General features: G+C 53.5%; 60 protein-coding genes (1 of these 60 running past the window's edge). 43 read left to right on the plus strand and 17 right to left on the minus strand.

Going from position 1 to position 55,438, the window contains the following annotated elements; all coding sequences use genetic code 11:
- The first annotated feature begins 140 nt into the window (after positions 1-140).
- Positions 141-704: an ADP compounds hydrolase NudE gene (gene nudE, locus ACLJNW_RS17755; RefSeq protein WP_000045725.1), complete on the plus strand. Its 564-nt coding sequence runs from the start codon at positions 141-143 to the stop codon at positions 702-704.
- A 95-nt stretch (positions 705-799) separates the two neighbouring features.
- Here nudE and mrcA read toward each other — a convergent pair whose 3' ends face one another.
- Entirely contained in the window at positions 800-3,352 is a 2,553-nt protein-coding gene (gene mrcA, locus ACLJNW_RS17760) for a peptidoglycan glycosyltransferase/peptidoglycan DD-transpeptidase MrcA (protein ID WP_000673808.1), read from the minus strand.
- Positions 3,353-3,472: 120 nt separating this feature from the next.
- Between mrcA and ACLJNW_RS17765 the strand changes: the two genes are divergently transcribed.
- From ACLJNW_RS17765 to trpS, 12 genes are all read left to right on the plus strand, one after another.
- Complete coding sequence (locus ACLJNW_RS17765; RefSeq protein WP_023204113.1) at positions 3,473-4,252, plus strand: hypothetical protein; 780 nt, start codon at positions 3,473-3,475, stop codon at positions 4,250-4,252.
- On the plus strand, positions 4,252-4,791 hold the full coding sequence (locus tag ACLJNW_RS17770) for a PilN domain-containing protein (protein WP_000951390.1): 540 nt from the start codon (positions 4,252-4,254) through the stop codon (positions 4,789-4,791). The genes ACLJNW_RS17765 and ACLJNW_RS17770 overlap by 1 nt, the downstream gene beginning before the upstream one ends.
- Positions 4,775-5,248 (plus strand): hypothetical protein, encoded by a 474-nt coding sequence (locus ACLJNW_RS17775; RefSeq protein WP_000992488.1) that lies wholly within the window; start codon positions 4,775-4,777, stop codon positions 5,246-5,248. The genes ACLJNW_RS17770 and ACLJNW_RS17775 overlap by 17 nt, the downstream gene beginning before the upstream one ends.
- A complete protein-coding gene (locus ACLJNW_RS17780; protein ID WP_000868833.1) occupies positions 5,238-5,639 on the plus strand; it encodes a HofP DNA utilization family protein in 402 nt (133 codons plus the stop codon). Before ACLJNW_RS17775 ends, ACLJNW_RS17780 begins: the two co-directional genes overlap by 11 nt.
- Positions 5,554-6,792 (plus strand): DNA uptake porin HofQ, encoded by a 1,239-nt coding sequence (hofQ, locus tag ACLJNW_RS17785; protein ID WP_001748862.1) that lies wholly within the window; start codon positions 5,554-5,556, stop codon positions 6,790-6,792. The genes ACLJNW_RS17780 and hofQ overlap by 86 nt, the downstream gene beginning before the upstream one ends.
- Before the next feature lie 464 nt (positions 6,793-7,256).
- A complete protein-coding gene (aroK, locus tag ACLJNW_RS17790; protein WP_000818621.1) occupies positions 7,257-7,778 on the plus strand; it encodes a shikimate kinase AroK in 522 nt (173 codons plus the stop codon).
- Positions 7,779-7,834: 56 nt separating this feature from the next.
- Positions 7,835-8,923 (plus strand): 3-dehydroquinate synthase, encoded by a 1,089-nt coding sequence (aroB, locus tag ACLJNW_RS17795; protein ID WP_000439824.1) that lies wholly within the window; start codon positions 7,835-7,837, stop codon positions 8,921-8,923.
- Between the two features lie 97 nt (positions 8,924-9,020).
- Positions 9,021-10,298 carry a cell division protein DamX gene (gene damX, locus ACLJNW_RS17800; protein WP_000343142.1) on the plus strand — a complete coding sequence of 426 codons (1,278 nt, stop codon included), beginning with the start codon at positions 9,021-9,023 and terminating at the stop codon, positions 10,296-10,298.
- A 180-nt stretch (positions 10,299-10,478) separates the two neighbouring features.
- Positions 10,479-11,315: an adenine-specific DNA-methyltransferase gene (gene dam, locus ACLJNW_RS17805; RefSeq protein ID WP_000742132.1), complete on the plus strand. Its 837-nt coding sequence runs from the start codon at positions 10,479-10,481 to the stop codon at positions 11,313-11,315.
- A 17-nt stretch (positions 11,316-11,332) separates the two neighbouring features.
- Positions 11,333-12,010 carry a ribulose-phosphate 3-epimerase gene (rpe, locus tag ACLJNW_RS17810; protein WP_000816284.1) on the plus strand — a complete coding sequence of 226 codons (678 nt, stop codon included), beginning with the start codon at positions 11,333-11,335 and terminating at the stop codon, positions 12,008-12,010.
- Entirely contained in the window at positions 12,003-12,761 is a 759-nt protein-coding gene (gene gph / locus ACLJNW_RS17815; RefSeq protein WP_000359649.1) for a phosphoglycolate phosphatase, read from the plus strand. The genes rpe and gph overlap by 8 nt, the downstream gene beginning before the upstream one ends.
- Positions 12,754-13,758: a tryptophan--tRNA ligase gene (trpS, locus tag ACLJNW_RS17820; protein ID WP_000165562.1), complete on the plus strand. Its 1,005-nt coding sequence runs from the start codon at positions 12,754-12,756 to the stop codon at positions 13,756-13,758. Before gph ends, trpS begins: the two co-directional genes overlap by 8 nt.
- Before the next feature lie 144 nt (positions 13,759-13,902).
- Here trpS and ACLJNW_RS17825 read toward each other — a convergent pair whose 3' ends face one another.
- From ACLJNW_RS17825 to tsgA, 7 genes are all read right to left on the minus strand, one after another.
- A complete protein-coding gene (locus ACLJNW_RS17825) occupies positions 13,903-14,073 on the minus strand; it encodes a YhfL family protein (RefSeq protein WP_000472323.1) in 171 nt (56 codons plus the stop codon).
- A gap of 192 nt (positions 14,074-14,265) precedes the next feature.
- Entirely contained in the window at positions 14,266-19,110 is a 4,845-nt protein-coding gene (locus tag ACLJNW_RS17830) for an autotransporter domain-containing protein (RefSeq protein WP_252283483.1), read from the minus strand.
- A 328-nt stretch (positions 19,111-19,438) separates the two neighbouring features.
- Positions 19,439-20,812 carry a siroheme synthase CysG gene (cysG, locus tag ACLJNW_RS17835; protein WP_000349897.1) on the minus strand — a complete coding sequence of 458 codons (1,374 nt, stop codon included), beginning with the start codon at positions 20,810-20,812 and terminating at the stop codon, positions 19,439-19,441.
- Between the two features lie 11 nt (positions 20,813-20,823).
- A complete protein-coding gene (gene nirC, locus ACLJNW_RS17840; RefSeq protein ID WP_000493576.1) occupies positions 20,824-21,633 on the minus strand; it encodes a nitrite transporter NirC in 810 nt (269 codons plus the stop codon).
- Positions 21,634-21,897: 264 nt separating this feature from the next.
- A complete protein-coding gene (gene nirD / locus ACLJNW_RS17845; RefSeq protein WP_000084817.1) occupies positions 21,898-22,224 on the minus strand; it encodes a nitrite reductase small subunit NirD in 327 nt (108 codons plus the stop codon).
- On the minus strand, positions 22,221-24,764 hold the full coding sequence (nirB, locus tag ACLJNW_RS17850; RefSeq protein ID WP_024154544.1) for an NADPH-nitrite reductase large subunit: 2,544 nt from the start codon (positions 24,762-24,764) through the stop codon (positions 22,221-22,223). The genes nirD and nirB overlap by 4 nt, the downstream gene beginning before the upstream one ends.
- A gap of 316 nt (positions 24,765-25,080) precedes the next feature.
- Positions 25,081-26,262, minus strand: coding sequence for an MFS transporter TsgA (gene tsgA, locus ACLJNW_RS17855; RefSeq protein ID WP_023204111.1), 1,182 nt, complete (start codon positions 26,260-26,262; stop codon positions 25,081-25,083).
- A gap of 276 nt (positions 26,263-26,538) precedes the next feature.
- On the opposite strand from tsgA, the gene ppiA reads away from it, so the two are divergent.
- The 5 genes from ppiA (at position 26,539) to ACLJNW_RS17880 (ending at position 29,877) form a co-directional block, all read left to right on the plus strand.
- Positions 26,539-27,111 (plus strand): peptidylprolyl isomerase A, encoded by a 573-nt coding sequence (gene ppiA, locus ACLJNW_RS17860; protein WP_000920482.1) that lies wholly within the window; start codon positions 26,539-26,541, stop codon positions 27,109-27,111.
- 108 nt (positions 27,112-27,219) lie between these two features.
- Positions 27,220-27,387 (plus strand): YhfG family protein, encoded by a 168-nt coding sequence (locus ACLJNW_RS17865; protein WP_001519136.1) that lies wholly within the window; start codon positions 27,220-27,222, stop codon positions 27,385-27,387.
- Entirely contained in the window at positions 27,377-27,979 is a 603-nt protein-coding gene (locus ACLJNW_RS17870) for a putative adenosine monophosphate-protein transferase Fic (protein WP_024154543.1), read from the plus strand. The genes ACLJNW_RS17865 and ACLJNW_RS17870 overlap by 11 nt, the downstream gene beginning before the upstream one ends.
- A gap of 31 nt (positions 27,980-28,010) precedes the next feature.
- On the plus strand, positions 28,011-28,574 hold the full coding sequence (gene pabA, locus ACLJNW_RS17875; RefSeq protein WP_000601878.1) for an aminodeoxychorismate synthase component 2: 564 nt from the start codon (positions 28,011-28,013) through the stop codon (positions 28,572-28,574).
- Positions 28,575-28,659: 85 nt separating this feature from the next.
- Positions 28,660-29,877 (plus strand): aspartate aminotransferase family protein, encoded by a 1,218-nt coding sequence (locus tag ACLJNW_RS17880; RefSeq protein WP_000190023.1) that lies wholly within the window; start codon positions 28,660-28,662, stop codon positions 29,875-29,877.
- 42 nt (positions 29,878-29,919) lie between these two features.
- Here the strand turns inward: ACLJNW_RS17880 and ACLJNW_RS17885 are convergent, their stop codons facing one another.
- Both ACLJNW_RS17885 and crp read right to left on the minus strand, forming a co-directional pair.
- Positions 29,920-32,007: a YccS/YhfK family putative transporter gene (locus ACLJNW_RS17885; RefSeq protein ID WP_024154542.1), complete on the minus strand. Its 2,088-nt coding sequence runs from the start codon at positions 32,005-32,007 to the stop codon at positions 29,920-29,922.
- Between the two features lie 48 nt (positions 32,008-32,055).
- Positions 32,056-32,688, minus strand: coding sequence for a cAMP-activated global transcriptional regulator CRP (crp, locus tag ACLJNW_RS17890; RefSeq protein ID WP_000242758.1), 633 nt, complete (start codon positions 32,686-32,688; stop codon positions 32,056-32,058).
- A 307-nt stretch (positions 32,689-32,995) separates the two neighbouring features.
- On the opposite strand from crp, the gene ACLJNW_RS17895 reads away from it, so the two are divergent.
- Positions 32,996-33,400, plus strand: coding sequence for an OsmC family protein (locus ACLJNW_RS17895; RefSeq protein ID WP_001148919.1), 405 nt, complete (start codon positions 32,996-32,998; stop codon positions 33,398-33,400).
- Positions 33,401-33,495: 95 nt separating this feature from the next.
- On the opposite strand, the gene ACLJNW_RS17900 is transcribed toward ACLJNW_RS17895, so the two are convergent.
- The 3 genes from ACLJNW_RS17900 to ACLJNW_RS17910 are packed head-to-tail and all read right to left on the minus strand — an operon-like array spanning position 33,496 to position 35,699.
- Entirely contained in the window at positions 33,496-34,365 is an 870-nt protein-coding gene (locus tag ACLJNW_RS17900; RefSeq protein WP_001274690.1) for a phosphoribulokinase, read from the minus strand.
- 51 nt (positions 34,366-34,416) lie between these two features.
- Positions 34,417-34,635 (minus strand): YheU family protein, encoded by a 219-nt coding sequence (locus tag ACLJNW_RS17905; RefSeq protein ID WP_000586568.1) that lies wholly within the window; start codon positions 34,633-34,635, stop codon positions 34,417-34,419.
- The gene (locus ACLJNW_RS17910) at positions 34,632-35,699 is read right to left on the minus strand and encodes a hydrolase (protein WP_001214115.1); all 1,068 of its coding nucleotides are present in this window, start codon (positions 35,697-35,699) and stop codon (positions 34,632-34,634) included. The genes ACLJNW_RS17905 and ACLJNW_RS17910 overlap by 4 nt, the downstream gene beginning before the upstream one ends.
- Before the next feature lie 197 nt (positions 35,700-35,896).
- Between ACLJNW_RS17910 and ACLJNW_RS17915 the strand changes: the two genes are divergently transcribed.
- Positions 35,897-36,208, plus strand: a complete 312-nt coding sequence (locus tag ACLJNW_RS17915; RefSeq protein ID WP_023204109.1) for a monooxygenase — start codon at positions 35,897-35,899, stop codon at positions 36,206-36,208.
- 1 nt (position 36,209) lies between these two features.
- Here the strand turns inward: ACLJNW_RS17915 and ACLJNW_RS17920 are convergent, their stop codons facing one another.
- On the minus strand, positions 36,210-36,431 hold the full coding sequence (locus ACLJNW_RS17920) for a LysR family transcriptional regulator (protein ID WP_023204108.1): 222 nt from the start codon (positions 36,429-36,431) through the stop codon (positions 36,210-36,212).
- 162 nt (positions 36,432-36,593) lie between these two features.
- Entirely contained in the window at positions 36,594-38,501 is a 1,908-nt protein-coding gene (locus tag ACLJNW_RS17925) for an ABC transporter ATP-binding protein (protein WP_000634756.1), read from the minus strand.
- 265 nt (positions 38,502-38,766) lie between these two features.
- Between ACLJNW_RS17925 and kefG the strand changes: the two genes are divergently transcribed.
- The 4 genes from kefG to slyD all read left to right on the plus strand — a co-directional run bounded on the left by kefG (position 38,767) and on the right by slyD (position 42,019).
- Positions 38,767-39,318 (plus strand): glutathione-regulated potassium-efflux system ancillary protein KefG, encoded by a 552-nt coding sequence (gene kefG / locus ACLJNW_RS17930; RefSeq protein ID WP_000081820.1) that lies wholly within the window; start codon positions 38,767-38,769, stop codon positions 39,316-39,318.
- Positions 39,318-41,123 (plus strand): glutathione-regulated potassium-efflux system protein KefB, encoded by a 1,806-nt coding sequence (gene kefB, locus ACLJNW_RS17935; RefSeq protein WP_000398133.1) that lies wholly within the window; start codon positions 39,318-39,320, stop codon positions 41,121-41,123. The genes kefG and kefB overlap by 1 nt, the downstream gene beginning before the upstream one ends.
- 10 nt (positions 41,124-41,133) lie before the next feature.
- A complete protein-coding gene (locus tag ACLJNW_RS17940) occupies positions 41,134-41,334 on the plus strand; it encodes a YheV family putative zinc ribbon protein (protein ID WP_001007735.1) in 201 nt (66 codons plus the stop codon).
- 94 nt (positions 41,335-41,428) lie between these two features.
- On the plus strand, positions 41,429-42,019 hold the full coding sequence (gene slyD / locus ACLJNW_RS17945; RefSeq protein ID WP_000861341.1) for a peptidylprolyl isomerase: 591 nt from the start codon (positions 41,429-41,431) through the stop codon (positions 42,017-42,019).
- Positions 42,020-42,207: 188 nt separating this feature from the next.
- Here the strand turns inward: slyD and ACLJNW_RS17950 are convergent, their stop codons facing one another.
- Positions 42,208-42,426, minus strand: a complete 219-nt coding sequence (locus ACLJNW_RS17950; protein ID WP_001152701.1) for a protein SlyX — start codon at positions 42,424-42,426, stop codon at positions 42,208-42,210.
- A 219-nt stretch (positions 42,427-42,645) separates the two neighbouring features.
- On the opposite strand from ACLJNW_RS17950, the gene fkpA reads away from it, so the two are divergent.
- From fkpA to bfr, 11 genes are all read left to right on the plus strand, one after another.
- The gene (gene fkpA / locus ACLJNW_RS17955) at positions 42,646-43,464 is read left to right on the plus strand and encodes an FKBP-type peptidyl-prolyl cis-trans isomerase (RefSeq protein WP_000838222.1); all 819 of its coding nucleotides are present in this window, start codon (positions 42,646-42,648) and stop codon (positions 43,462-43,464) included.
- Positions 43,465-43,740: 276 nt separating this feature from the next.
- The gene (locus tag ACLJNW_RS17960; protein ID WP_000091471.1) at positions 43,741-44,463 is read left to right on the plus strand and encodes a transcriptional regulator; all 723 of its coding nucleotides are present in this window, start codon (positions 43,741-43,743) and stop codon (positions 44,461-44,463) included.
- Entirely contained in the window at positions 44,463-44,849 is a 387-nt protein-coding gene (gene tusD, locus ACLJNW_RS17965) for a sulfurtransferase complex subunit TusD (protein ID WP_023204107.1), read from the plus strand. Before ACLJNW_RS17960 ends, tusD begins: the two co-directional genes overlap by 1 nt.
- A complete protein-coding gene (gene tusC, locus ACLJNW_RS17970; protein ID WP_000820705.1) occupies positions 44,849-45,205 on the plus strand; it encodes a sulfurtransferase complex subunit TusC in 357 nt (118 codons plus the stop codon). The genes tusD and tusC overlap by 1 nt, the downstream gene beginning before the upstream one ends.
- A gap of 7 nt (positions 45,206-45,212) precedes the next feature.
- Positions 45,213-45,500: a sulfurtransferase complex subunit TusB gene (gene tusB / locus ACLJNW_RS17975; protein WP_023204106.1), complete on the plus strand. Its 288-nt coding sequence runs from the start codon at positions 45,213-45,215 to the stop codon at positions 45,498-45,500.
- A gap of 125 nt (positions 45,501-45,625) precedes the next feature.
- Positions 45,626-46,000, plus strand: coding sequence for a 30S ribosomal protein S12 (gene rpsL, locus ACLJNW_RS17980; protein WP_000246815.1), 375 nt, complete (start codon positions 45,626-45,628; stop codon positions 45,998-46,000).
- Between the two features lie 95 nt (positions 46,001-46,095).
- A complete protein-coding gene (gene rpsG, locus ACLJNW_RS17985; protein WP_001138042.1) occupies positions 46,096-46,566 on the plus strand; it encodes a 30S ribosomal protein S7 in 471 nt (156 codons plus the stop codon).
- A gap of 96 nt (positions 46,567-46,662) precedes the next feature.
- On the plus strand, positions 46,663-48,777 hold the full coding sequence (fusA, locus tag ACLJNW_RS17990; protein ID WP_000124693.1) for an elongation factor G: 2,115 nt from the start codon (positions 46,663-46,665) through the stop codon (positions 48,775-48,777).
- A gap of 71 nt (positions 48,778-48,848) precedes the next feature.
- Complete coding sequence (tuf, locus tag ACLJNW_RS17995) at positions 48,849-50,033, plus strand: elongation factor Tu (RefSeq protein WP_000031748.1); 1,185 nt, start codon at positions 48,849-48,851, stop codon at positions 50,031-50,033.
- Positions 50,034-50,217: 184 nt separating this feature from the next.
- On the plus strand, positions 50,218-50,412 hold the full coding sequence (bfd, locus tag ACLJNW_RS18000; protein ID WP_000289082.1) for a bacterioferritin-associated ferredoxin: 195 nt from the start codon (positions 50,218-50,220) through the stop codon (positions 50,410-50,412).
- A 72-nt stretch (positions 50,413-50,484) separates the two neighbouring features.
- Positions 50,485-50,961: a bacterioferritin gene (gene bfr / locus ACLJNW_RS18005; protein WP_000675530.1), complete on the plus strand. Its 477-nt coding sequence runs from the start codon at positions 50,485-50,487 to the stop codon at positions 50,959-50,961.
- Here bfr and hopD read toward each other — a convergent pair.
- On the minus strand, positions 50,958-51,425 hold the full coding sequence (hopD, locus tag ACLJNW_RS18010; RefSeq protein ID WP_000495848.1) for a prepilin peptidase: 468 nt from the start codon (positions 51,423-51,425) through the stop codon (positions 50,958-50,960). The genes bfr and hopD overlap by 4 nt on opposite strands.
- Before the next feature lie 379 nt (positions 51,426-51,804).
- Between hopD and rpsJ the strand changes: the two genes are divergently transcribed.
- The 8 genes in view from rpsJ to rpsC are tightly spaced (at most 32 nt apart) and all read left to right on the plus strand, a layout consistent with a single transcriptional unit that may run on beyond the window.
- Complete coding sequence (gene rpsJ / locus ACLJNW_RS18015; protein WP_001181005.1) at positions 51,805-52,116, plus strand: 30S ribosomal protein S10; 312 nt, start codon at positions 51,805-51,807, stop codon at positions 52,114-52,116.
- 32 nt (positions 52,117-52,148) lie between these two features.
- On the plus strand, positions 52,149-52,778 hold the full coding sequence (rplC, locus tag ACLJNW_RS18020; RefSeq protein ID WP_000579838.1) for a 50S ribosomal protein L3: 630 nt from the start codon (positions 52,149-52,151) through the stop codon (positions 52,776-52,778).
- A 10-nt stretch (positions 52,779-52,788) separates the two neighbouring features.
- Entirely contained in the window at positions 52,789-53,394 is a 606-nt protein-coding gene (gene rplD, locus ACLJNW_RS18025) for a 50S ribosomal protein L4 (protein WP_000424395.1), read from the plus strand.
- Positions 53,391-53,693 carry a 50S ribosomal protein L23 gene (gene rplW / locus ACLJNW_RS18030; protein WP_000617546.1) on the plus strand — a complete coding sequence of 101 codons (303 nt, stop codon included), beginning with the start codon at positions 53,391-53,393 and terminating at the stop codon, positions 53,691-53,693. Before rplD ends, rplW begins: the two co-directional genes overlap by 4 nt.
- Positions 53,694-53,710: 17 nt before the next feature.
- Positions 53,711-54,532 (plus strand): 50S ribosomal protein L2, encoded by an 822-nt coding sequence (rplB, locus tag ACLJNW_RS18035; RefSeq protein WP_000301869.1) that lies wholly within the window; start codon positions 53,711-53,713, stop codon positions 54,530-54,532.
- A 16-nt stretch (positions 54,533-54,548) separates the two neighbouring features.
- Positions 54,549-54,827, plus strand: a complete 279-nt coding sequence (gene rpsS / locus ACLJNW_RS18040) for a 30S ribosomal protein S19 (protein WP_001138115.1) — start codon at positions 54,549-54,551, stop codon at positions 54,825-54,827.
- A gap of 14 nt (positions 54,828-54,841) precedes the next feature.
- Positions 54,842-55,174 carry a 50S ribosomal protein L22 gene (gene rplV / locus ACLJNW_RS18045; protein WP_000447529.1) on the plus strand — a complete coding sequence of 111 codons (333 nt, stop codon included), beginning with the start codon at positions 54,842-54,844 and terminating at the stop codon, positions 55,172-55,174.
- Between the two features lie 17 nt (positions 55,175-55,191).
- Positions 55,192-55,438, plus strand: partial view of a 30S ribosomal protein S3 gene (gene rpsC, locus ACLJNW_RS18050; protein WP_000529945.1) — the beginning only. 455 nt of this gene lie beyond the right edge of the window; 247 of the gene's 702 nt are visible here — the first part of the coding sequence; it begins with the start codon at positions 55,192-55,194; its stop codon lies beyond the right edge, outside the window.

A 55,438-nucleotide genomic window follows, 5' to 3' on the forward strand; every position in this document is an offset into this window, starting at 1 on the left:
TTCAACCTATTGACTTTTAATTTGAAATAAGAATTAATTTTTATTACGTTACATAAATGTAAATAAACGGCAATTCGCATTGCCGAAACCGTGCGGTATGTCGCACAATGACCACAGATTACACTGCAAAGATTCTCACAATGAGCAAATCATTACAAAAACCCACCATTCTGAAAGTGGAAACCGTCGCACAATCCCGACTGTTTAACGTAGAAAGCGTGGATCTGGAGTTCAGCAACGGCGTGCGTCGCGTGTATGAACGTATGCGACCATCAACCCGTGAGGCGGTAATGATTGTGCCGATCGTTGATGAGCATCTGATTCTTATTCGTGAGTATGCGGTGGGAACCGAATCCTATGAGCTGGGCTTCTCGAAAGGATTGATCGACCCGGGCGAGACCGTTTTTGAAGCGGCGAACCGGGAGCTCAAAGAAGAGGTCGGGTTTGGCGCGCATAACCTGACCTTCTTAAAAAAACTCAGCATGGCGCCCTCTTATTTTTCCAGCAAAATGAATATCGTGGTGGCGGAAGATCTCTATCCGGAGTCGCTGGAAGGCGACGAGCCTGAGCCATTGCCGCAGGTACGCTGGCCGCTGGCGCATTTAATGGATCTGCTGGAAGACCCCGATTTTAATGAGGCCCGCAACGTCAGCGCGCTGTTTCTGGTACGCGAGTGGTTGAAAGCGCAGGGCCGAATTGCCTGATGGCGCGGCGTTGATCAAGCCAACGGAAAGTTTGTCTCCCCGTTCGCCGTCATCCGCTAAACACAATAAAAAAGGCGCCGGAGCGCCTTTTTTGATCAGAACAGTTCGTGTGTTTCACCATTATCAATAATGGTAGTTCCCACCTCGTGTACCGCCTGTTGTGTCGGCTGCGTGCCTTCGATGAAATACTCTTCACGGCTGTTACCGCCGCTCGCCAGTTGTCCGGTACTGCGGTCGATATTCACCGTGACGATGCCCGGCGGCGGCGTTAGCGGCTGTTCCGGCACGCCTTCCAGCACGGCTTTCATATAGGCGTCCCATGCAGGTTGCGCGCTCTTCGCGCCGCCCTCATAGCCGGAGATTTGATCTTTGATCGCGCCGGAAGCGGTGGTGCGGCCTAAATCACGGCGGTGATCGTCAAAGCCGATCCATACGGAAGTGACGACGCCAGGACCATAGCCGGAGAACCATGCGTCTTTCGAGCTGTTGGTCGTACCGGTTTTGCCGCCGATATCGCGACGTTTAAGGTCACGCGCCGCACGCCAGCCGGTACCCATCCAGCCGGGTTCGCCGAAGATATTGGTGTTCAGCGCGCTTTTAATCAGAAACGCCAGCGGCGTATTGATCACATGCGGCGCGTACTCCTGCGTGCCGTTTTGCGCGACCAGCGCCTGGTTTGCCTGTTCCAGCTCAGGCATCGGTACGGCGCTGTTTTGCTGCTCTTGCGAAACCGCGACCTCTTCCACATTGGTGTTTTCCAGCACGTCGGATTTCTGCGTATTGCCGTAAATGACCGGGATATCGCACTCCGGGCAGGCGATTTTCGGTTTCGCTTCGAAGATCACGCCGCCCTGATCGTTCTCAATCTTGCTGATGAAATACGGGTCGATCAGGAAACCGCCGTTCGCCATCACCGCATAACCGCGCGCAACCTGCATCGGCGTGAAGGAGGCGGAGCCCAGCGCCAGCGATTCGGTATGCACGATATTCTGCGCCGGGAAGCCGAAGCGTTGCAGATACTCCGCCGCATAGTCGACGCCCATGGCGCGCATGGCGCGTACCATCACCACGTTTTTCGACTGCCCCAGCCCCTGGCGTAAACGAATCGGTCCGGCGTACTGCGGCGGGGAGTTTTTCGGACGCCAGTCTGAACCTGCCCCGGCGTCCCAGCGGGAAATCGGCACATCGTTGAGCATACTGGCGAGCGTCAGCCCTTTATCCATTGCGGCGGTGTAGAGGAACGGTTTGATGTTCGACCCCACCTGACGCAAAGCTTGCGTCGCGCGGTTAAATTTACTCTGATTAAAATCGAAACCGCCGACCAGCGCCAGTACCGCGCCTGTTTGCGGGTTAAGCGAAACCAGCGCGGAGTTCACTTCCGGTACCTGCGCCAGCCACCAGTCGTTATCCACCTGACGAACCCAGATTTGCTGACCTGTCTGGACGACATCGGTAACTTTACGCGGCGTCGGCCCCTGCTGTGTATCCGAGCGGTAAGGTCGCGCCCAACGCATTCCTTCCATATGTAGCGAAACGGACGTACCGTCGGCAAGCGCAGCGGTCGCCTCTTGCGGATTAGCGCTGGTGACCACGGCGGGAAGCAGCGGTCCGTAGGTCGGCAACGCTTTCAACGTATCGGTAATTTTTTTACTGTCCCACGCTGTTTCGCCCACTTTCCATAGCACATTCGCCGGGCCGCGATAACCGTGGCGCATGTCATAGTCCAGCACGTTATTACGCACCGCCTGTTGCGCGGCCTGCTGCACTTTGCGGGTGATGGTCGTGTAAATACGATAACCATCTTCGTAGGCGCTTTCGCCATAACGGTTATACATTTCCTGGCGCACCATTTCCGACAGATAAGGCGCGGAGAAGGCGATTTCCGGCGCGTGATAATTTGCGTCGATAGGTTCGCTACGTGCCTGATCGTACTGCGCCTGAGTGATATATCCCTCGCTTAACATTCGCGAAAGCACTACGTTACGGCGCGCTATCGCCCGATCCATCGAGTAGAGCGGGTTAAAGGTAGAAGGCGCTTTCGGTAGCCCGGCGATAACCGCCATTTCGCTTAGACTAAGCTGGTCGACCGTCTTACCAAAGTAGACCTGTGCCGCCGCGCCAACGCCATAGGCGCGGTAGCCGAGATAGATCTTGTTCAGATAGAGTTCGAGGATCTCATTTTTATTCAGCAACTGCTCAATACGAATCGCCAGAAACGCTTCCTTGATCTTGCGCATCAGCGTGCGTTCGGGGCTAAGGAAGAAGTTTCGCGCCAGTTGCTGGGTAATGGTACTTGCTCCCTGCGATGCGTGACCGGAGAAGAGCGCGACGCTGGCCGCACGGAAAATACCTACCGGGTCAATGCCGTGATGCTCATAAAAGCGGCTATCTTCGGTGGCGATAAAGGCGTTGATCATTTCCGGCGGAATTTGATCGAGCGTAACGGGAATACGACGTTTTTCGCCATATTGCGCGATAAGTTCGCCATCCGCGCTGTAAACCTGCATCGGAATTTGCAAACGCACATCTTTCAATGTCGCGACGTCAGGTAGCTGCGGCTCAATATAGCGATAAAGGCCATAAATCGAGCCTGCTCCCAGCAGGATGCAACATACTGCAAGGATCAATAAATACTTTACGAACTTCACTGGAGATTTCCCATTTAGTGTCATTTGGGCAGTTTATAAACAAACGCGCGGTAGTATAAAGGCAAGCCAGACGCATTGATATACCCGTTAACGCGACGGGTGATAAGGAGATCGACCGTTATGGCTTTTAAAACCTGGCAAATAGGATTGCATATTCAGCAGCATGAAGCGCTGGCCATCGCCGTTATTCGCGGCGCATCGGGCTGGTCCCTGCAACGTTGGTGGCGACTGCCGCTAATGAACGCCTCCACGGCAGAGGGTACGATTCCTGACCCGCAATCGCTGGCTCACGTACTGCGACCCTGGAGCCGCGAGCTGCCGCTACGTCACCGTATTTATCTCTCTTTTCCCGCAAATCGGACATTGCAACGCGCTTTTCCACATCCGCCGATGCGTCTGCGGGAACGTGAGCAAGTCGCATGGCTTTCACAAACGATGGCGCGTGAGCTGGATATGGATCCGGACTTATTGCGTTTCGACTTTCAGGACGATGCGCTGAGCCCCGCGTTCAACGTTACCGCCGTGCAAAGCAAAGAAATTTCAGAGCTGTTAACGCTGGCGCAAACGCTCAATGTGCGCATCGCTGCTGTAACGCCCGATGCCTGCGCGTTACAGCGCTTGCTGCCGTTTATACCTTCGGGGCGGCAATGTCTGGTCTGGCGCGATGAGAGCCAGTGGCTGTGGGCGACGCGCTATGCGTGGGGGCGTAAATCGGCGCGCGAGGCGACGACGCTGCATGACCTTGCCGCGACGTTATCCGTCATGCCGGAACATATTTCGTTATGCGCCGAAGACGAATTCGACCCCTGGCGCGCCGTTACCGTCCGCCAACCGCCGGTTCCGCCGGACGGTTATCGCTTTGCGATTGCGCTGGGTTTAGCCATAGGGGAGATACGCTGATGGCGCATTCTGTCAATTTGCTCCCCTGGCGGCGCCAACATTACGTAGCGCGTCTGCGGCTGTGGTGCGTGGTATGGGGCGCGTCCCTGCTGCTGATAGCAAGCCTCGCGACGATCGCCCGGTTGGTTTTTTGGCAGGAGGGGAGGATTAATGAACTGCTACTGACGGCGGAAAACGGACGCACGACGGCGCTTGCGGCGAACATACCGCAGTTGCAGCAGCGTCAGCGACAGCAACAGGCGCGATTACAACGTCAGGCGCAGCGTGAACTGACGCAAGCATGGCAATCTATCTTGACTGACCTTGCCAACCTGTTGCCAGAACAGGCATGGCTGACAAGCCTCAATTATCAGCAAGAGACGCTAGAGCTGGAAGGGCTGGCGAGAACGTTTGACGCCCTGCTCACGCTTGAGACATCGCTTCGTCACTATGTCAGTTTTCCGCTAAACCGCACGGGCGCCACGCGGCAGGATGCGCAAGGGCGCTGGCAGTTCCATTATCAGTTAACGAGGAGCGCCGCCCGTGAACGCGCTCTTTGATATCTGGTACGGGATGTCGCGCCGTGGTCGGGTTTTTTGTTGGTGTGCAGGCGTGCTGTGCCTGACGCTGACGGTTGCGTTATCTGTGGGCTATCCCGGCTGGAAGACGCTGCATACGCAACAAACGCGGTTAAGCCAGCAGCGCGAGGCCGCCCGGCAACAGTGGCGTCATCTGCGCCGTCTGAGCGTCGCGGCTGAACCGCTGTTCGGGCGCACCGTGGAAAATCCGCGTCCTTTTTCGCCGTTAGATTTCCAGGCGCCTCCCCTGCGTTTGCTGCACTGGCAGCCATCGGCGCAGGGGGGAGAAATGGCGCTGAAAACGTCCTGGGATGCGGTGCCGTCGCTGTTTGTCCGGTTAGCCGAAAGCGAGATGAGCGTAAGTCGGTTTTCATTGCGTAGAGAGGGGGCGGAATTATTGATAACGCTGCAACTGGAGCGCCTGGCGAATGAAGGTTAGCCGCGGTGTATTACTCTGTTTTTGTTTGCTGACGTTGACGGGAATGCGCGATCCCTTCCGCCCGCCGGAAGATCGCTGCCGGATAGCCGAACTCTCGCAGTGGCGATATCAGGGCGCGGTGCGTAAAGGCGAGCGATGGACAGGCATTCTTAAAGATAGTCAGCAAAAATGGCGACGAGTGGAAGAAGGGCAGACGCTGGAAAACGGTTGGACGATTGTCCGCCTGACGGCGGAAGCCTTAACGTTAACGACCGGTAAAAATTGTGCGCCGCCGCAGTGGCGGTGGCTACGTCAGGGAGCGGACAATGAAGCGATGGATAGCCATAATACTGATAGCCTTGATGCCCGCCGCGCAGGCGGGAAAAGCGGCGAAAGTGACGCTAGTGGTTGATGACGTCCCTGTGGTGCAGGTTTTGCAGACTTTAGCCGAGCAGGAGCGGCAGAATCTGGTGGTGTCGCCGGACGTCAGCGGGACATTATCGCTACATCTGACGGATGTGCCGTGGAAACAGGCGCTACAGACGGTGGTCAATAGCGCGGGGCTGGTGCTACGTCAGGAGGGGAATATTCTCCATGTTCATTCACAGGCCTGGCAGAAAGAACACAGTGCGCGGCAGGATGCCGAGCGGTTAAGGCTTCAGGCTAATTTACCGCTGGAAAACCGCAGCATTAACCTGCAATACGCCGATGCCGGCGAACTGGCGAAAGCGGGCGAGAAACTCCTGAGCGCGAAGGGAACCATCATGGTAGATAAGCGCACCAACCGCCTGCTGTTGCGCGATAACCGCGCGGCCCTTGCGGAGCTGGAAAAATGGGTATCGCAAATGGATCTGCCGGTGGCGCAGGTGGAGCTGGCGGCGCATATCGTTACCATTAACGAAAAGAGTCTACGGGAACTGGGCGTAAAGTGGACGCTGGCTGACGCGACGCAAGCGGGCGCGGTGGGTGACGTGACGACGCTTTCCAGTGATTTATCCGTCGCCGCCGCCACCTCACGCGTCGGGTTTAACATCGGGCGCATTAACGGACGCTTGCTGGATCTGGAGCTGTCAGCGCTGGAGCAAAAGCAGCAGTTGGATATTATCGCCAGCCCCCGGCTGCTGGCTTCGCATCTACAGCCAGCCAGTATCAAGCAAGGCAGCGAAATTCCTTATCAGGTTTCCAGCGGCGAAAGCGGCGCGACCTCCGTGGAATTTAAAGAAGCGGTACTGGGAATGGAGGTGACGCCCACCGTTTTGCAAAAAGGGCGCATCCGCCTGAAGTTACATATCAGCCAGAATGTTCCCGGTCAGGTACTACAACAGGCTGACGGCGAAGTGCTGGCGATAGATAAACAGGAAATTGAAACGCAGGTAGAGGTAAAAAGCGGCGAGACGCTGGCGCTGGGCGGCATTTTTTCGCGAAAAAATAAATCGGGTAGCGATAGCGTGCCGCTGTTGGGGGATATTCCCTGGCTTGGTCAGCTCTTCCGCCATGACGGCAAAGAGGACGAGCGACGCGAATTAGTGGTGTTTATCACCCCCAGACTGGTGGCGACAGAATAATTTATGCATAAAAAAGCGCTGTTTTTGCACTGAACGCATCTGCGGGATTTGACGTGCGGATGTATTTAGCATACAAGGAGTACCGATTTGAGAGTCGTGCTTTTCGTTGCTTACGCATTGATTAATGCGCTTTGCCTTGCCGAAGGTGTGCATAAGACCGATGATAAACGGCTGAATGTCCGCTGATGCAGACGTATTGGTTCTGCGGATTGCGCACAATTGTTTGAAAGTAGAGCAATTTGTAGGCCGGATATGTTGTTCTGGTCGCCATTCGGCAACGCTAACTCGGGTTTTGCAACAATCAGGCTTGGTGATTTATTCAGTTGCCAAACCCGCTTGAGTATTGAGATAATTTTCAGTCTGACTCTCGCAATATCTTATGAGGTTTCAGTTCATGTCCTGCTGCGCTGGGTGTCTGTGAAGCGGGTTTACCATTAACGAATAGTCTTAGTAGTACCGAAAAAATGGCAGAGAAACGCAATATCTTTCTGGTTGGGCCTATGGGTGCCGGAAAAAGCACTATTGGGCGCCAGTTAGCTCAACAACTCAATATGGAATTTTACGATTCTGATCAAGAGATTGAGAAACGAACCGGAGCTGATGTGGGCTGGGTCTTCGATGTTGAAGGTGAAGACGGCTTCCGTAATCGTGAAGAAAAAGTTATCAACGAATTGACGGAAAAACAGGGTATTGTGCTGGCAACCGGCGGTGGCTCTGTAAAATCGCGTGAAACGCGTAACCGTCTCTCCGCGCGTGGCGTCGTGGTCTACCTTGAAACGACCATCGAAAAACAACTGGCGCGCACGCAGCGTGATAAAAAACGCCCGCTGTTGCAGGTTGAAGCACCGCCTCGCGAAGTTCTGGAAGCGCTGGCTAACGAACGCAATCCGCTGTACGAAGAGATTGCCGACGTCACCATTCGCACCGACGATCAAAGCGCTAAGGTTGTGGCAAACCAGATTATTCATATGCTGGAAAGCAACTAATTCAAGCAGAATACGCTGGGTAAGCGGGCACAAGTAACTAAGGTGGATGTCGCGTCATGGAGAGGATTACAGTCACTCTCGGGGAACGTAGTTACCCGATCACCATCGCGGCTGGTTTGTTTAACGAACCAGCTTCATTCTTGCCGCTGAAATCAGGCGATCAGGTCATGTTAGTGACCAACGAAACCCTGGCGCCGCTTTATCTGGACAAGGTTCGCGGCGTACTCGAACGGGCGGGCGTTAACGTAGACAGCGTGATTCTTCCTGACGGCGAGCAGTATAAGAGCCTGACGGTGCTGGATACGGTGTTTACGGCGTTACTGAAAAAACCGCATGGTCGTGATACCACGCTGGTCGCGCTTGGCGGCGGCGTGATTGGCGATCTTACCGGTTTTGCGGCGGCCAGCTACCAGCGAGGCGTTCGTTTCATCCAGGTGCCAACTACCTTACTGTCGCAGGTTGATTCTTCCGTGGGCGGGAAGACCGCCGTCAACCATCCCCTTGGCAAAAACATGATTGGCGCGTTTTACCAACCCGCTTCTGTGGTTGTCGATCTTGATTGCCTGAAAACGCTTCCCGCACGCGAACTGGCATCGGGACTGGCAGAGGTGATCAAATACGGCATTATACTCGACGCAGACTTCTTCACCTGGCTTGAGGGTAATCTGGATGCGCTATTGCGTCTGGACGGCCCGGCGATGGCGTACTGTATTCGTCGTTGTTGCGAGCTGAAAGCCGAAGTTGTTGCCGCCGACGAGCGTGAAGCGGGCTTACGTGCTTTACTGAATCTTGGACATACCTTTGGCCACGCCATTGAAGCGGAAATGGGATATGGCAATTGGTTACATGGTGAAGCCGTTGCCGCAGGTATAGTGATGGCTGCGCGCGCATCCGAGCGTTTGGGGCAGTTTAGTTCTGCTGATACGCAGCGCATCATCGCTCTACTCGAACGGGCCGGGTTGCCAGTCAATGGCCCTTGCGAGATGTCCGCGCAGGACTATTTGCCGCACATGCTGCGAGATAAAAAAGTGTTAGCGGGGGAGCTGCGTTTAGTGCTTCCGCTGGCCATAGGGAAAAGTGAAGTGCGCGGCGGAGTGTCGCACGAAGTCGTTCTTAGCGCGATTGCTGACTGTCAGCAGGCGTAACAACAAGAAAGGTCAGACTGATATTGCGTAGATGTCAGTCTTTTAGCTTCAGGTTATGTGCAATGTCGTAAGCATTAACCTTTGAGTGGGGTGTTAAATGGATGAATTCAAACCAGAAGACGAGCTGAAACCCGATCCCAGCGATCGTCGTACTGGTCGTTCTCGTCAATCTTCAGAACGCGATAATGAGCCGCAGATCAACTTTGATGACGTTGATCTGGATGCCGACGATCGCCGTCCGACGCGTACGCGTAAAGCGCGTAGTGAAGAACCTGAAGTTGAAGAAGAGTACGAATCCGATGAAGACGATACGGTGGACGAAGAGCGTGTTGAACGCCGTCCACGTAAGCGTAAAAAAGCGGCCCATAAGCCAGCCTCTCGTCAGTACATGATGATGGGCGTTGGCGTACTGGTGCTGCTGCTGTTGATTATCGGTATCGGCTCCGCGCTGAAAGCCCCCTCAACGTCTTCCAGCGAGCCGTCGGCCTCTGGCGAAAAGAGTATCGATCTTTCCGGTAACGCCGCCGATCAGGCGAATGCGACCCAGCCTGCGCCGGGCGCCACCTCCGCAGAACAAACCGCGGGCAATACGTCGCAGGATATTTCGTTGCCGCCGATTTCTTCAACGCCGACGCAGGGACAGTCACCTGTGGTCGCTGACGGTCAGCAGCGCGTGGAAGTACAGGGCGATCTGAATAATGCGCTGACGCAGAATCCAGAGCAGATGAACAATGTTGCGGTGAACTCTACGTTGCCGACAGAGCCTGCAACCGTCGCGCCAGTTCGCAATGGCAGCACGACGCGTCAGGCGGCGGTTAGCGAACCTGCCGAGCGTCATACCACGCGTCCGGAACGTAAACAGGCCGTCATTGAACCTAAGAAACCGCAGACCACGGCGAAAACTACGACTGCGGAACCGAAGAAACCGGTCGCGCCAGTGAAACGCACGGAACCGGCAGCGCCAGCCGCGACGCCGAAAGCGACCACCACGACGGCTGCGCCGACAGCGACGGCAAGCGCTGCGCCGGTACAAACCGCGAAGCCAGCGCAAGCCTCGACGACGCCTGTCGCAGGCGGCGGGAAAAGCGCCGGCAACGTTGGCGCATTAAAGAGCGCGCCATCCAGCCACTACACATTGCAGCTCAGTAGTTCTTCAAATTACGACAACCTGAACGGTTGGGCGAAGAAAGAGAACCTGAAAAATTATGTGGTATACGAGACGACGCGTAATGGACAACCGTGGTATGTGCTGGTAACGGGGATGTATGCTTCGAAAGAAGATGCTAAACGTGCGGTGTCCACCTTACCTGCCGATGTGCAGGCGAAAAACCCGTGGGCAAAACCGTTGCATCAGGTTCAGGCCGATCTGAAATAATCCAGGCTGTGTCCTGCAATTGCCTGTGAGTGTCGCTGACAGCTATTTTTGTTCAGGACAGGCGCGAGGGGCGCATTTGCTACCGTCAAATGCGCCGTAAAGCAACGCGGCACAGCCTAAAGCGCAGGATGCTGTCGGAGCTTTCTCCACAGCCGGAGAAGGTGTAATTAGTTAGTCAGCATGAAAAAAAATCGCGCTTTTTTGAAGTGGGCAGGGGGAAAATACCCTCTGCTTGATGATATCAAACGACATTTGCCAAAAGGCGAGTGCCTTGTCGAACCTTTTGTGGGTGCCGGATCGGTGTTTCTTAACACCGACTTTTCTCGTTATATCCTCGCCGATATCAACAGCGACCTTATTAGCCTCTATAACATCGTGAAGTTACGTACTGACGAGTATGTACAGGCTTCGCGCGAGCTGTTTATGCCTGAAACTAACCAGGCTGAGGTCTATTACCAACTCCGTGAGGAGTTCAACACCTGCCAGGACCCCTTTCGTCGGGCGGTACTGTTTTTATATCTGAACCGCTACGGTTATAACGGACTCTGTCGCTATAACTTGCGCGGGGAATTTAATGTACCGTTTGGTCGTTATAAAAGACCTTACTTCCCGGAAGCGGAGTTGTACCACTTTGCAGAAAAAGCGCAGAATGCGTTCTTTTACTGTGAGTCATACGCAGACAGTATGGCGCGTGCGGACAAGTCGTCGGTGGTCTATTGCGATCCGCCTTATGCGCCGTTGTCCGCCACGGCTAACTTCACAGCGTATCACACCAATAGTTTTAGCCTGACGCAACAAGCGCATCTGGCGGAAATCGCTGAGAATCTGGTCAGTAACCGGATACCGGTGCTCATTTCCAACCATGATACGGCGCTCACACGCGAGTGGTATCAACTCGCAAAATTGCATGTCGTCAAAGTTAGACGCAGTATAAGCAGCAACGGCGGCACACGTAAAAAGGTGGACGAACTGCTGGCTCTGTACCAACCAGGAGTCGCAACGCCTGCAAGAAAATAATTCTCAAGGAGAAGCGGATGAAACAGTATTTGATTGCCCCCTCAATTCTGTCGGCTGATTTTGCTCGCCTGGGTGAAGACACCGCCAAAGCGCTGGCTGCCGGTGCTGATGTTGTACACTTTGACGTCATGGATAATCACTATGTGCCGAACCTGACTATCGGCCCGATGGTGCTGAAATCCCTGCGTCAGTACGGTATTACCGCGCCTATTGATGTCCACCTGATGGTCAAGCCAGTCGACCGTATCGTGCCCGACTTTGCCGCCGCTGGCGCGAGCATCATTACCTTTCACCCGGAAGCCTCCGAACATGTTGACCGCACGCTACAGCTGATTAAAGAACACGGCTGTAAAGCGGGGCTGGTATTCAACCCGGCAACGCCGCTCAGTTATCTCGATTACGTCATGGACAAACTGGATGTGATCCTGCTGATGTCCGTGAACCCAGGCTTCGGCGGCCAGTCTTTTATTCCGCAGACGCTGGATAAACTGCGCGAAGTGCGTCGCCGCATTGATGCGTCCGGTTACGACATTCGCCTGGAAGTGGACGGCGGCGTGAAGGTGAACAATATCGGCGAGATCGCCGCAGCAGGTGCGGACATGTTTGTTGCGGGGTCGGCAATTTTCGATAAACCCGACTACAAAAAAGTAATTGATGAAATGCGCAGTGAGCTGGCAAAGGTAACTCATGGATAAGTTACAGAATATTCGGGGCGTCGCCTTTGATCTTGACGGTACGCTGGTGGATAGCGCGCCGGGTCTTGCCGCGGCGGTGGATATGGCGCTGTATGCGCTGGAACTGCCGGTCGCGGGCGAGGAGCGCGTGATTACCTGGATTGGTAACGGCGCAGACGTATTGATGGAACGCGCGCTGGCCTGGGCTCGCGAGGAGCGCGCCACGCTGCGTAAGACGATGGGGAAACCGCCCGTTGATGAAGATATTCCTGCCGAGGAACAGGTACGCATTCTGCGTAAACTGTTCGACAGGTATTATGGCGAAGTGGCGGAAGAGGGCACTTTTTTATTTCCGCATGTCGCCGACACGCTGGGCGCGCTGCACGCCAGCGGATTGTCATTAGGTCTGGTGACGAATAAGCCGACGCCGTTCGTCGCGCCGTTGCTGGAATCGCTTGATATCGCCAAATACTTTAGTGTGGTTATCGGCGGCGATGATGTGCAAAATAAGAAGCCGCATCCGGAGCCGCTGTTGCTGGTGGCAAGCCGGCTGGGCATGATGCCGGAGCAGATGCTTTTTGTCGGCGATTCGCGTAATGATATTCAGGCTGCAAAAGCGGCGGGCTGCCCTTCGGTTGGCCTGACATACGGCTACAATTATGGCGAAGCGATCGCTCTTAGCGAGCCGGACGTCATTTATGACAGTTTTAACGATCTTTTGCCCGCACTTGGGCTTCCGCATAGCGATAACCAGGAAATAAAAAATGACTAAGCCCATCGTTTTTAGTGGCGCACAGCCCTCAGGTGAATTGACCATTGGCAACTATATGGGGGCATTGCGTCAGTGGGTAAACATGCAGGATGACTATCATTGCATCTACTGCATCGTAGACCAACATGCTATTACCGTGCGTCAGGACGCGCAGCAGCTACGTAAAGCGACGCTGGATACGCTGGCGCTGTACCTGGCATGTGGTATTGATCCTGAAAAGAGCACTATTTTCGTTCAGTCCCATGTGCCGGAACATGCGCAGCTTGGCTGGGCGCTGAACTGCTATACCTATTTCGGCGAGCTGAGCCGTATGACGCAGTTTAAAGATAAATCTGCGCGCTATGCGGAAAACATTAACGCCGGCCTGTTTGATTACCCGGTGTTGATGGCGGCAGACATCCTGTTGTACCAAACCAATCTGGTGCCGGTAGGCGAAGATCAGAAGCAGCATCTGGAACTGAGCCGCGATATCGCCCAGCGTTTTAACGGGCTGTATGGCGATATTTTCAAAGTACCGGAACCGTTTATTCCAAAATCCGGCGCGCGAGTGATGTCGCTGCTGGAGCCGACGAAGAAAATGTCCAAATCGGACGATAACCGTAATAACGTGATCGGCCTGCTGGAAGATCCGAAATCGGTAGTGAAGAAAATCAAACGTGCGGTCACTGACTCCGACGAGCCGCCGGTAGTACGTTATGATGTGAAAGAGAAAGCGGGTGTCTCTAACCTGCTGGATATCCTTTCCGCCGTGACCGGTCAGAGCATTCCTGAACTGGAAAAACAGTTTGAAGGTAAAATGTATGGCCATTTGAAAGGCGAAGTGGCGGAGGCGGTTTCCGGAATGCTGTCTGAGTTGCAGGAGCGCTATCACCGTTTCCGCAACGACGAAGCGTTCTTGCAGAAGGTGATGAAAGACGGGGCGGAAAAAGCCAGCGCACGTGCGGCCGAAACGCTGAAAGCCGTTTACGAAGCCATTGGCTTTGTGGCGAAACCGTAACGGTAATTGCTTGCCCGATGGCGCTAGCTTATCGGGCCTACCAACGAGCGTAAGTTGGACAAGGCATCTGCGCCGTACCGTTTATCTGACCTGTAAAAAAACCGGGAAAATCCCGGTTTTTTTGTATCTGCGCAGTCGTTTCTATTATTGATCGGCAGCCGGGCCGCAACCGCCAATAATTTTAGAAATAGAAATTGCAGGGTGCAGCAAATAATCGTAGCTGCAGTTATTTTTTTTGTTTTCGATATGACCAGTACAAGCAGTGAGCGTCGCCAGAACCCCTGCCACAACGGCAATTTTTACAAATTTAAACATTTCAAAATCCTTGTTGATAAAACGAGCACTACTGGTGGAATAAATATAAGATCTATTTAGCGTATAGTACGATAGCAATTATTAAACTATACAGGTAGTCCAAATAAGGACTTTATCTTTACCAGGGGATATGATTTAAAAAGGCCGCTTAATAATAAGCGGCCTGTATTAGTGTTATATAATGTCGTTTATTTAACGAAATGTTTTCTTAACGTTAAGCATAAAGCCTTTATCGCTGATACTGTCTTCCTTCCACTGGTATGCATCCAGATGTAGCGCGGTATCATTGCTGCTATATTTCACGCCGATGGTTGCCAGGCCATTAATGCCGCCGCCTTTTTGACCGTCATCCACGCCGAACGATTGACCCGCCGCACCCTGTAATGACGCTGTACGCTGGCTCTTGCTGTAGCTCAGGTTCGGGCCGCCTTCCAGGGTAGCGGTGGCGCTCCAGCCGTCTTTCCCGGCGTAATCCAGCTTCAGGCCGACAATAGAGTCTACCGCCGTTTCGTTGCCAGAGTTCATCGACAGGTTAAAATCTCCGGCGTTGCGCTCTTTGTAGCCTTCTTCCATGGTGTGACGGAATTTCACCCCGGCATACGGCGTGACTTTCAGCGCATCGCCCATCATGGTGAAAGTTTTCGCCCCTTCACTGCGAAACTCAAGGTACTGCTGACGCATGTCGGAATCGGCAATTTTATTGACATCGCCATAGGCGACAGAACGGCTGCTGTCGAGGTTATGTACGTCATAGCGCAGGCTATTGTTCCACGCCAGACCTTCATCAAACGCCATGCTGTGCTTCAGACCAAAGAACTGACTGTAGCCGCCGGTCAGGCCGTTATCGCCCGCGGTTTTCGAACCGTCGCCATCCAGACGCGCAATACCATACTCCAGCGTCAGATTCTGGCTGGCGGTGAGATCCAACGTCTGGCGTAATGCCAGCATGTCGTACTGGGTGTCGTTGCCCAGCTCCGCGCGCGGGTCGCCTTTCGCTACGACGTTAAACGCCAGGCCATCTTTGATCTGCGGCGCGGCGTCGGCCAGCATGGTAAAGCGGTTGCTTAACACCCGGGCTTCACGGAATACCGTGGTGGCTTGAGCACCGCTCACCTGCTTCAGTGCGCTGTTCAGCTCGGCGGTAGTCCCCACATTAAGGCTGGTGTACAGCTCGTTGTTGGTGTAACCGGCGTCCAGCGCACTCGCCACGTCGCTTACCGAGCTGTCGGTGGCCACATCGGCATAGGCGTTTTTGGTCATGGTGACGTCAACGTTGCCGTCGGCATCCTGGCTACCCTGGGCGTTCCACACCACGCTGGTGGAAGTGATGTTGTCCGCGCCCTGGATATTGCTGCCGGTGAAGGCGTTATCCACCACCACGGTGGTATCCGCCGTACCGCTGGTAAAGCCGGTATCCACCTTCACGTTGTCGCCAATCACCAGGTTATTGGCTTTCAGCGTACCGGAGCTACCGTCGGCGTTGGTGCCAACAATATAGTTGGAGAGCTGCTGCGGCGCGTTGGGATCCGCTGGCGGCGTCGGGATGCTGCCCTCGGTCGGGGCGGTAGTCGCATCCGGGATGACGATGTCCGCTGTCCCGTTATGGTCGTTCTGCGTGCCCGTAGTACCCGGCGCGTAGATGTCGCAGCCGCTGTCGCACAGCAGGTTGATTTCGCCGTTGTTGTTGATGGCTTTGGTCTTGCCGCCAAACGCATACGAGTCATCCGCGTAAACGTTGATCACGCCGTCTGCGGTGTTGTTTATGGTGGTGGCATTACCGTTGCCCTTGATGCCGATAAGCCCGGTGCCGTTGGTGCCGTCCTCCTTGCCCTGCTCGGTACCGACGTTGATGGTGCCGCTATTGACCAGGTTAATGACATAACTGCTGGTGCCGCCATTAAGCGCCATCATGCCGAACCCGGCGTTGTTGACGGTAATGTTGCCGGTGTTGATGGCGGTGGCGTCGCCATCGGCATCGGTGGAACCCGCCACCATTCCTGAGCTGGTGAGATAGAGCGATGATGGCTGCCAGTAGCTGGTGCTGGTGATGTTATTTTCATCGTCCAGCGTCGGGACAAGGCCATCCAGATAGATATCGCCTTCGTTTAGTGCTTTACCTCGGCTGGCGGTAACGCCATATACACCTGCCCCCTGCAAATGGATCGTGGCGCCCTCATCGTTAACGACATCGCCATAATCCGAAGCCATCATGGCGTAAAAGGTGTGGGTGTACCATTTCAATGGGTATACTTCAATACCGCCACTGCCCTGCGGCGTCTGATCAGAAATCAGGGTGATATCGCCGCCGGCTTTGTTATGAACAGCCGATCCCTCGCCACTAGCCCTTGTGATGGCTGCACGATCCTCACTACTGTTGCTACTGGTCGCGTAGACAAAAATATCTCCGCTGTTGCTGACTTCCGCGCCGTTATCTGCGCGAATGACGGAATACACGCCATGGCTTGTAATATCGCCTTTATTTTCAATTGATGTGCCTTCGCCATCAGCCATCAGCAACGCGTTGTAGGTGTAATAGCCTGTGGGTATATAACTGACATTAACGTCAACAACTGAGTCATCACCCAGAATCAGGGAGCCGCCGTTGTTGACCCGCGCCAGTACAACGTGACCCCCCACTACCGTGTTGGTATCAATGGTAGAATGACCGTTTAGCGTAACGGTACTGTTACCGCTGACGCTGATGCCGGTAATGTCTGCAGAGGTTCCATCAAGTGGATACTCACTGTGAGTGATATTAATACCGCCGCCAATCTCAACGTCGTTATCATCACCTGTTACGCTCATGCCAACAACGTCCAGGTATTGTCCGCTGGCGGCGGACAGATCGTTGTCATCAATATTCAGCGCGCCATTAAGGGTAACGGTATTGCCGTTGCCGCCGACGACAACGCCAGTTAACGGGGGAGCCCCGGCAGCCAGGTCATCCTGCCCGTAGTCGGCGCTGATATTTACGTTGCCGGTGATATCAACGGCGTTGCTGTCGCCGCTCACGCTCACCCCTGTCGCTGAGCTAAACACGCCTTCGCTGTCCTGGACTGAGACAACGTTAATATCGCCATCCAGCGTAACCTGCGACATATCGCCGCTCACCAGCGCGCCGGTGCCGTTAAGGCTGACGTCAATATCCCCTTTGTTTTTGAAGGTGTTTTTTTCGCCTGCGACCACAAAACCTACCGAGTCCGCATCACGTACGGTGGCGTTGCCGGTATTTTTGGCTTCATTTCCGGTGCCGTGGGTGATGATGCCCATCGCGCCGTCGGTGACCAGCAGATCGCCCGCCTGGGTCAGGCTGCCGTTGTCGCCGTTGATAATCACGGCGGCAGAGCCCGCGCCATCCACCGCGATATCACCGGTATTGGTGGTATGGGCGTCGTCGCCGTCAATGCGCGTACCGACGGCGCCGCCAGAGATAGTTTGATTACCTTCGTTGATAACGAGCGCGTTGTCGCCTTCGATATACAGCGCCGTGGCGTCTGCGCCGCTGACGGTAGTGCTCACGGCGTTATCGATAACCACGTTGTCGCCGGTAATGTGGCCGCCGGTGCCGCCGTCGGTGATGGTCATATCACCGTCATTGTTGACGCGGGCGTTATTGCCGTCAATGACGGTGCCGGTGGAGCCTGCGCCGCTGATGTTAGAGGTACCGGTATTCTTAATCGTGGCGTTGTCGCCGTCGATGATGATGGCGGTGCCGCCGCCGCTCACGGCAATGTCACCGGCGAAATTGGTGGTGGTGCCGTTGCCGGAAATCAGCGCGCCGGTGGCGTTGTCCACCGTGGAGTGGCCCGAAATGGTGTTGGTGGTGCCGTCACCGGAGATAACCATGCCGGTGGCACCGTCGGTCACACTGGAGTCCCCGGTGAGCGTGTTGACGGTTCTATCGCCGGAAATAATCACGCCGGTGCGATCCTGGCCGCTGATATCCATGCCGCGATCGGAATTATGCGCCTGGTCATCGCCGTTGATAACGGTGGTGTTATCGTCGGCAATAATCAGATAGCCCCGGCTGTCGTACTTCCAGTAGAGACCGTTTTCCTGGGTGCCTTCAATCACGGCGGCATTGGCGTCGGTCACGTCCCTGCCGGTGACGTTCAGCGTTTTACCGTCCGCGGTGGTGAGCTGCCACTGGTTGTCCTGTTCTGAATAATTCCACACGGCACCCTCAAGAACGCTGCCGTTATCCAGTTTGAAGCTGTCGAAGGTCAGGGTGTCTTTGCCTTTATCGATGGTGACGCCGTTGCTGAAGGTAATAACAGAGTCATCTGGGGGCGTGTCGTCGTCATCGCCGCTATCATCGGGCGGGGTCACATCGTCATCGCCGCTATCATCGGGCGGGGTCACATCGTCATCGCCGCTATCGTCAGGCGGGGTCACATCGTCATCGCCGCTATCGTCGGGCGGGGTCACATCGTCATCGCCGCTATCGTCGGGCGGGGTTACATCGTCATCGCCGCTATCATCAGGCGGGGTTACATCGTCATCGCCGCTATCGTCGGGCGGGGTTACATCGTCATCGCCGCTATCGTCGGGTGGGGTTACATCGTCATCGCCGCTATCGTCGGGTGGGGTTACATCGTCATCGCCGCTATCGTCGGGCGGGGTTACATCGTCATCGCCGCTATCGTCGGGCGGGATCACATTGTCATCGCCGCCATCGTCAGGCGGGGTGACGTTGCCGCCATCGTCGGGTGGGGTAACGTCGCCGCCATTATCGGGCGTAGGGGGGGTATAAGAATGATTAGAATCTCCGCCACCGTTATTTTCAACGCCAATAGCCACACCTGCGACCAGTGCAGCAACGCCGCCAGCAACCCAGCCCCAGTGATTATCATTTTCAGGTGTAGCAAGGCAGGTCGGTGAGAGTTTTGCGCGTTTTTCTTTAGGCAGGGAGGAGATATTACTGGGACATTCTTTTTCATCATCGTTATTTTCTGCGGCGATGGCCGGAATGTAATAACTTTGTAGCGTTAAAGCGATAGCGATAGAAATAAGTTTTTTCTTTTGCATAGGGTTCATCCTTAATTAATATTTTCCTTGCGTACTAAACATATGCAGAGAGCGATACAGGCAATGATGAAATGGCCAGAAGAAAAATTATGCTTTAGTGTTTATTTTATCACCCGATAACCAGGTCAGGTCAAATTGAGTGCTTAACGGTGTTATTTATTGTATGAATGAATAAGAGGTGAACTTGACGAGTAAAAGGGTTTTTAGGCAGAATTATTATTATTTAAATTTGTCCGGTGTATTTAAAGTTAGTTTCTTAATTCACTTTTAAGTAAAAATAATTTGAGATTACGAGTAGTTGTAAAATAAAGCCCTGTTATTCAGGGCCTTATTTTAATTAATAATTAGAGAACCAATTTAATTTATCGCGTAAGCCAACGACCCGGCCAACGATAATCAGCGCCGGGCTTTCAACCTGTTGCGCTAATTCACCGAGCTGCGTCAGCACACCGTGGACGACGCGTTGCTTCACAGAGGTACCGTTTTCTACCAGCGCAACCGGCATATCGGCCTGCATACCGAATGCGATCAGTTTTTCCTGGATAGTCGCTGCCTGATTCAGCCCCATGTAGAACACCAGCGTCTGTTTTTCTGCCGCCAGGTTTTCCCAGTCCAGCTCGCCGCCGGTTTTCAGGTGACCGGTGACCAGACGTACGCTCTGGGCGTAATCGCGATGGGTTAGCGGAATACCGGAGTAGGCGGAGCAGCCGGAAGCCGCGGTAATCCCCGGCACTACCGAGAAAGGAATACCGGCATGACACAGCGTTTCCAGCTCTTCGCCGCCGCGACCAAAGATAAAGGGATCGCCGCCTTTCAGGCGTACCACGCGTTTACCTTTTTGCGCTTCACGCAGCAGGATCTGGTTGATTTCCTCCTGTGGGACGCAGTGGTAACCCGCGCGTTTCCCCACAAAGACCCGATCGGCATCGCGGCGTACCAGGTTCATAATGTCGTCGGAGACGAGGCGATCGTAAACCACGATATCCGCCTGTTGGATTTGTTGTAACCCTTTCAGCGTCAGCAGTCCGGCATCGCCCGGCCCGGCGCCGACCAGCACGACTTCGCCACGGTGATCCAGCGGTTCGCTAAACAGGCGTTCGGTTGTCGCGTTAACCGCTTTCTCATCGGCATTCGCCAGCGACTGCGCCAGCCGGTCATTGACGAAAAATTTTTCCCAGAAGCGACGACGCTCGCCCATCGTGGCAAACTGCTTTTTCACTCGGGCGCGGAGTTGCCCGGCATAGCGCGCGACCTGCCCCAGATGCTGCGGCAGCAGCGATTCCAGTTTCTCGCGCAGCAGACGCGCCAGCACCGGGGAGGTGCCGCCCGAGGAGACGGCGACCATCAGCGGCGAGCGGTCAATAATGGAGGGCATGATAAAGCTGGCGGCTTTCGGCGCATCCACCACGTTGCAAAAGATACGGCGTGACTCCGCCGCGTCGCTGACGCGCTGGTTGACGGTATCGTCGTCAGTGGCCGCGATCGCCAGCCAACACGAGTCGAGAAGCGTTTCGTCGAACGGTCCCTCAACCAGAGTCAACATGCCTTCATTTGCCCATACGGTGAACTGTGGAATAAAGGTTAGCGCATTGACCGTTAAACGTGCGCCTGCTTCCAGCAGTAACCGTGCTTTGCGTTCTGCGACATCGCCACCGCCGACGATCAGACAGTCGCGGTCGCGTAATTGACAAAATATAGGCAAATGGTCCACGACATTACCCCTTAATGGTTGGCTGTAACCTTAATTTGGTTGGTTTTTTGCGGAACAGGACGCTCCGATTTCGGCGTAGCATACCAATAACCCAATCCCATGAACACGACGCCGGACAAAGTATTACCCAGAGTGACCCATAACAGGTTGTGTCCGATTCCGGACAGGGTATAGGCGTCGCTGTGATGACCAAACCAGGAGAGGGCGAACAGCGTCATATTCGCGACGGAGTGCTCGTAGCCGGAAGCGATAAACGCCAGCAGACACCACCAGATAGCAAGAAATTTTGCCGTGCCTTCGGTGCGGATTGCCATCCAGATTGCCAGACAAACCAGCCAGTTACACAGCGCGCCTTTGAAGAACAGTACCGTGGCGGGCGCGGTGGTTTTCGCCAGCGCGACTGAGTGAACGATACTGGTATCGACCGGCAACAAACTGCCGCCGCCCCAGCTGTAAAGCAGGGCGACAAACACGGAACCAACCAGGTTGCCGAGCCAGGTTTGCGGCAGGATAGCCCACATTTGACCGTGGCTGATGGTGCCTGCTTTGACGCCCAGCGTCAGGAACATGGTGTGGCCGGTAAACAGTTCGGAACCGGCGATGATGACCAGCGTTAAGGCGATACCGAAGGTCGCTCCCATCACCAAAGGACGCACGGACGGGTCGAGCAGATTGCCGAGGGTGAAAATAAGAATGATACCGAGACCGACATAAGCCCCGGCCATTGCCGAACTGACCCAGAAGCCGAGCGGATTATTCGCCGACAGGCGTGCGATGCGCGCAGCGTTAGCCGCACACTTATTAATAGTGTCTGTAAACATTTGATTATCCTTTTCTCACTTCATCCTTTGCACTGCCTCTTTGTTGGCTGCCCTCGCTCATCCCAGTCACATAGTGAACTATGCTCCTGGGGATTAATGAGGGACATCCTTGTCCCTCACCGAAGGCAGCCAGCGGCTGTTCAAATTCGTTCCTGACGAATTTGTTGCTCAGTTGCCGCCGCGATGCAGTACAAATGATTTTGTGATAACAATTAAAATGAAAAAAATACAAAAAAGGGGAGGCGTTGCGCCTCCTAAAAATAATTAACCGCGCAGCTGCACCACGCCGTCTTTTACCCGCGCGTCGTACTGTTTCACAGAGAACTGCTCATCTTCCATGCATAAACCATCGCTCAGGCGGAAGCGCTGCTTTTTCAACGGGCTGGCGACCCACAGTTCGCCCTGGTGTTCCGCAATCAGCCCACGAGACAGCACGCTGGCCTCAAAGAACGGGTCGATGTTGCTGATCGCAAACACCTGATCGCTATGGTAAGGACGGAAAATCGCCACCTGCTCGCCGCCTGACAGCGCGCAGACGCCGGTTCCCGGCAGGATGTCATCGATTTTGCAGATGTTTTGCCACTGACTCATGCGTTTTCCTCCACCAGAGTGACCGGGATACGTTCATACGGCGTGGCCGGACGATGCTGTTCACGTTCAGGCACAACCTGGACGTTCGGGTCGCGTTTGTCGCTGTTGATAAAGTGCTTAAAGCGAACCTGTGCGGATGGGGTGTTAACGGTTTCTGTCCACTCGCAGACCACCGCTGCGCGCAGGCGCGCCATCTCTTCTTCCAGATGTTCGTTCAGGCCCAGCTTATCGTCGATGATGACCGATTTCAGGTACTCGATGCCGCCTTCCAGATTATCCAGCCACGGCGCGGTACGGGTCAGTTTGTCGGCAGTACGGATGTAGAACATCATAAAGCGGTCGAGGTACTTAATCAGCGTGTCGCGATCGAGATCGGCTGCCAGCAGATCCGCATGACGCGGTTTCATGCCGCCGTTACCGCAGACGTACAGGTTCCAGCCTTTTTCTGTCGCGATAATGCCGACATCTTTGCCCTGCGCTTCCGCACATTCACGGGTACAGCCGGAGACGCCGAACTTCATTTTGTGCGGGGTACGAATGCCTTTGTAGCGGTTTTCCAGCTCGACGCCGAAACCGACGCTGTCGCCCACGCCGTAGCGGCACCAGGTGCTGCCGACGCAGGTTTTCGCCATCCGCAGCGCTTTGGCATACGCGTGACCGGTTTCGAAACCGGCTTCAATCAACTGACGCCAGATTTCCGGCAGATCGTCTTTTTGCGCGCCAAACAGGCCGATACGCTGAGAACCGGTGATTTTGGTATAGAGGTTAAACTCGCGGGCGATACGACCCACGGCCACCAGACCTTCCGGGGTGATTTCGCCGCCCGCCGAGCGCGGGATCACCGAGTAAGTACCGTCTTTCTGGATATTCGCCAGGAAGTTATCGTTAGTATCCTGTAGCGGCGTGTGCTGCGGCTTGAGGATGTATTCGTTCCAGCACGACGCCAGCAGCGAACCGACGGTCGGCTTACACACTTCGCAGCCGTAGCCTTTACCGTGTTTCGCCAGCAGTTCTTCAAAGGTTTTGATACCTTCCACGCGGATTAAGTGGAACAGTTCCTGACGAGAATAAGCAAAGTGCTCGCACAGGTTGTTGTTGACTTCAATACCCTGTTTCGCCAGTTCGGCGTTCAGTACCTGCGTCACCAGCGGGATGCAGCCGCCGCAGCCGGTTCCGGCTTTGGTTTCCGCTTTCAGCGCCGCCACGGTATGGCAGCCTTTATTGATAGCGGCGATCAGATCGCCTTTAGTCACATCGAAGCAGGAGCAGATCTGCGCGCTGTCCGGCAGTTTATCCACGCCGATAGCGGGTTTACCACTGCCCGCGTGCGACGGCAGGATCAGCGAATCCGGGTTTTCCGGCAGTTCGATGGCGTTCAGTACCAGTTGCAGCAAATTGCCGTAATCGCTGGTGTCGCCGACCAGTACTGCGCCGAGCAGCGTTTTGTTATCTTCGCTGACAATTAGACGTTTGTAGACTTCTTTGCTTTCATCGAGGTAAACGTAACTACGCGCGCCCGGCGTGCGGCCATGCGCGTCGCCGATGCCGCCGACGTCCACGCCCAGCAGCTTTAGCTTGGCGCTGAGATCCGCCCCTTCAAAGGCGTTTTCACTGCCGAGGATATGGTCAACGGCGACCTGGGCCATTTTATAGCCTGGTGCGACCAGACCGTAAACGCGGTTGTTCCAACTGGCGCACTCGCCGATAGCGTAGATATCTGGGTCAGACGTCTGGCAGGTGTCGTTAATCACGATCCCGCCGCGCTGCGCGACGGCCAGACCGCACTGGGTAGCCAGCTTGTCGCGGGGGCGAATACCGGTAGAGAAGACGATGAAATCGACTTCCAGCTCGCTGCCGTCGGCAAAACGCATAGCCTTACGCGCTTCGTTACCCTGCTGAACAATCTCTTGCGTGTTTTTACTGGTGTGTACACGCACGCCCATGCTTTCGATCTTGCGACGTAGCTGCTCGCCGCCCATTTGATCGAGTTGTTCCGCCATCAGCATTGGCGCAAATTCAATGACGTGCGTTTCCACGCCGAGGTTTTTCAGCGCGCCAGCGGCTTCCAGCCCCAGCAGACCGCCGCCGACCACCGCCCCGCGCTTGCTGCGGCGGGCGCAGGCTTCGATAGCGTTGAGGTCTTCAATGGTACGGTAAACGAAGCAATCCTGGGTTTCGGAGCCTTTAATCGGCGGGATCCACGGATAGGAACCGGTCGCCATGATCAGCTTGTCATAATAAACGGTACGACCCGCGCTGGAGTGAATCACTTTCTCCTGACGGTTAATGGTAATTGCGCGTTCGCCAACCAGTACCTTTACGCCGTGCTTCTCGTAAAATCCTTCACGCACCAGAGAGAGCTCTTCCGCGGTGTGGTGAGAGAAGTAGGATGACAGGTGGACACGGTCATAGGCTTTACGGGGTTCTTCACAGAACACGGTAATGTCGAACAGGCTAGCGTCGGATTTATCAAGGAGATCCTCAATAAAGCGGTGGCCGACCATACCATTACCGATAATAGCGAGTCTGACTTTGCTCATTTTTGCCTCGATTTCTTTTCTATTACCGCCTACCTTAACGATTCAGCAACCCCGCTTATTGATGTAAATCAAATTCACCTTTATATACCTCTTAATGGGTATATGGCTGATTTGTCTGGATTTTTATAAGTGGCGGAATTGTCAGGCTTTTCAGGTTTGTACAAATAACATACAAAATGAGGGGTTTTTAGACCAACAGGCCTACCTCGTCAGGGGGGGATAGAGTGCCGGAGGGCGACGTCGCCTTATCCGGCCTACCAACAGCTTACGCTGTAGGCCGGATAAGACGCATCGCGTCGCCATCCGGCAATGATTATCAATGCGTAGCCGGCACGCTATGCTGACGATGACGGGATACAAAGCCGAGCGCAAAGCACATCACAAAGACCACCGCATACAGACCATTCGCGGTGAGTAACGCCGCCTGTGGACCGCTGTGCGCCACAATCGGGCCGGTGACGACGAAGGTCAGCATCGTTCCGATAGTGCCGCAGGTCAGAATAAAGTTAACCAGCTTAGGCGAGGCCACTTTCGTTTGCTGCGATCCCAGCGTAATGATGGAGGTATAAATGGCGCTGGAGAAGAAGCCCAGCGTCAGAATAAACCACGGCATATGCGCCTGCGTGCCGGTAATAAACAGATACATCAGTACCGCCGCCATACCCGCCAGTACGGTCAGAATGCGTTGCAGATCGAAAAAGCGCAGGATAAAGCTGAACGCCCACATGCCAAACATATAGGACATCCAGAAATCACTCACCAGCGCCCCGGCGTCATTCAGGCTCATGCCGAGGCCTTTGGCGTATTCCGGCACCCAGGAGATAAAGCCTAATTGACCGAGGATATAGCACAGCGCGGCGATGGCCAGAAACAGTACGCCAATGCCCCATTTTTCTTTGACGACAGGCGCCTGAGAGTGCTGCGCATGTTTACCCAGCGCCGGAAATTCACAGCCGAAGGTCAGGATGAAAATCGCCAGGTAGACCAGGCCGATGCAGGCGTAGACCCAGTACCACTCAATACTACGCGCCAGCAGGAAGGCGGCGACCATAGGAAAAATCATCCCCGCCATGCTGAAGAAGGAGTCGGTAAACAGCAGTCGGGAACCGCGCTGACGCCCTTCATACAGTTGCGTAATCAGGAAGGTGCCAATCGACATGGTGATCCCGCTGACCAGCCCCAGCACAAACATCGCAGCTGAGAACAACGCCAGGCTATGGCTGAACATCAGCCCGGCCACCGCCAGCACCATCAGGATAAAACCAAAGCGTAGCTGTGTTTTCAGCGGGACGATTTCCATCAGCCACGCGTTGAGGAAGATCGAGATCAAAATCCCGGCGTTCAGAAAAGTAAAGGTGTTACTCATACTGGAAACGGGCAGCTGAAAATAGTCTGCGATATTTCCCATCACCATCCCGGTGACAATCACCAGCGCCCCGGTCAGGGCGTAGGAAAGAAAGCTGATCCATGTGAGCTTGATGCGGTTGCTGTTAGTCATGTCTGGCCTTGAAGAGAAGTGAAGCGCGTGGAGGGCGCGTTAAGCGGGCAGATTTTAGGCGCTTTTGTGATGCATTTAAATAATTATTAGTGATAGTAATGTTCATTGCATTTTTTAATGTGATGTTTGTCACATCATATTGCAAGGACAAGGCGTTGCGTCGTAACGTTACATTTGTTTCATGTACGTAAAATTAGGTAAAGGGCTGGCCTGGCCCAGGAAGGCTCTTTAGAATCATTCCACTTGCTTTATTTCTGCTCTCTTTAAGGAAATCTCATGCTCAAATCGACTCTGGCGGCTGTCGCAGCTGTTTTCGCTCTTTCTGCTCTTTCTCCCGTAGCGTTGGCAGCAAAAGGTGATCCTCATGTGCTGTTAACCACCTCCGCCGGGAATATTGAGCTGGAGCTGAACAGCCAGAAAGCGCCGGTTTCTGTGAAAAACTTTGTCGATTACGTCAACAGTGGTTTCTATAACAACACTACGTTTCACCGCGTTATTCCTGGCTTTATGATTCAGGGTGGTGGTTTTAACGAGCAGATGCAGCAGAAGAAACCGAATCCGCCTATTAAGAATGAAGCCGACAACGGTCTGCGTAATACTCGCGGCACGATCGCGATGGCGCGCACCGCAGATAAAGACAGCGCCACCAGCCAGTTCTTTATTAACGTCGCGGATAACGCTTTTCTCGACCACGGCCAGCGCGACTTTGGCTATGCGGTATTTGGTAAAGTGGTAAAAGGTATGGATGTCGCCGATAAAATCTCACAGGTACCGACGCACGATGTCGGGCCTTATCAGAATGTGCCGACAAAACCAGTCGTTATCCTTTCCGCGAAAGTCCTGCCATAAAACATGCCTGCGCGGGTGCGAGCCGCCCGCGTTTTCTCCCTGTCTCAGCGTAACCTGAAATTGCTGCTTATACTTGTGGTCAAGCACAGGCATATTCAGGGAGGCCAGGTGAAGAAACTTACCGATAAACAAAAGTCACGCTTTTGGGAACAGCGGCGCAACGTTAACTTCCAGCAAAGCCGCCGTCTCGAAGGTATTGAGATCCCCTTAGTAACCCTGACCGCCGATGAAGCGCTGGCACGTCTTGACGAGCTTCGGAGGCACTATGAGCGATAAATTTGGCGAAGGGCGCGATCCGTACCTCTATCCGGGGCTGAATGTGATGCGTAATCGGCTGGGGATTCATCAGGCCCAGCGACTGGCGCAAGCGGCATATGAAATGACCGCGCTCCGCGCCGCCACGATTGAACTGGGGCCGCTGGTACGCGGCTTGCCTCATCTGTGCGCAATTCATCGCCAGCTCTATCAGGATATTTTCGACTGGGCAGGGCAACTGCGGGAGGTCGATATTTACCAGGGCGATACCCGTTTTTGCCACTTTGCCTATATCGAAAAAGAGGGCAACGCTCTGATGCAGGATCTGGAAGAAGAGGGCTACCTGGTTGGTCTGGCGCACGAGAAGTTTGTCGAGCGGCTGGCGCATTACTACTGTGAAATTAACGTGCTTCATCCGTTTCGTTTGGGGAACGGGCTGGCGCAGCGCATCTTCTTTGAACAGCTGGCGTTACATGCAGGCTATGCGCTGAGTTGGCAAGGTATTGCGGTTGAAACATGGAAGCAGGCGAACCAGAGCGGCGCGATGGGCGATCTCTCCGCTTTGCGGGCGATTTTTCAGAAAGCGATAAGCGAAGCTCGCGAAACTGAGTAAAATAGGGCGGTTCTACTGACCCGGAGCCGCCATGATCCTGCTTATCGATAACTATGATTCCTTTACCTGGAACCTCTACCAGTATTTTTGTGAACTGGGCGCGGAAGTGCAGGTTCGGCGCAATGATGCGCTGACGCTGGCGCACATTGACGCTTTGAACCCGCAAAAAATCGTTATCTCTCCTGGCCCCTGTACGCCGAATGACGCTGGCATTTCACTGGCGGTCATCCGCCATTATGCCGGACGTATTCCGATGCTGGGCGTTTGCCTGGGTCATCAGGCGATGGCGCAGGCCTTTGGCGCGTCGGTGGTGCGGGCAGCGAAAGTGATGCACGGTAAAACGTCACCTGTTACGCATAATGGACAGGGCGTGTTTCGGGGATTGCCCAGCCCGTTAACCGTGACACGTTACCACTCGCTGATTGTCGACCCTGCCACGTTGCCTGAGTGTTTTGAGATCACCGCCTGGAGCGAAACGCAGGAGATTATGGGCATTCGCCACCGCGAGTGGGATCTGGAAGGCGTGCAGTTCCACCCGGAAAGTATTCTTAGCGAACAGGGACACGCGCTACTGGAAAATTTTCTTCAACGTTGATTAATGGTTGTCATTGAGTGATTTTTTATTCATATTTTATGAGTATAATTTCACTGAATTTTCTGCTTAACCGGGTGGTAATGATATGGCAACTGAACAAACGGCTATTACGCGCGCAACTTTTGATGAGGTGATTCTGCCTGTTTATGCACCGGCGGACTTTATTCCGGTCAAAGGTAAAGGCAGCCGCGTATGGGATCAGCAGGGCAAAGAGTATATCGATTTCGCCGGCGGGATTGCAGTGACTGCGCTGGGCCATTGCCATCCGGCGCTGGTCGAGGCGCTGAAATCCCAGGGGGAAACCTTGTGGCATACCAGTAACGTTTTTACCAATGAACCGGCGTTGCGTCTGGGACGTAAACTGATCGACGCCACGTTTGCCGAGCGCGTGCTGTTTATGAATTCCGGCACTGAAGCGAACGAAACCGCTTTTAAACTGGCGCGTCATTATGCCTGCGTGCGCCATAGCCCGTTCAAAACGAAAATCATTGCCTTCCATAACGCTTTTCATGGCCGTTCCTTGTTTACCGTCTCTGTAGGCGGGCAGCCGAAATATTCCGACGGCTTTGGGCCGAAACCCGCCGATATTATTCACGTTCCCTTCAACGATCTTCATGCGGTGAAAGCGGTAATGGATGACCACACCTGCGCGGTGGTGGTCGAGCCGATTCAGGGTGAAGGCGGCGTGCAGGCGGCTACACCGGAATTCCTCAAAGGGTTACGCGACCTGTGTGACGAGCATCAGGCGTTGCTGGTGTTTGATGAAGTGCAGTGTGGGATGGGGCGCACCGGAGACCTGTTTGCCTATATGCACTACGGCGTCACGCCGGATATCCTCACCAGCGCCAAAGCGTTAGGCGGCGGTTTTCCGGTGAGCGCCATGCTGACCACGCAGGAAATAGCCTCGGCCTTCCATGTAGGTTCGCATGGTTCAACCTATGGCGGCAATCCGCTGGCCTGTGCGGTGGCTGGCGCGGCATTCGATATTATTAATACGCCAGAGGTACTACAAGGCATTCACACTAAGCGGCAACAGTTTGTGCAACATTTGCAGGCGATTGACGAGCAATTTGACATTTTCAGCGATATTCGCGGCATGGGGCTGCTGATTGGCGCGGAACTGAAACCGAAGTACAAAGGTCGGGCGCGTGATTTTCTGTACGCAGGCGCGGAGGCTGGCGTGATGGTGCTCAATGCCGGAGCCGACGTGATGCGTTTTGCCCCGTCGCTGGTGGTGGAAGAGGCGGATATCCATGAAGGAATGCAGCGCTTTGCGCAGGCGGTAGGGAAGGTGGTGGCCTGATGGCGGATTGCCGGATAAGCGTAGCGCATCCGGCAGTCGGTCTTAACCTTTTGTATCCCGTAGCCGCTTACTCAGCCAGATACCGTGATGCGGACGCTGACGCCAGGCCATCGACGAAATGGTGTGCATGGTGTTCAGATGGCCAATGATGCGCTGTAAATGTTGTTCCAGAGTGCTCAATAAGCCATGTGACGGCATGTCCGGCGACTCCAGAATATTGACATCGCCGGAGCCGCCTGGCCTGTCGTACTCCAGGCGCTGCTGGCAGCGCTGAATTGCAATCTCGCAAGATTCCAGATAGCGCTGCGCCAGATCAGGCGTCAGCATGGTGTGTTCCCGCGCCAGCGTCGTCATAGCGTTGATATGCTCGACAATAAACTGGCTGTGCGTGACCCACAGTTTCATATCCGACAGATAGTGGGTATTGAATCCGGGTTCCTGCATTGCCTGATTTAACGAGTTGAATAACGTGTTATGCGCCTGGTTGACCCGCATTCTTTGATAAGCGAGCGGGGTGGCCTGCGGATCGTTACTGAGGATCAGTCGGATAGCTTCTTGATCGGCTTCCAGCGCATCATGGGCGTTTTTACGTAATAGCCCGCTTTGCCATTGCGGCCACAGCCAGACCATGCCGCCAAAGGCAATTAAACAGCCAATCAGCGTATCGATCAGCCTCGGCACAATAAACTGCTCTCCGTTTAACGTCAGTAACTGGATGGTGTATACCGCCGTCACCGTAAAGCCGACCGTCGCCCAGCCGTAGTTTTTACGAATAATCAGATAACTTGCCAGCGTTAGTACCAGCATGACCGCCAGCGTAATGCTTTCGGGAATATGTAAGTGCAGCGTGACGCCGGCAATCACCAGGCCGACCAGCGTTCCGATCGAACGGTGCAGAATACGTACGCGCGTCGCGCCATAGCCGTTTTGGGTGACAAACAGCACCGTCATGAGGATCCAGTACGGTTTAGGCAGGTGCAACGCGCTGCCCATCAGACTGGCGATACTCATCATCACGCTGATGCGTCCGGCGTTGCGTAGCGCCGGCGATTTTAGAGACATATAATTTTTCAGCGCCGGAAGTAGCGGCAGACGACGCTGTTTATCGGCCATCAGGTCGCGGGCGTACAGCGGCCGCTGAGTACGCAGCACACGGGCGATTCGACTGAAGTGCCAATAGCAGAACTGGCCTACCGGATTTTCAGGATGCTGATTGGCGATCTTCTCCAGAGCGCCAATCTGTTTTTCCATGGAGAAGCGCGTAGGCAGACGATGATACAGAATGTCATCCGCCAGCACGCGCAGACGGGCGGCGACCGTTTGCGCATTCCAGCGAATCACCTCTTCCGCATGGCTGCGTTCTACCAGTTTCTGTACCTCTTCCGGCTGATGCAAGCTGACGGAGATGTGCTCCTGCAAATCCATCGCTTCCTGAAAAGCTCGCAACAGGCGCTTGTAATCATTATTGTTGTGCGCCGAAAGCATATGCATCTGTTGGTAACACTGGGTAATGAGATCGACCGCTTTTTGCTGGCGTATCAGCAGGGGAGGCAGCGCTTTTTCCGGATCGATATGTTGGGTGAGCAGGCTGTATTTCGCTTCACAATAATCGGCCAGTTCACGGTATAACAAACTCAATGACTCGCGCAGCGGCTGTTCGCGCCATAGCCAGAACCAAAACCAGTTAAACACGCCGTACCATAGCGTGCCCAGCGCATAAATGAGCAGCGGCTCCCAGACGGGCATGTATCCCGCAAGGCTCAGGGTAAAGATGGCGGCAATCAGCGACGCTGGCAGTAGCCGCGCGTGAAGCGGGCTAATTTCCGCCGTCACGCCAAGCACCAGCGTCAGCCCGGTCAGGATCAACGGCAGGGGGATGGATTCCGCCAGCAGAAGTTGCGTTACCAGACTGCATCCGGCGAACAGCGACGCGCCGATGATCAGGCGTTTAAAAAAACGTTTGTGCGGGGTATCCAGACCTGCAATGTTGCAGCAGGCGGGAACGAGAGAGAAAAGCAAGCCCAGGTGTAGCTGGCCTATCAATAAACCGACAGCCACAGGCAGGCACAGCACCAGCGTTTGCCGTAGTGCGTAATTAATCTCTGGGTGATAAATCAGTCTTCGCCACATCGATGCAAACAAAAATGGCGCATGATAAAACGCGCCATTCTGACGGAATTAACGGGTGCCGTAGACGACGATGGTCTTGCCATGCGCGGAGATCAGGTTTTGATCTTCCAGCATTTTCAAAATACGACCAACGGTTTCGCGGGAGCAGCCGACGATCTGGCCGATTTCCTGACGGGTGATTTTGATCTGCATCCCATCCGGGTGCGTCATGGCATCGGGCTGTTTCGCCAGATTCAGCAGCGTCTGAGCGATACGCCCGGTGACGTCAAGGAAGGCGAGGTTACCTACTTTTTCAGAGGTGACTTGTAAGCGACGAGCCATCTGGGAAGAGAGGCGCATCAGAATATCCGGGTTGACCTGGATTAATTGGCGAAATTTTTTGTAGGAAATTTCAGCGACCTCACATGCGGTTTTCGCACGTACCCAGGCGCTGCGTTCCTGGCCTTCTTCAAACAGGCCCAGTTCACCAATAAAATCACCCTGATTCAGATAAGAAAGGATCATTTCTTTCCCTTCTTCATCTTTGATCAGCACTGCCACGGAGCCTTTAACGATGTAGTACAGCGTTTCTGCTTTTTCACCCTGGTGAATCAGCGTGCTCTTTGACGGGTACTTATGAATGTGGCAATGAGACAAGAACCATTCAAGAGTCGGGTCTGTTTGCGGTTTGCCAAGCACCATGCGCGGTTATCCTCTGTTATAAGCTGTCTCCAGAGCCAGAAAACGGCACTGTCTCTGGGGTTGCAAAAATATACTTCCCGCTACCTGGGAAGGGGGCTACGAAAATAGATTGTAGCCTGTAATGTGATGTCCTCTGCATACATGCAGTACGTCAATGTATTACTGTAGCATCTTGTCTGTTTTAGCATAGCTTTCGCCGTGTGTCTCCTGGTGTCTCGCTTCAGCATGACCCAGGTCGCCTTCCATTGCGAGTTTTGTTGTATGCGCGTAATCTTTCAGGAAAATTGAAACATTGGAGTTACGAAATATGCAAGCGCGTGTAAAGTGGGTTGAAGGGCTCACGTTCCTCGGAGAGTCCTCCTCCGGCCACCAGATTTTAATGGATGGTAACTCCGGTGACAAAGCGCCGAGTCCGATGGAGATGGTATTAATGGCGGCTGGCGGATGTAGCGCTATTGATGTGGTATCAATCCTGCAAAAGGGCCGTCAGAATGTCACCAACTGCGAAGTGAAGCTGACATCCGAGCGCCGGGAAGACGCGCCGCGCCTGTTTACGCACATTAATCTGCATTTTATCGTTACCGGCAGCGATCTGAAAGAGGCTGCCGTCGCGCGCGCTGTCGATCTCTCCGCGGAAAAATATTGCTCGGTGGCGCTAATGCTGGAAAAAGCGGTCAATATTACCCATTCGTATGAAGTGATTGCGGCGTAACATGTGATGCCGGATGGCGGCGTGGCTTTATCCGGCCTACCCGTTTTTATCTCGTAGGCCCGATAAGCGTAGCGCCATCGGGCATTTCACCGCGGTTATTCGATTTTTTTGCCTTCCATTAATCGCTGCACCAGCGGCAACATAATCAGCTCCATCGCCAGCCCCATTTTGCCGCCCGGCACCACTAATGTATTAATGTGAGAAATGAACGAGCCCTGGAGCATCGCCAGGAGCCAGGGAAAATCGATCCCTTCCAGATTGCGGAAATGGATCACCACAAAACTCTCATCCAGCGAGGGAATACCCTTTGCGGCGAACGGATTGGACGTGTCGACGGTCGGTACGCGCTGGAAGTTGATATGGGTACGCGAGAACTGCGGCGTAATGTAATTGATGTAGTCGTCCATGGAACGCACCACGGAATCCATCACCGCTTCACGGGAGTGTCCGCGCTCGCTGGTGTCGCGGATTAGTTTCTGAATCCACTCGAGGTTGACGATAGGCACCACGCCAACCAACAGATCAACATGACGCGCGACATCATGTTGCGGGGTGACGACGCCGCCGTGCAGTCCTTCATAAAACAGCACATCGGTCGGTTCGGGAAGCGGCTGCCAGGGGGTAAACGTGCCGGGAACCTGATTCCACGGTACGGCTTCATCATAGGTATGCAGATATTTACGCGACTGGCCTTTACCCGTCTGCCCGTACTCAATAAAGGTATGTTCCAGTAGGCTGAAGTCATTGGCTTCAGGCCCGAAATAGCTGATATGCCGCCCGGCGTCACGCGCTTTGCGGATCGCCATGTCCATTTCCGGGCGGGTGTAACGATGAAAACTGTCGCCTTCCACCTCGGCGGCGTGCAGATTTAACTGCGCGAAAATTTTACGAAACGCGAGGCTGGTGGTGGTGGTCCCCGCGCCGCTTGACCCTGTTACTGCTATCACCGGATGTTTGGCTGACATGGCAACTCCATGATTGAGCTTTAGTAATAATGTGTTGTCGGCAAAGGCGCTTTATTCGCGAAACTGCTTTTTCGGCATAATATTGACCGTTTCATGTAATTCAGACCATACCAGCACGGCCTCGCCGGATTGCAGTTGGCGTTTTACGTCAGCGACTTTTTGTTCAAGCGAACGTTCATGTTCACCATAATCGGTGCCTTCGCGCAACACAAAGCTTTCGATCAGGTTGTCCAGCGTGTCGGGGGCGAGCCCCTGCCAGGGAATGATCATGATGACGCCTCCAGGTACGTTGTCAGCCAGTCAGGAATTCGGCGTTCCAGCCACATTTCAGGGCGCAGCGGCGTACCGCCGATAAATCCTACGTGTCCGCCATGCTCAGTTAGCTGATACTCCACCTGCGGGGGCAGATCTTCCGCTTTAGGGATCACATGATGATCCATAAACGGATCGTCTTTAGCGTGAATAATCAGCGTCGGTTTAGCAATCTGGTTAAGCAACGGCATGGCGCTACACTGACGATAGTAGTCGATGGCGTCGGCAAAGCCGTGAATTTTCGCGGTGATCAGGTCGTCAAACTCGCGAATTCGGCGCATTGATTTCAGTTGCGCCAGATTCACCGGCAGCGACCCGGGATACGCCGCCAGCTTGCGTGACGCATTCGCTTTTAACAGATTAAGCAAATAACGCTGATAGACGCGGGAAAACCCTTTGTCCATGTGGTAGCTACAGGCTTCGAGAACAAAGGGCGCAGAAACAATCACCGCCGCCTCGATGGGAATATCGCGGCCTTCTTTCGCCAGCAGGCACGCCAGCATATTACCGCCGAGCGAATAGCCCACGGCGGCTGTCGGAACGGCGCCGAACTCCCGCTGTAGCCAGCGTAAAAACCAGGCTCCGTCCTCCGTTTCACCGGAGTGGTAAATACGATTCAGACGGTTGGGCTCGCCGCTACAGCCGCGAAAGTGCATCACCACGCCCAGCCAGCCGCGCTTTTGCGCCGCCTCAATCAGCCCGTGGGCATAGGGGCTGTTCAGGCTGCCTTCCAGACCGTGAAAGACCACCAGCCGCGGTTTATGCTTTGCCTGTTGCGGTTCTTCGCTCCATGCCAGATCGACAAAATCGCCGTCCGGTAGCTCCAGCCGCTGCCAGTGGGCGTTGAACTTCACTTTGCGGCGGATTAAGCGCGGCAGCATAGTTTGTAAATGGCGATTACGAATGCCACGCATGGGAATAAATTCATGCGAGTCATTGACAGGCGGGGTCATTTCTGTGGACGTGATCTCAACCATAGCACCAGAACAATTGATAATTGGAAACAATACTATACCGCGCATAAGGTTCACAGATTAGTCAATATGTGATTTTACGTTCAATTGGTCGTCTGGCGAAATAAAATTGCGCCTCATTTCACCAGAGGGGGCGGTATGCAAGGCGCGCGCAATACCCCACAGAAATCGCGTGAACCTCTGCATCAGCCGAATTAATCGTGGTAGTGTGGCAACACGATAGTTATGTGACCCAAGGAGAAGGCATGTCGAAGACACTTTTACAGATCCATTTTAACTTTAGCGGCCCTTTTGGCGAGGAGATGACTCAGCAACTGGTCGGGCTGGCGGAGTCTATCAATGAGGAGCCGGGCTTCATCTGGAAAATCTGGACAGAAAGCGAGAAAAACCAGCAAGCTGGCGGCATTTACTTGTTTGAATCCGAAGAAACGGCGCAGGCTTATATTAAAAAACACACTGCGCGTCTGAAAAATCTTGGCGTTGATGAGGTGACGTTTGAATTATTTGGCGTGAACGACGCGCTGACGAAAATAAATCACGGCAACCTTTGCTGCTAAATCACATAACGCAGGTTTCTGTTCCGGTGCTGCCGACCGCAACGGTAACCTTTATATCGGGACGAGTACCGAAGAGGCCTTTATGGACGAACAGCGGACCACGAACGTTCTCTTCCAGCGTGTGCAGCGCCTCGGCGGTGCGGGCGATGTTACCCTTCTCCACAAGCATCATTAAGATGGTGAGCTTGCGGAAGGTAATGTCATCGGTAATTGACAGGTTCATCGTCCGCCCCGTGCGTTAGAGCCTATCCCAGTAGGCGTAATTGTTGAAGCCAGTTTGGGGCCGGACAGCGCGCAGAAACCGGAGCGTACACATAGTACGTGAGGATTTCGAGCACTGCCCGGCCCTAAAATGGCGAATAAAATAGCCTAATGGGATAGGCTCTTAGTCGTTCTGCATCATCTGCTCAAGCTGCTCCTGCGCCTCAAGCCATGCCATTTCACATTCTTCCAGCCCGGATTTGGCGCTGGCCTGCAGTTGCAGACACTCGGTCATCTCCGCTTTACGGCTTGGGTCATACAGGCTGCTGTCGCCAAGCTTCTCTTCCGCCTGCGCCAGTTGGGCGTTGAGCTTTTCCATCTCTTTTTCCAGACGGGTAATCTCTTTACGCAGCGGTTGCGTCAGAGTGCGTAGCTCGGCTTCGCGACGCTTCTGATCTTTGCGTGACTGAGCGCTGTTGGCGTTGTTTTCCTTCGGTGCGTCGTCGGCCTGGTTTTCCTGTTTCTGCACGTCACTCAGCCACTGCTGATAATCCTCCAGGTCGCCGTCGAACGGTTCGACCTTTTTGTCGTGAACCAGATAGAGGTCGTCAGTGGTGGAGCGAATCAGGTGGCGGTCGTGCGACACGACGACCAATGCGCCTTCGAAATCAATCAGCGCTTCGGTGAGCGCCTGACGCATGTCGAGATCCAGGTGGTTGGTCGGTTCATCGAGCAGCAGCAGATTTGGACGCTGCCAGACGATCAGCGCCAGTACCAGGCGCGCTTTCTCGCCGCCGGAGAAACGTTGCGTCTCTTCCGTTACTTTGTCGCCCTGGAAACCGAAGCCGCCGAGATAGTCGCGCAGCTTCTGCTCCAGTTCCTGCGGCGCCAGACGCGCCATATGTTGCAGCGGGGATTCATCGGCGCGCAGGAACTCCAGTTGGTGCTGGGCGAAGTAGCCGAGCTTAATGCCTTTGGCGAGGCCGATTTCACCGTGCAACGGTTCCAGTTCGCCCGCCAGCAGCTTGATCAGCGTCGATTTCCCCGCGCCGTTGCGACCCAGCAGGCCGATACGCGAGCCGGGCACCAGGTTCAGCTTGATGGATTCCAGAATGATGCGATCGCCATAACCTGCGCTGACTTTTTCCATCTTCAGCAGCGGGTTCGGCAGGCTTTCCGGCGCGCGGAAGCTGAAATGGAACGGGTTGTCGACATGAGCCGGGGCAATCAACTCCATACGCTCCAGCATCTTGATACGGCTTTGCGCCTGCTTGGCCTTGGTCGCTTTGGCGCGGAAACGGTCGATGTAGCTTTGCAGATGCGCCACACGCTCCTGCTGACTCTCATACATCGCCTGCTGCTGCGCCAGGCGCGTGGCGCGCTGAACTTCAAACGCGCTGTAGTTACCGGTGTACTCGAACAGAGTCTGCTGTTCGATATGGATAATTTTATCCACTATCGGGTCAAGAAAATCGCGATCGTGGGAGATCAGAATCAGGGTGCCTGGATAGCTCTTCAGCCATTTTTCCAGCCAGATAACGGCATCCAGATCGAGGTGGTTGGTCGGTTCGTCGAGCAGCAGTAAATCGGAACGGCAAATCAGCGCCTGGGCCAGATTAAGGCGCATCCGCCAGCCGCCGGAAAAGTCGCTGACCGGACGTTCCAGCTGATCGTTAGAGAAGCCGAGGCCGTGTAACAGGCTGGCGGCGCGCGAGCGAACGGTCCATGCGTCGATGGCGTCCAGCTTACCGTGTATGGAGGCGATAGCATGCCCGTCGTTACGTTCGTTGGCGTCGTTAAGCTGCGCCTCCAGATGCCGGTATTCACGGTCGCCGTCAATGACATACTCAATCGCTGGCTGAGGCAACGCAGGTGTTTCCTGATTCACCCACGCTAATTGCCAGGTTCCGGGCAGGGTAAAACTCCCGGCATCGGCGCTGATTTCATTTTTTAGCAATGCCAGCAGGGTAGATTTACCGCAGCCGTTTTTACCCACCAGGCCGACTTTCTGGCCTGGATTAATGGTAGCCGAGGCATTGTCCAGTAGGACGCGCACGCCGCGACGAATTTGTAACGAGGAGAAAACAATCATAAGGCGCCGTATGTTCAGACTATGTTAATTTATCATTATGATAATGTAATATTCGGGCGTACCGCCGCGCTGGAGCGCAATGGTAGCTCAAAACAACAACGATACACAAAATCATTCAGGTCGCCTTTGGTGAGGGACAAGAATATCTCTCATTAATCCCCAGCGGCGGACATAGAGTACGTTTCTGAGTTGAACAAACGCTGTCAACGTAGAAGCGGCCTGAAGAATGGCATGTATCGACCCAAAACAACCGGGAGGGGGATTGATGTCTCAGCCAGCGAAAGTCTTGCTGTTGTATGCCCATCCGGAATCTCAGGACTCGGTTGCTAACCGGGTACTGCTTAAACCGGCCATACAGCACAATAACGTAACCGTGCACGATCTTTATGCGCGCTATCCTGATTTTTTTATCGACACGCCCTATGAACAAGCCCTGTTACGTGAGCACGACGTCATTGTTTTTCAGCATCCCCTTTACACCTATAGCTGTCCGGCTTTACTGAAAGAATGGCTTGATCGCGTTTTGAGTCGGGGGTTCGCCAGCGGACCAGGGGGAAACCAACTGGTGGGAAAGTACTGGCGTAGCGTGATTACGACCGGCGAGCCGGAGAGCGCTTACCGGTATGACGCGCTAAACCGCTATCCAATGAGCGATGTACTCCGCCCTTTTGAACTGACCGCGGCCATGTGCCGGATGCACTGGATGCCGCCCATTATTGTGTACTGGGCGCGCCGCCAGTCGCCGCAGACGCTGGCCAGTCATGCGAAAGCCTATGGCGAGTGGCTGGCGAATCCTGTGAGCGCGGGAGGCTATTGATGGAAGGTGCTGATTTATTGACCGCGGGAGTGTTGTTCCTCTTCGCGGCGGTGGCGGCGGTGCCTTTAGCCGCCAGGCTGGGCATCGGCGCGGTATTAGGGTATTTGCTGGCGGGAATCGCCATCGGTCCGTGGGGGCTGGGATTTATCAGCGACGTTGACGAGATCCTGCACTTTTCCGAACTGGGCGTCGTGTTTCTGATGTTTATCATTGGTCTCGAACTCAATCCGTCCCGGCTTTGGCAACTGCGGCGCTCTATCTTCGGCGTCGGCGCTGCTCAGGTGCTGTTAAGCGCGGCGGTGCTGGCGGGATTATTGATGCTTGCTGATTTCTTATGGCAGGCGGCGGTCGTCGGCGGGATAGGCCTGGCGATGTCTTCGACGGCGATGGCGCTACAACTGATGCGCGAGAAAGGCATGAATCGTAGCGAGTCCGGGCAGTTAGGGTTTTCCGTCTTACTGTTTCAGGATTTAGCGGTGATCCCCGCACTGGCGTTGGTGCCTTTATTGGCGGGATCGGCCGACGAGCATTTCGACTGGTTTAAAGTGGCAATGAAGGTACTGGCTTTCGCGGTAATGCTGATTGGCGGTCGTTACCTGCTGCGCCCGGTATTTCGTTTTATTGCTGCGTCTGGCGTGCGGGAGGTCTTCACTGCCGCGACGCTGTTGCTGGTGTTGAGCGCCGCCTTATTTATGGATGCGCTGGGACTGTCGATGGCCCTGGGAACCTTCATTGCCGGCGTTTTACTGGCAGAGAGCGAATACCGGCATGAGCTGGAAAATGCTATCGATCCCTTTAAAGGTTTACTGCTTGGGCTGTTCTTTATCTCCGTCGGTATGTCGCTAAATCTCGGCGTACTTTATACCCATTTACTGTGGGTGGCGGCGAGCGTTGTTATTCTGGTCGTCATAAAAATGTTGACGCTGTATCTGCTGGCGCGGCTATATGGAATAAGAAGTTCTGAACGGATGCAGTTTGCCAGCGTGCTGAGTCAGGGGGGCGAGTTCGCTTTTGTGCTCTTTTCTACCGCCTCTTCTCAGCGCCTGTTTCAGGGCGATCAGATGGCGTTATTATTGGTGACTGTCACATTATCAATGATGACCACGCCGCTACTGATGAAAGGGATTGATAAGTGGTTATCGCGCCGTCTTAATGGCCCGGAAGAGAATGATGAAAAGCCGTGGGTTGAGGATGATAAGCCCCAGGTGATTGTCGTCGGCTTTGGCCGTTTTGGTCAGGTGATCGCTCGCTTATTGATGGCGAATAAGATGCGTATCACCGTGCTGGAACGCGATATCGGCGCCGTTAATCTGATGCGCAAATATGGTTATAAAGTGTATTACGGCGACGCTACACAAGTCGAGCTGCTGCGTTCTGCGGGCGCGGAGGCGGCGGAGTCGATAGTCATCACGTGTAATGAACCGGAAGACACGATGAAGCTGGTGGCGCTGTGTCAGCAGCATTTTCCTCATCTGCATATTCTTGCGCGAGCGCGTGGACGTGTGGAGGCCCATGAGTTATTACAGGCTGGCGTCACGCAGTTTTCCCGTGAAACGTTTTCCAGCGCGCTGGAATTGGGACGTAAAACTCTGGTGTCGTTAGGCATGCATCCGCATCAGGCGCAACGCGCGCAGTTGCATTTTCGTCGGCTGGATATGCGAATGTTGCGGGAACTGATCCCGGAGCATAGCGACATGGTACAGATTTCGCGCGCCAGAGAGGCCCGACGCGAGCTGGAGGAGATTTTTCAGCGCGAAATGCAACAGGAACGGCGCCAGTTGGATGGCTGGGATGAATTTGAGTAGGGGTAAAACAATGGCAATCCGTAAACGTTTTATTGCAGGCGCGAAATGTCCGGCCTGTCAGGCGCAGGATACAATGGCGATGTGGCGTGAAAATAATGTCGATATTGTTGAATGCGTTAAGTGCGGGCATCAAATGCGGGAAGCGGATAAAGACGTTCGCGAGCATGTTCGCAAAGAAGAGCAAGTGATCGGGATTTTTCATCCGGACTAGCGATATGCCGCAGGTTTTTTTAAGCTAAGGGGTACACGGCTGCAGAATTCCGCTACAATCTGCGCCACTATTCTTCCCATGCTCAGGAGATATCATGAAAGTAGCAAAAGACCTGGTGGTCAGCCTGGCCTATCAGGTACGTACAGAAGACGGTGTGTTGGTTGATGAGTCTCCGGTGAGTGCGCCGCTGGATTACCTGCACGGTCACGGCTCCCTGATCTCTGGTCTGGAAACCGCGCTGGAAGGCCATGAAGTTGGCGACAAATTTGATGTCGCTGTTGGCGCGAACGACGCTTACGGTCAGTATGACGAAAATCTGGTGCAGCGTGTGCCTAAAGACGTCTTTATGGGCGTTGATGAACTGCAGGTAGGGATGCGTTTCCTGGCGGAAACCGACCAGGGCCCGGTACCGGTAGAGATTACCGAAGTGGAAGACGATCACGTTGTGGTTGATGGTAACCACATGCTGGCGGGCCAGAATCTGAAATTTAACGTAGAAGTTGTTGCGATTCGTGAAGCGACTGAAGAAGAACTGGCTCACGGTCATGTTCACGGCGCGCACGATCACCACCACGATCACGGTGAAGATGGCTGCTGTGGCGGTCATGGTCATGACCATGGTCACGAGCACGGCGGCGAAGGCTGCTGCGGCGGTGGTGGTAAAGGCGGCTGCGGTTGCCATTAATCCCCGTCGTCTTTCAAGCCACCGCGGTGTTGGCTACGCTTTCAAACCCCGGTCACATAGTTATCTATGCTCCCGGGGAATTTTCAAGCTTGCCGCCTTGCTGTGACTCGAAATCCTTAGGGTATTATCATTGGTTCGATAAATCATCGGGCACAAAAAAAGCGGGTTAACCCCGCTTTTTTTTCGTCTCAATAATGCGGCGGCGGCGTTTCTTCTGCCTGAGAGGCGATATTTGACGGCTGACTGGCTTTTAACTTTTCCGTGAGCAAACGCAGATGATCGCGCAGCTTCGCCATCTCCATTTCATGTGCGGTTACCGTCAGGTTTAGTTCTTCTATGGTAATCTCCTGGAACGCCAGACGGCTTTCCAGTTCAGCCAGACGAGCTTCCATCGTGATATCCTGCATGATGTACCTCTTTATGTTGTCTCCGTCGGCGGATTCTACTTAACTTTACCGGCTTTCACAGCAACCATTACGCGCCCTACGAAACTAATTTAAACAAAAAGAGTCTGAAAAGAAGTGATAATAGGGCGTGTTCGTATGTTGATTTGTTCTGCAACGATTTATAGTACGCTTCTTACGTAAGTTAACATGGGGCGAGATGCCCCGGCCCTGGAGATATGGATGAAATCACTGTTTAAAGCCACGCTGCTGGCAACTACGATGGCCGTTGCTATGCACGCACCGATCACTTTTGCTGCTGATGCGGCGAAACCGGCAGCTACCGCTGATAGCAAAGCAGCATTTAAAAACGACGATCAAAAAGCGGCTTATGCGCTGGGCGCCTCGCTGGGTCGTTACATGGAAAATTCGCTTAAAGAGCAGGAAAAGTTGGGCATCAAACTGGATAAAGATCAGTTGATTGCCGGCGTTCAGGATGCCTTTGCCGATAAGAGCAAACTGTCCGATCAGGAAATTGAGCAAACGCTGCAGACGTTTGAAGCACGCGTGAAGAGCGCTGCTCAGGCGAAGATGGAAAAAGACGCTGCCGATAACGAAGCAAAAGGTAAAGCGTTCCGCGACGCTTTTGCTAAAGAGAAAGGCGTGAAAACCTCCTCTACCGGTCTGCTTTACAAAGTAGAGAAAGAAGGCACAGGCGAGGCGCCGAAAGATAGCGATACCGTTGTGGTGAACTACAAAGGTACGCTGATCGACGGTAAAGAGTTTGATAACTCTTACACGCGCGGCGAACCGCTCTCCTTCCGTCTGGACGGCGTTATCCCTGGCTGGACTGAAGGCCTGAAAAATATTAAGAAAGGCGGCAAGATCAAGCTGGTTATCCCACCGGCGCTGGCCTACGGTAAAACGGGCGTTCCGGGTATCCCGGCGAACTCCACCCTGGTATTCGACGTAGAGCTGCTGGATATCAAACCAGCGCCGAAAGCGGATGCTAAACCTGCCGATGCGGCTGACGCTAAAGCCGCAGATGCTGCTAAAAAATAAAAACTGAGAGCCGCCGCTTGTAATAGCGGCGGTTTTTTTTATTCAGGCCGGATATATTACTCACCATAATTTGATTTGCGGATAACGGCGCTTGCGCTGGTCGTTAAGGGCGAGACCGTAGGCTGAATGACCGCCAACGCACACGTAGTCTGAAATAGACGAGCAAATTAGTACTGGAAAGATGAACCCTCACTGTATTAATTTAATCATCCGCGTAAATAATGAGCCTGCCCTGAAAACATAACGACAGGCTCCTGAAAAGGAGTGTTTTTTTTCATGTCCAGGTCGCTTTTAACCAACGAAACCAGTGAGCTTGATTTGCTGGATCAGCGTCCCTTCGAGCAAACCGACTTCGATATTCTGAAATCCTACGAAGCGGTAGTGGACGGGTTAGCGATGCTTATAGGTTCCCATTGTGAAATCGTATTGCACTCTTTGCAGGATCTAAAATGTTCAGCCATTCGTATTGCCAATGGCGAACATACGGGCCGTAAAATTGGCTCGCCGATTACCGACCTGGCGTTGCGTATGTTGCACGACATGACAGGGGCGGACAGTAGCGTGTCGAAATGCTATTTTACGCGCGCGAAAAGCGGTGTCTTGATGAAGTCGTTGACGATTGCCATTCGCAACCGCGAGCAGCGCGTCATTGGTCTACTGTGCATCAACATGAATCTTGATGTGCCATTTTCACAGATTATGAATACCTTTATTCCGCCGGAAACGCCGGAAGTCGGCTCAGCGGTTAATTTTGCCTCCTCAGTCGAAGATTTAGTCACCCAGACGCTGGAGTTCACGATCGAAGAAGTGAATGCCGATCGTAATGTCTCTAACAATGCGAAAAATCGTCAGATCGTCCTTAACTTGTACGAAAAAGGCATTTTCGATATTAAAGACGCCATTAACCAGGTAGCCGATCGTCTGAATATCTCAAAACACACGGTTTACCTCTATATTCGCCAGTTCAAAAGCGGCGATTTTCAGGGGCAGGATAAATAATGCGTTATGCCATTATGGTCACCGGGCCGGCATATGGCACCCAGCAGGCCAGCAGCGCATTGCAGTTCGCCCACGCGCTGCTCAATGAGGGGCATGAGTTAGCCAGCGTCTTTTTCTATCGGGAAGGTGTCTATAACGCCAATCTCCTGACCTCGCCGGCGAGCGATGAATATGATCTGGTACGCGCCTGGCAGAAATTGAATACGCAGCATGGCGTAGCGCTGAACATCTGTGTCGCGGCGGCGCTTCGTCGCGGTATTATTGATGAAACTGAAGCCGGCAGACTGGGGGTGCCGTCCGCCAATCTTCAGCCGGGCTTTACGCTAAGCGGCCTGGGCGCGCTGGCGGAGGCTTCTCTCACCTGCGATCGGGTGGTGCAGTTTTAATGAAACGTATTGCATTTGTCTTTTCCACCGCGCCGCACGGTAGCGCCTCAGGTCGTGAAGGGCTGGATGCGCTGCTGGCGACGTCAGCGCTAACGGAAGCGCTGGGCGTCTTTTTTATCAGCGACGGCGTCTTTCAGTTATTACCAGGACAAAAACCAGACGCTGTGCTGGCGCGTGACTATATTGCTACTTTCAAGCTCTTTGATTTGTACGATATTGATCAATGCTGGATCTGCGCGGCATCGCTGCGCGAGCGTGGTCTGGAAAACGTTAATTTTGTGGTAGACGCCACGCCGCTGGAACCCGTGGCGTTACGCCGCGAGCTTGGCAACTATGATGTCATCCTGAGATTCTGAGGCGTTTATGCTGCATACCTTACCTCATTGCGCTTCGGGCGTTGATTTTCCCGCTTTGCTGCGCCTGCTAAAAGAGGGCGATGCGCTTTTGTTGCTCCAGGATGGCGTTACCGTCGCGATTGAAGGTAACCGCTTCCTTGAAAGTCTGCGCGATGCCCCCATAACAGTCTATGCCTTGAAAGAAGACATTGACGCCCGCGGCCTGTGTGGTCAAATTTCAGACAGTGTCGTCAGGGTTGACTATACTGAGTTTGTCAGACTCACGGTTAAGTATGCCAACCAGATGGCCTGGTGATGGCGGGATCGTTGTATATTTCTTGACACCTTTTCGACACCGCCCTAAAATTCGGCGTCCTCATATTGTGTGAGGGCGTTTTATTACGTGTTTACGAAGCAAAAGCTAAAACCAGGAGCTATTTAATGGCAACAGTTAACCAGCTGGTACGCAAACCACGTGCTCGCAAAGTTGCGAAAAGCAACGTGCCTGCGCTGGAAGCATGCCCGCAAAAACGTGGCGTATGTACTCGTGTATATACTACCACTCCTAAAAAACCGAACTCCGCACTGCGTAAAGTTTGCCGTGTTCGTCTGACTAACGGTTTTGAAGTGACTTCCTACATCGGTGGTGAAGGTCACAACCTGCAGGAGCACTCCGTGATCCTGATCCGTGGCGGTCGTGTTAAAGACCTCCCGGGTGTTCGTTACCACACCGTTCGTGGCGCGCTTGACTGCTCCGGCGTTAAAGACCGTAAGCAAGCTCGTTCTAAGTACGGCGTGAAGCGTCCTAAGGCTTAATGGTTCTCCGTTAAGTAAGGCCAAACGTTTTAAATTAATGTCAAACTAAACTCGTAGAGTTTTGGACAATCCTGAATTAACAACGGAGTATTTCCATGCCACGTCGTCGCGTCATTGGTCAGCGTAAAATTCTGCCGGATCCGAAGTTCGGATCAGAACTGCTGGCTAAATTTGTCAATATCCTGATGGTAGATGGTAAAAAATCTACTGCAGAATCAATCGTATACAGCGCGCTGGAGACCCTGGCTCAGCGTTCTGGTAAATCTGAACTGGAAGCTTTCGAAGTCGCTCTCGAAAACGTTCGCCCGACTGTAGAAGTTAAATCCCGCCGTGTAGGTGGTTCTACTTATCAGGTACCAGTTGAAGTCCGTCCGGTCCGTCGTAATGCTCTGGCAATGCGTTGGATCGTAGAAGCTGCTCGTAAACGCGGTGATAAATCCATGGCTCTGCGCCTGGCGAACGAACTTTCTGACGCTGCAGACAACAAAGGTACTGCAGTTAAGAAACGTGAAGACGTTCACCGTATGGCAGAAGCCAACAAGGCGTTCGCACACTACCGTTGGTAATCCCTTCGGAGTCATAGTCACCAGGCGGGCGCTTCAGGTAAGTCGCCCGTTTTGGATAACTTAACTGAACGCCTAAAGATATCAACGAGGAATCAAATGGCTCGTACAACACCCATCGCACGCTACCGTAATATCGGTATCAGTGCGCACATCGACGCCGGTAAAACCACTACTACCGAACGTATTCTGTTCTACACCGGTGTAAACCACAAAATCGGTGAAGTTCATGACGGCGCAGCTACCATGGACTGGATGGAGCAGGAGCAGGAGCGTGGTATTACTATCACCTCCGCAGCGACTACTGCATTCTGGTCTGGTATGGCTAAGCAGTATGAACCGCATCGCATCAACATCATCGACACCCCGGGGCACGTTGACTTCACTATCGAAGTAGAACGTTCCATGCGTGTTCTCGATGGTGCGGTAATGGTTTACTGCGCAGTTGGTGGTGTTCAGCCGCAGTCTGAAACCGTATGGCGTCAGGCAAACAAATACAAAGTTCCGCGTATTGCGTTCGTTAACAAAATGGACCGCATGGGCGCGAACTTCCTGAAAGTTGTTGGTCAGATCAAAACCCGTCTGGGCGCGAACCCGGTTCCGCTGCAGCTGGCAATTGGTGCTGAAGAAGGTTTCACCGGCGTTGTTGACCTGGTGAAAATGAAAGCCATCAACTGGAACGATGCCGACCAGGGCGTTACCTTCGAATACGAAGATATCCCGGCTGACATGCAGGACCTGGCTAACGAATGGCACCAGAACCTGATCGAGTCCGCCGCAGAAGCTTCTGAAGAGCTGATGGAAAAATACCTGGGTGGTGAAGAACTGACTGAAGAAGAGATCAAACAAGCTCTGCGTCAGCGCGTTCTGAACAACGAAATCATCCTGGTAACCTGTGGTTCTGCATTCAAGAACAAAGGTGTTCAGGCGATGCTGGATGCGGTAATTGATTACCTGCCATCCCCGGTAGACGTACCTGCGATCAACGGTATTCTGGACGACGGTAAAGATACTCCGGCTGAGCGTCACGCAAGCGACGACGAGCCGTTCTCTGCGCTGGCGTTCAAAATCGCTACCGACCCGTTTGTGGGTAACCTGACCTTCTTCCGTGTGTACTCCGGTGTGGTTAACTCTGGTGATACCGTACTGAACTCCGTGAAAACCGCACGTGAGCGTTTCGGTCGTATCGTTCAGATGCACGCCAACAAACGTGAAGAGATCAAAGAAGTTCGCGCGGGCGACATCGCGGCTGCTATCGGCCTGAAAGACGTGACTACCGGTGACACCCTGTGTGATCCGGAAAACCCGATCATTCTGGAACGTATGGAATTCCCTGAGCCGGTAATCTCCATCGCGGTAGAACCGAAAACCAAAGCTGACCAGGAAAAAATGGGTCTGGCTCTGGGCCGTCTGGCGAAAGAAGACCCGTCATTCCGCGTATGGACTGATGAAGAATCTAACCAGACCATCATCGCTGGTATGGGTGAACTTCACCTGGATATCATCGTTGACCGTATGAAGCGTGAATTCAACGTTGAAGCTAACGTGGGTAAACCTCAGGTTGCTTACCGCGAAGCGATTCGCGCGAAAGTTACCGACATCGAAGGTAAACACGCGAAACAGTCTGGTGGTCGCGGTCAGTATGGTCATGTTGTTATCGACATGTACCCGCTGGAGCCGGGCTCTAACCCGAAAGGTTACGAGTTCATCAACGACATCAAAGGTGGTGTAATTCCTGGCGAATACATCCCGGCCGTTGATAAAGGCATCCAGGAGCAGCTGAAATCTGGCCCGCTGGCTGGTTATCCGGTAGTTGATCTCGGTGTGCGTCTGCACTTCGGTTCTTACCATGACGTTGACTCCTCTGAGCTGGCGTTTAAACTGGCTGCGTCTATCGCCTTTAAAGAAGGCTTTAAGAAAGCAAAACCAGTTCTGCTTGAGCCGATCATGAAGGTTGAAGTAGAAACACCTGAAGAGAATACCGGTGACGTTATCGGCGACCTTAGCCGCCGTCGTGGTATGCTCAAAGGTCAGGAATCTGAAGTTACAGGCGTTAAGATCCACGCTGAAGTACCGCTGTCTGAAATGTTCGGATATGCAACTCAGCTGCGTTCTCTGACCAAAGGTCGCGCATCGTACACTATGGAATTCCTGAAGTATGATGATGCGCCGAACAACGTTGCTCAGGCCGTAATCGAAGCCCGTGGTAAATAAGCCGCAGGGTTAAAAACCAAAATCCCGTGCTCTCTCCTGAAGGGGAGAGCGCTATAGTAAGGAATATAGCCGTGTCTAAAGAAAAATTTGAACGTACAAAACCGCACGTTAACGTCGGCACCATCGGCCACGTTGACCACGGTAAAACTACCCTGACCGCTGCAATCACCACCGTACTGGCTAAAACCTACGGCGGTGCTGCTCGTGCATTCGACCAGATCGATAACGCGCCGGAAGAAAAAGCGCGTGGTATCACCATCAACACTTCTCACGTTGAATACGATACCCCGACCCGCCACTACGCACACGTAGACTGCCCGGGGCACGCCGACTATGTTAAAAACATGATCACCGGTGCTGCTCAGATGGACGGCGCGATCCTGGTTGTTGCTGCGACTGACGGCCCGATGCCGCAGACCCGTGAGCACATCCTGCTGGGTCGTCAGGTAGGCGTTCCGTACATCATCGTGTTCCTGAACAAATGCGACATGGTTGATGACGAAGAGCTGCTGGAACTGGTTGAGATGGAAGTTCGCGAACTGCTGTCTCAGTACGACTTCCCGGGCGACGACACTCCGATCGTTCGTGGTTCTGCTCTGAAAGCGCTGGAAGGCGACGCAGAGTGGGAAGCGAAAATCATCGAACTGGCTGGCTTCCTGGATTCTTATATTCCGGAACCAGAGCGTGCGATTGACAAGCCGTTCCTGCTGCCGATCGAAGACGTATTCTCCATCTCCGGTCGTGGTACCGTTGTTACCGGTCGTGTAGAGCGCGGTATCATCAAAGTGGGCGAAGAAGTTGAAATCGTTGGTATCAAAGAGACTCAGAAGTCTACCTGTACTGGCGTTGAAATGTTCCGCAAACTGCTGGACGAAGGCCGTGCCGGTGAGAACGTAGGTGTTCTGCTGCGTGGTATCAAACGTGAAGAAATCGAACGTGGTCAGGTACTGGCTAAGCCGGGCACCATCAAGCCGCACACCAAGTTCGAATCTGAAGTGTACATTCTGTCCAAAGATGAAGGCGGCCGTCATACTCCGTTCTTCAAAGGCTACCGTCCGCAGTTCTACTTCCGTACTACTGACGTGACTGGTACCATCGAACTGCCGGAAGGCGTAGAGATGGTAATGCCGGGCGACAACATCAAAATGGTTGTTACCCTGATCCACCCGATCGCAATGGACGACGGTCTGCGTTTCGCAATCCGTGAAGGCGGCCGTACTGTTGGCGCGGGCGTTGTTGCTAAAGTTCTGGGCTAATTACTCGTTAATTAGTTTTGAATTGAAGAGGGCGCTTCGGCGCCCTTTTTGTTGCCTGCTATTTAGCCGCTGTTATATTTATTAGCCTTTTTTAACGCTTCTCCCGTGGCGTAAATCGCTTTGTGCTATTGTAATCATAACCATTCTCATTTACACTTTGTGCGGAAATTGAACGGGAGCGATCATGTACGTTTGTTTGTGTAATGGTATAAGCGATAAAAAAATCCGCCAGGCTGTACGACAATTTCATCCACAGTCATTTCAACAGTTACGTAAATTTATTCCTGTGGGAAATCAATGTGGTAAGTGTATTCGCGCCGCGCGAGAAGTGATGCAGGATGAGTTAACGCAAATGCCGGAATTTAAAGAGATCGCCTGAGTCACACTCTTTTTTTTGACATCCCTGTAGCCCCATCTACGCTCTAGAGAGTGGAAGCGGAGGGACTATAAAATGAAAGGTGATGTTAAAATCATAAATTATCTCAATAAACTATTGGGAAATGAGCTTGTCGCAATTAATCAGTATTTTCTTCATGCCCGTATGTTCAAAAACTGGGGCCTGACCCGGCTTAATGATGTTGAGTACCATGAATCCATTGATGAGATGAAACACGCCGATAAGTATATTGAGCGTATTTTATTTCTGGAAGGCATACCGAACCTACAGGATCTGGGCAAGCTGGGCATCGGTGAAGATGTCGAAGAGATGCTACGATCGGATCTCCGACTCGAACTGGAAGGCGCAAAAGATCTACGTGAGGCAATAGCCTATGCCGATAGCGTTCATGATTATGTCAGCCGGGATATGATGATTGAAATTCTTGCCGACGAGGAAGGCCACATCGACTGGCTGGAAACTGAGCTGGATTTGATTGCCAAACTTGGTATGCAAAATTATCTGCAATCACAAATTAAGGTTACCGATTAACCGTCTGGAAAGAAAACTTTCCAACCTGTTATGAAACCCGCCACCGCCAGCCATGGCCCAAAAGGTAGCGGGTTTATTAATGCCGATTTACCTCTCACCAGTAGCGCGACGCCAAACCCGCCACAGGCCAACATAGCGGCAAGGAAAACCAGTAACGGCAGTGTTTCCCAACAATGCCACGCCCCTAAGGCAGCAAGGTACTTGACGTCGCCATATCCGAGCCCCTCTTTCTGATAACGCAGGCGATAGCCCCAGTAAATTAACGCGAATCCGCCATAGCCGGCGATAGCGCCCCAAAGCGCATCCGGTAAACGCTCCGGCAGGCAAATCTGGTGATAAAGCAGACCACCCCACAGCAATGGACAAGTAAACCGGTCAGGCAGCAGACCGGTACGCGCGTCGTATATGCCAAGTAATAAAGAGAACGACGCATAAAAAATGAGAAAGGGGAGGGCAACAAACATAAGCAAATCCTCGTCAAGGCTTGCGCTCACCTTTATAGATTTATGCGACAGCGACAACGACGTATTGCCAGGTTTGCCTGATGCCTTCCAAAGAAAAGATGTGCGTCGCCATCCCATGCGTACCATCTGGAATCGTGCTCGCATAAGAATAAAGCGCTTAATTTCTATCCGACACTTGCGTCAGGCTGAGATTTACGTATAATGCGCGGGCTTGTCGTAATTGACGGCAGGTTCGATTTGAACCTCGAATAGCCGATTTGGCTATTTAACAATGCTCCCAATCGGGGAGCTACGTAAGAACGGTTACACTCTCCCATCAATCGTAATGGGTGTGAGGAGTAATCATTTTCGTTTATAAAATAATTGGAGCTCTGGTCTCATGCAGAACCAAAGAATCCGTATCCGCCTGAAAGCGTTTGATCATCGTCTGATCGATCAATCAACCGCGGAAATCGTCGAGACTGCCAAGCGCACTGGTGCGCAGGTTCGCGGTCCGATCCCGCTGCCGACCCGCAAAGAGCGCTTTACCGTTCTGATCTCTCCGCACGTTAACAAAGATGCGCGCGATCAGTACGAAATTCGCACTCACAAGCGTCTGGTTGACATCGTTGAGCCAACCGAGAAAACCGTTGATGCTCTGATGCGTCTGGACCTGGCTGCCGGTGTAGACGTGCAGATCAGCCTGGGTTAATCAGGTCATCGAGCGATTGAGAGGTTGATACAATGATTGGTTTAGTCGGTAAAAAAGTGGGTATGACCCGCATCTTCACTGAAGATGGCGTCTCTATCCCAGTAACCGTAATCGAAGTTGAAGCAAACCGTGTTACTCAGGTTAAAGACCTGGCTAACGATGGCTACCGCGCTGTTCAGGTTACTACGGGTGCTAAAAAAGCTAACCGTGTCACCAAGCCGGAAGCGGGTCACTTTGCTAAAGCTGGCGTAGAAGCTGGCCGTGGTCTGTGGGAATTCCGTCTGGCTGAAGGCGAAGAATACACCGTAGGTCAGAGCATCAGCGTTGAACTGTTTGCTGACGTTAAAAAAGTTGACGTAACCGGTACCTCTAAAGGTAAAGGTTTCGCTGGTACCGTTAAGCGCTGGAACTTCCGTACCCAGGACGCTACTCACGGTAACTCCTTGTCTCACCGCGTTCCGGGTTCTATCGGTCAGAACCAGACTCCGGGCAAAGTGTTCAAAGGCAAGAAAATGGCAGGTCAGATGGGTAATGAGCGTGTAACCGTTCAGAGCCTTGACGTAGTACGCGTTGACGCTGAGCGCAACCTGCTGCTGGTTAAGGGTGGTGTTCCGGGTGCAACCGGTTGCGACCTGATCGTTAAACCAGCTGTGAAGGCGTAAGGGGATAGCAATGGAATTAGTATTGAAAGACGCGCAGAGCGCGCTGACTGTTTCCGAAACTACCTTCGGTCGTGATTTCAACGAAGCGCTGGTTCACCAGGTTGTTGTTGCTTATGCAGCTGGTGCTCGTCAGGGTACTCGTGCTCAGAAGACTCGTGCTGAAGTAACTGGTTCCGGTAAAAAACCGTGGCGCCAGAAAGGCACTGGCCGTGCGCGTTCAGGTTCTATCAAGAGCCCGATCTGGCGTTCCGGTGGCGTGACCTTCGCTGCTCGTCCGCAGGACCACAGTCAAAAAGTTAACAAGAAGATGTACCGCGGCGCGCTGAAAAGCATCCTGTCCGAACTGGTACGTCAGGATCGTCTGATCGTTGTCGAGAAGTTCTCTGTAGAAGCGCCGAAAACTAAGCTGCTGGCACAGAAACTGAAAGACATGGCTCTGGAAGATGTGCTGATCATCACCGGTGAGCTGGACGAGAACCTGTTCCTGGCCGCACGTAACCTGCACAAGGTTGACGTACGCGATGCGACTGGTATCGACCCGGTTAGCCTGATCGCCTTCGACAAAGTCGTAATGACTGCTGATGCTGTTAAGCAAGTTGAGGAGATGCTGGCATGATTCGTGAAGAACGTCTGCTGAAGGTGCTGCGCGCACCGCACGTTTCTGAAAAAGCGTCTACTGCGATGGAAAAAACTAACACCATCGTTCTCAAAGTTGCTAAAGACGCGACCAAAGCAGAAATCAAAGCTGCTGTGCAGAAACTGTTTGAAGTCGAAGTCGAAGTCGTTAACACCCTGGTCGTTAAAGGGAAAGTTAAACGTCACGGACAGCGTATCGGTCGTCGTAGCGACTGGAAAAAAGCTTACGTCACCCTGAAAGAAGGCCAGAATCTGGACTTCGTCGGCGGCGCTGAGTAAGTCGGAGGAGTAATACAATGGCAGTTGTTAAATGTAAACCGACATCTCCGGGTCGTCGCCACGTCGTTAAAGTGGTCAACCCAGAGCTGCACAAGGGCAAACCTTTTGCTCCGCTGGTTGAAAAAAACAGCAAATCCGGTGGTCGTAACAACAATGGCCGTATCACCACTCGTCATATCGGTGGTGGTCACAAACAGGCTTATCGTATTGTTGACTTCAAACGCAACAAAGACGGTATCCCGGCAGTTGTTGAACGTCTTGAGTACGATCCGAACCGTTCCGCGAACATCGCGCTGGTTCTGTACAAAGACGGCGAACGCCGTTACATCCTGGCCCCGAAAGGCCTGAAAGCTGGCGACCAGATTCAGTCTGGCGTTGATGCTGCAATCAAAGCAGGCAACACCCTGCCGATGCGCAATATCCCGGTTGGTTCTACCGTTCATAACGTAGAAATGAAACCAGGTAAAGGCGGTCAGCTGGCGCGTTCCGCTGGTACTTACGTTCAGATCGTTGCTCGCGATGGCGCTTATGTCACCCTGCGTCTGCGTTCTGGTGAAATGCGTAAAGTCGAAGCAGACTGCCGTGCAACCCTGGGCGAAGTTGGCAATGCTGAGCATATGCTGCGCGTTCTGGGTAAAGCAGGTGCTGCACGCTGGCGTGGCGTTCGTCCTACCGTTCGCGGTACTGCGATGAACCCAGTAGACCACCCACATGGTGGTGGTGAAGGTCGTAACTTTGGTAAGCACCCGGTAACTCCGTGGGGCGTTCAGACCAAAGGTAAGAAGACCCGCAGCAACAAGCGTACTGATAAATTCATCGTACGTCGCCGTAGCAAATAATTTTAGAGGATAAGCCATGCCACGTTCTCTCAAGAAAGGTCCTTTTATTGACCTGCACTTGCTGAAGAAGGTAGAGAAAGCGGTGGAAAGCGGAGACAAGAAGCCCCTGCGCACCTGGTCCCGTCGTTCAACGATCTTTCCTAACATGATCGGTTTGACCATCGCTGTCCATAATGGTCGTCAGCACGTTCCGGTATTTGTTTCCGACGAAATGGTCGGTCACAAACTGGGTGAATTCGCACCGACTCGTACTTATCGCGGCCACGCTGCTGATAAAAAAGCGAAGAAGAAATAAGGTAGGAGGAAGAGATGGAAACTATCGCTAAACATCGCCATGCTCGTTCTTCTGCTCAGAAGGTTCGCCTTGTTGCTGACCTGATTCGCGGTAAGAAAGTGTCGCAGGCTCTGGATATTCTGACCTACACCAACAAGAAAGCGGCTGTACTGGTCAAGAAAGTTCTGGAATCTGCCATTGCTAACGCTGAACACAACGATGGCGCTGACATTGACGATCTGAAAGTTACGAAAATTTTCGTAGACGAAGGCCCGAGCATGAAGCGCATTATGCCGCGTGCAAAAGGTCGTGCAGATCGCATCCTGAAGCGCACCAGCCACATCACTGTGGTTGTGTCCGATCGCTGAGACTCTGGAGACTAGCAATGGGTCAGAAAGTACATCCTAATGGTATTCGCCTGGGTATTGTAAAACCATGGAACTCTACCTGGTTTGCGAACACCAAAGAATTCGCTGACAACCTGGACAGCGATTTTAAAGTACGTCAGTACCTGACGAAGGAACTGGCTAAAGCGTCTGTATCTCGTATCGTTATCGAGCGTCCGGCTAAGAGCATCCGTGTGACTATTCACACCGCTCGCCCGGGTATCGTTATCGGTAAAAAAGGTGAAG

Origin of the sequence: Salmonella sp. SAL4457, from assembly GCF_046548235.1 — a bacterium.
In the GTDB taxonomy this organism is placed as follows: Bacteria; Pseudomonadota; Gammaproteobacteria; order Enterobacterales; family Enterobacteriaceae; genus Salmonella; species Salmonella enterica.

Coding starts and splice junctions, on each gene's coding strand:
- nudE (WP_000045725.1), top strand. CDS start 141: ATGAGCAAATCATTACAAAAACCCACCATTCTGAAAGTGGAAACCGTC.
- ACLJNW_RS17765 (WP_023204113.1), top strand. CDS start 3,473: ATGGCTTTTAAAACCTGGCAAATAGGATTGCATATTCAGCAGCATGAA.
- ACLJNW_RS17770 (WP_000951390.1), top strand. CDS start 4,252: ATGGCGCATTCTGTCAATTTGCTCCCCTGGCGGCGCCAACATTACGTA.
- ACLJNW_RS17780 (WP_000868833.1), top strand. CDS start 5,238: ATGAAGGTTAGCCGCGGTGTATTACTCTGTTTTTGTTTGCTGACGTTG.
- hofQ (WP_001748862.1), top strand. CDS start 5,554: ATGAAGCGATGGATAGCCATAATACTGATAGCCTTGATGCCCGCCGCG.
- aroK (WP_000818621.1), top strand. CDS start 7,257: ATGGCAGAGAAACGCAATATCTTTCTGGTTGGGCCTATGGGTGCCGGA.
- aroB (WP_000439824.1), top strand. CDS start 7,835: ATGGAGAGGATTACAGTCACTCTCGGGGAACGTAGTTACCCGATCACC.
- damX (WP_000343142.1), top strand. CDS start 9,021: ATGGATGAATTCAAACCAGAAGACGAGCTGAAACCCGATCCCAGCGAT.
- dam (WP_000742132.1), top strand. CDS start 10,479: ATGAAAAAAAATCGCGCTTTTTTGAAGTGGGCAGGGGGAAAATACCCT.
- rpe (WP_000816284.1), top strand. CDS start 11,333: ATGAAACAGTATTTGATTGCCCCCTCAATTCTGTCGGCTGATTTTGCT.
- gph (WP_000359649.1), top strand. CDS start 12,003: ATGGATAAGTTACAGAATATTCGGGGCGTCGCCTTTGATCTTGACGGT.
- trpS (WP_000165562.1), top strand. CDS start 12,754: ATGACTAAGCCCATCGTTTTTAGTGGCGCACAGCCCTCAGGTGAATTG.
- ACLJNW_RS17825 (WP_000472323.1), bottom strand. CDS start 14,073: ATGTTTAAATTTGTAAAAATTGCCGTTGTGGCAGGGGTTCTGGCGACG.
- ACLJNW_RS17830 (WP_252283483.1), bottom strand. CDS start 19,110: ATGAACCCTATGCAAAAGAAAAAACTTATTTCTATCGCTATCGCTTTA.
- nirC (WP_000493576.1), bottom strand. CDS start 21,633: ATGTTTACAGACACTATTAATAAGTGTGCGGCTAACGCTGCGCGCATC.
- nirD (WP_000084817.1), bottom strand. CDS start 22,224: ATGAGTCAGTGGCAAAACATCTGCAAAATCGATGACATCCTGCCGGGA.
- nirB (WP_024154544.1), bottom strand. CDS start 24,764: ATGAGCAAAGTCAGACTCGCTATTATCGGTAATGGTATGGTCGGCCAC.
- tsgA (WP_023204111.1), bottom strand. CDS start 26,262: ATGACTAACAGCAACCGCATCAAGCTCACATGGATCAGCTTTCTTTCC.
- ppiA (WP_000920482.1), top strand. CDS start 26,539: ATGCTCAAATCGACTCTGGCGGCTGTCGCAGCTGTTTTCGCTCTTTCT.
- ACLJNW_RS17870 (WP_024154543.1), top strand. CDS start 27,377: ATGAGCGATAAATTTGGCGAAGGGCGCGATCCGTACCTCTATCCGGGG.
- pabA (WP_000601878.1), top strand. CDS start 28,011: ATGATCCTGCTTATCGATAACTATGATTCCTTTACCTGGAACCTCTAC.
- ACLJNW_RS17880 (WP_000190023.1), top strand. CDS start 28,660: ATGGCAACTGAACAAACGGCTATTACGCGCGCAACTTTTGATGAGGTG.
- ACLJNW_RS17885 (WP_024154542.1), bottom strand. CDS start 32,007: ATGTGGCGAAGACTGATTTATCACCCAGAGATTAATTACGCACTACGG.
- crp (WP_000242758.1), bottom strand. CDS start 32,688: ATGGTGCTTGGCAAACCGCAAACAGACCCGACTCTTGAATGGTTCTTG.
- ACLJNW_RS17895 (WP_001148919.1), top strand. CDS start 32,996: ATGCAAGCGCGTGTAAAGTGGGTTGAAGGGCTCACGTTCCTCGGAGAG.
- ACLJNW_RS17900 (WP_001274690.1), bottom strand. CDS start 34,365: ATGTCAGCCAAACATCCGGTGATAGCAGTAACAGGGTCAAGCGGCGCG.
- ACLJNW_RS17905 (WP_000586568.1), bottom strand. CDS start 34,635: ATGATCATTCCCTGGCAGGGGCTCGCCCCCGACACGCTGGACAACCTG.
- ACLJNW_RS17910 (WP_001214115.1), bottom strand. CDS start 35,699: ATGCGCGGTATAGTATTGTTTCCAATTATCAATTGTTCTGGTGCTATG.
- ACLJNW_RS17915 (WP_023204109.1), top strand. CDS start 35,897: ATGTCGAAGACACTTTTACAGATCCATTTTAACTTTAGCGGCCCTTTT.
- ACLJNW_RS17920 (WP_023204108.1), bottom strand. CDS start 36,431: ATGAACCTGTCAATTACCGATGACATTACCTTCCGCAAGCTCACCATC.
- ACLJNW_RS17925 (WP_000634756.1), bottom strand. CDS start 38,501: ATGATTGTTTTCTCCTCGTTACAAATTCGTCGCGGCGTGCGCGTCCTA.
- kefG (WP_000081820.1), top strand. CDS start 38,767: ATGTCTCAGCCAGCGAAAGTCTTGCTGTTGTATGCCCATCCGGAATCT.
- kefB (WP_000398133.1), top strand. CDS start 39,318: ATGGAAGGTGCTGATTTATTGACCGCGGGAGTGTTGTTCCTCTTCGCG.
- ACLJNW_RS17940 (WP_001007735.1), top strand. CDS start 41,134: ATGGCAATCCGTAAACGTTTTATTGCAGGCGCGAAATGTCCGGCCTGT.
- slyD (WP_000861341.1), top strand. CDS start 41,429: ATGAAAGTAGCAAAAGACCTGGTGGTCAGCCTGGCCTATCAGGTACGT.
- ACLJNW_RS17950 (WP_001152701.1), bottom strand. CDS start 42,426: ATGCAGGATATCACGATGGAAGCTCGTCTGGCTGAACTGGAAAGCCGT.
- fkpA (WP_000838222.1), top strand. CDS start 42,646: ATGAAATCACTGTTTAAAGCCACGCTGCTGGCAACTACGATGGCCGTT.
- ACLJNW_RS17960 (WP_000091471.1), top strand. CDS start 43,741: ATGTCCAGGTCGCTTTTAACCAACGAAACCAGTGAGCTTGATTTGCTG.
- tusD (WP_023204107.1), top strand. CDS start 44,463: ATGCGTTATGCCATTATGGTCACCGGGCCGGCATATGGCACCCAGCAG.
- tusC (WP_000820705.1), top strand. CDS start 44,849: ATGAAACGTATTGCATTTGTCTTTTCCACCGCGCCGCACGGTAGCGCC.
- tusB (WP_023204106.1), top strand. CDS start 45,213: ATGCTGCATACCTTACCTCATTGCGCTTCGGGCGTTGATTTTCCCGCT.
- rpsL (WP_000246815.1), top strand. CDS start 45,626: ATGGCAACAGTTAACCAGCTGGTACGCAAACCACGTGCTCGCAAAGTT.
- rpsG (WP_001138042.1), top strand. CDS start 46,096: ATGCCACGTCGTCGCGTCATTGGTCAGCGTAAAATTCTGCCGGATCCG.
- fusA (WP_000124693.1), top strand. CDS start 46,663: ATGGCTCGTACAACACCCATCGCACGCTACCGTAATATCGGTATCAGT.
- bfd (WP_000289082.1), top strand. CDS start 50,218: ATGTACGTTTGTTTGTGTAATGGTATAAGCGATAAAAAAATCCGCCAG.
- bfr (WP_000675530.1), top strand. CDS start 50,485: ATGAAAGGTGATGTTAAAATCATAAATTATCTCAATAAACTATTGGGA.
- hopD (WP_000495848.1), bottom strand. CDS start 51,425: ATGTTTGTTGCCCTCCCCTTTCTCATTTTTTATGCGTCGTTCTCTTTA.
- rpsJ (WP_001181005.1), top strand. CDS start 51,805: ATGCAGAACCAAAGAATCCGTATCCGCCTGAAAGCGTTTGATCATCGT.
- rplC (WP_000579838.1), top strand. CDS start 52,149: ATGATTGGTTTAGTCGGTAAAAAAGTGGGTATGACCCGCATCTTCACT.
- rplD (WP_000424395.1), top strand. CDS start 52,789: ATGGAATTAGTATTGAAAGACGCGCAGAGCGCGCTGACTGTTTCCGAA.
- rplW (WP_000617546.1), top strand. CDS start 53,391: ATGATTCGTGAAGAACGTCTGCTGAAGGTGCTGCGCGCACCGCACGTT.
- rplB (WP_000301869.1), top strand. CDS start 53,711: ATGGCAGTTGTTAAATGTAAACCGACATCTCCGGGTCGTCGCCACGTC.
- rpsS (WP_001138115.1), top strand. CDS start 54,549: ATGCCACGTTCTCTCAAGAAAGGTCCTTTTATTGACCTGCACTTGCTG.
- rplV (WP_000447529.1), top strand. CDS start 54,842: ATGGAAACTATCGCTAAACATCGCCATGCTCGTTCTTCTGCTCAGAAG.